This window comes from Ramlibacter sp. G4-7 (genome assembly GCF_057784995.1).
In genome coordinates this window covers 110,598-164,878 of record NZ_JBYNTT010000006.1, presented here as the reverse complement: position 1 = coordinate 164,878, position 54,281 = coordinate 110,598, and the positions used below count along the sequence as shown (strand labels likewise).

Below are 54,281 nucleotides of genomic sequence, written 5' to 3'. Positions count from 1 at the left end.
TTGAAACGCAGGCCCAGGACCTCCACCTGGTCGCCTTGCGCCAGCCGCGCCAGCGGCTCAGGGATGCGCTCGCGGGCCGGGCCGTACACCCGCGCGCCCGTCGCATCGCGCAGCGCATCGACCCCGCCCACGTGGTCCGGGTGGTGATGGGTGACTAGAATCGCTTCCAGTTGCAGGCCCTGGTCCGCCAGGAAGGCCTGCACCGGGCCGGCGTCGCCGGGGTCGACGACCAGCGCCCGCTGCCCGTCGTGCAGCAGCCACAGGTAATTGTCCTGGAAAGCGGGAAGCGGGATCAGCCTCATGAGCGAGCGGATTATAGGAATGCAGCAGTGGTTCGAGACGCCGCCCGGCCGGGTCCTGCTCGCCTGGGAAAGCGCGGCGTTCGACAACGCGGTCGGCGACATGTTCGGTTACCACGCGCTGCAAATGGGCCTGCCGGAGCTGGACGCGCTGCGCGCCAACCGCATGCCCCACAAGTGGCTCGCCCTCAGCGGCACCGACGCCGACGAGGGGCTGGTCAAGCCCGACCTGGTCACCGACTTCAGCGCGCTGCCCTTCGAGGAGAACAGCCTGGACCTGGTGGTCCTGCCGCACTCGCTGGAGCTGAACCTCGACCCGCACGCGACGCTGCGCGAGGTCGAGCGCGTGCTGGTGCCGGAAGGCAAGGTCGTGATCTGCTGCCTCAATCCCGCGAGCCTGTGGGGCCTGCGCCAGCGGCGCGCGCACGTATACCGCCGCCTCGGCTTCGGCGAGCTTTACCTGCCGGACGCCGGCGATTTCATCGGCTACTGGCGCCTGCGCGACTGGCTGCGCCTCCTGAGTTTCGAGGTCGAGACCAGCAGCTTCGGCTGCTACCGGCCCGCGTTCGCCAGCGAAAAGTGGCTGGAACGCTTTTCGTGGATGGACGCCGTGGGCGAGCGCTCCTGGCCGATCTTCGGCGCCGTCTATTTCATCGTCGCGGTCAAGCGGGTGCGGGGCGTGCGGCTCATCGGCCCGGCCTGGAAGAAGGCCAAGCGGATCGCGACCGCGCCCGTGCCCATCACCAACCGCAGCACGCGCGAGGCGCGCGAAGCCACACTTGTCGAATGAACGAAGTCGAGATCTACACGGACGGGGCCTGCAAGGGCAATCCCGGTCCGGGCGGCTGGGGCGTGCTCCTGCGCTCCGGCGCCACCCAGAAGGAGCTGTACGGCGGGGAGCGCAACACCACCAACAACCGCATGGAGCTGATGGCCGTGATCCAGGCGCTGGAGGCGCTCAAGAGGCCGTGCGCCGTGACGCTGTACCTGGACAGCCAGTACGTGCTCAAGGGCATCACCGAGTGGCTGCCCGGCTGGAAGGCCAAGGGCTGGAAGACCGCCAGCAAGCAGCCGGTGAAGAATGCGGAACTGTGGCGGCGGCTGGATGATCTGCTCCTGGAGGGGGGGCACGTCGTGGACTGGCGCTGGGTGCGCGGCCACAACGGGCACCCCGGCAACGAGCGGGCGGATGCGCTGGCCAACCTTGGGGTGGCGAGCATCGGCGGGGGCTGAGGCGGGCGGTGTAAAGACGCGGTAAATGAGGCGTGCCGCGTGTCGGCAACCGGGGTTCGCGGGTGGCTCCGACTACGCCAGATTGCACACCGCCTGTTACATTGCATCGTTTGGCCAGGCGCCGCCCGCGCTTGAGCGCACCGCCACTCTCCACGGATCAGCAATTCATGGGATCGAAGTCCATCTACAGCGTGGTCGCCGTCGTCGGCATCGCCGCTGCATCGGGTGCCGCGTGGTGGTACCAGCACAAGCCGCGGCAGGCCGAAGCGGTGGCCGACGCCGCGCCGGGCACGCCGGCGAAGGCAGCCCCGGGCAACGCCCAGGGCGGCCGCGCGGGCGTCCCTTCGGTGGAAGTGGCGCGCGTGGAGATCCTGCAACTGACCGATGACGCCCAGGCCGTGGGCAGCCTGCGTTCGCGCCAGAGCGTGATGTTGCGCCCCGAGGTCTCGGGCCGCGTCACCCAGATCAACTTCCGCGATGCCGAACGCGTGCGCCGCGGCCAGCTGCTGGTGCAGCTCGATGACCAGCTGCCCCAGGCGCAGGTCAAGCAGGCGGAGGCGGAGCTGTCCATCGCCCGCGCCAACCACAAGCGCAACGTCGAACTGGTGGAGCAGAAGTTCATCGCCCAGCGCGCGGTCGACGAGAGCGCGGCCAACGTGCAGGTGGCGGAGGCCAAGCTGGCGCTGGCCCGCGCGACGCTCGCGCGCCTGAAGATCATCGCCCCCTTCGACGGCATCGCCGGCATCCGCAACGTCAGCGTGGGCGACTACCTCAAGGACGGCGCGGACATCGTGAACATCGAGGACCTCGATGTGATGTACGTGGACTTCCGGCTGCCGGAGCGCTTCCAGACCAAGGTGCGCCCGGGCCAGACGGCGCTGATCGAGCTCGACGCCTTGCCGGGCCAGCACTTCAACGCGTTCATCCAGGCGGTGGACCCGCTGCTGGACGCCAATGGCCGTTCCGTCGGCGTGCGCGGCTGCATCGACAACCGCCAGATGCAGCTGCGCCCCGGCATGTTCGCCCGCGTGACGCCGGTGTTCGGCGTGCGCGAGGGCGCGCGCGTGATTCCCGAGGAGGCGATCGTGCCGCAGGGCGGCCGCCAGTACGTCTACAAGCTCGTGGACGGACCGGACCAGGACACCCGCATCGCGCAGCGCGTGGAAATCAAGGTCGGCATCCGCCAGCCGGGCAAGGTGGAGATCACCGAAGGCCTGATGCCCGGCGACCTCGTGGTCACGGCGGGGCAGCAGCGCATCACCAAGGACGGCACGCCGGTGCGCGTGCTGGACCTGCGCGGCGGCTACGGCAGTCCGACGGCGGCCGCCGGCGCCGCTCCGGCCGGCGGACCCGGGCGCAGCGCCGTGGCGCTGGACGCGTCGACCTCGATGCGCGGCAATCCCTGCGCGCCGGGCAGCGGCGGCGCCGGCCGCCCGCGCGCGAGCTGAGGACCAGCCATGCAGTTGCCCGAGATCGCCATCCGCCGCCCGGTGTTCGCGACGGTGCTGTCGCTGCTCGTGCTGCTGGTCGGCCTGGTGAGCTTCACCCGGCTGTCCGTGCGCGAGTACCCCAAGATCGACGAACCGATGGTCACGGTGAGCGTGAAGTACCCCGGTGCTTCCGCCGAGGTGATCGAGTCGCAGGTCACCAAGCCGCTGGAGGACTCCATCGCCGGCATCGACGCGGTCGACGTCATCACCTCCATCAGCCGCGCCGAGCAGAGCCAGATCCAGGTGCGCTTCCGGCTGGAGAAGGATGCCGATGCCGCGGCGGCGGAGGTACGCGACCGCACTTCACGGGTGCGCAACAAGCTGCCCCAGTCGATCGACGAACCGGTGATCGCCAAGGTGGAAGCCGACGCCTTCCCGGTGATCTGGCTGGCCTTCACCAGCGACACGCTCAACCCGCTGCAGATCAACGACCTGGTCAACCGCATCGTCAAGCCGCGCCTGCAGACGGTGACCGGCGTGGCCGACGTGCGCATCTACGGCGAACGCAAGTACGCCATGCGCGTCTGGCTGGACCCGGACAAGCTGGGCGGCTACCGCCTGACCACGCAGGACGTGGAAGACGCGATCCGCCGCAGCAACCTGGAACTGCCCGCCGGCCGCATCGAGTCGCAGCAGCGCGAGTTCAGCGTGACCTCGCAGACCGACCTGGTGCGTCCCGCGCAGTTCGGCGAGATCGTGGTCAAGAGCGTCAACGGCTTCCCCGTGAAGGTGCGCGACGTCGCGCGCGTGGAGGAAAGCGCCGCCGACGAGCGCAGCCGCGTGCGCCTGAACGGCAAGAACGCCATCTCCGCCGGCGTGATCCGCCAGGCCACGGCCAACCCCTTGCAGCTGTCCGAAGGCGTGCGGGAGATGATCCCCAAGCTCAAGTCGGACCTGCCGACCGACATCACCATCGACGTGGCGAACGACAACTCGCTGTTCATCGACCGGTCGGTGAAGAACGTCTACCGCACCATCGTCGAGGCGATCCTCCTGGTCGCGCTGGTGATCTTCGTGTTCCTGCGCACGGTCCGCGCGTCCATCATCCCGATCATCACCATCCCGGTGAGCCTGATCGGCACGTTCGCGATGATGGCGCTGGCCGGCTTCTCGGTGAACACGCTGACGCTGCTGGCGCTGGTGCTGGCCATCGGGCTGGTGGTGGACGACGCCATCGTCATGCTGGAGAACATCTTCCGGCACATCGAGGAAGGGCTGGACCCGTTCTCCGCCGCCATCAAGGGTGCGCGCGAGATCGGTTTTGCGATCATCACGATGACCCTCACGCTGGTGGCCGTGTACGCGCCGCTGGCCTTCACGCCGGGGCGCACGGGCAAGCTGTTCGTGGAGTTCGCGCTGGCGCTGGCCGGCTCGGTGCTGGTGTCGGGCTTCGTGGCGTTGACGCTCACGCCCATGATGTGTTCCAAGCTGCTGCGCCACAACCCGAACCCGACCTGGTTCGACGCGCACATGGAGCGCTGGCTGACCGCCCTGTCCAGCCGCTACGCCCGCGCGCTGCGCTGGGTGCTGCTCACGCGCTGGCAGCCGAAACCGGGGGCAAGCCGCCTCACGGGCGCGCTGCTGCAGGCGCGCTGGCTGGTGATCGGCGTGATGCTCGCCAGCGCGCTGGCCATCGCTGCCGTGTGGCCCACCATGAAGTCCGAGCTGTCGCCGCTGGAGGACCGAGGCACCATCCTCGCCAGCGTCAACGCGCCGGATGGCTCCACGCTGGACTACACCGACCGCTACGCGCAGGCGCTGGAGAAGCTGGGTGCGCCCTACAAGGAGTTCGACCGCGTCTTCGCCAACGTGGGCAACCCCACGGTGTCGCAGGCCAGCGTGGTGTACCGCACGGTGGACTGGGAGGAGCGCGAGCGCACGACGCTGGACATGGCGCGGGAACTGGCCCCGAAGACCAACTCGCTGCCCGGCGTGGACGCCTTCATCATCACCCCGCCTTCGCTGGGACAGGGCTTCCGTGAACGGCCGCTCAACTTCGTGATCCAGACCTCGGAGAGCTACGAGAACCTGAACCGGGTGGTGCGGCAGATGATGGACGAGATCGCCAGGAACCCTGGCATCGTGTCGCCGCAGATCGACCTGCGCCTGAACAAGCCCGAGCTGCGCATCGACGTCGACCGCGAGAAGGCGGCCGACATGGGCGTGAGCGTGGAGGTGGTGGCCAAGGCGCTGGAGACCATGCTGGGCGGCCGCATCGTCACGCGCTACAAGCGCGACGCCGAGCAGTACGACGTGATCGTGCAGACGCAGGCCAGCGGCCGCACCACGCCCGAGGACATCGACGGCATCTACGTGCGCGGGCGCAGCGAGACCATGATCCCGCTGTCGGCCCTGGTGAAGGTGCGCGAGAGCGTGAGCCCGCGCGAGCTGAACCATTTCGGCCAGCGCCGCTCGGCTTCCATCACCGCCAGCCTCTCGCCCGACTACTCGCTGGGCCAGGCGCTGCAGTTCATGGACCAGGCGGCGACCAAGGTGCTGAAGACCGGCTACACGACGGAGCTGAACGGCACCTCGCGCGAATTCCGCAACTCGCAGGGCGCGCTGGCGGTGGTGTTCGTGCTGGCCCTGTTCTTCATCTTCCTGGTGCTGGCGGCGCAGTTCGAAAGCTTCGTGGACCCGTTCGTGATCCTGCTGTCCGTGCCGCTGTCGATGATCGGGGCGCTGCTGGCGCTCAAGTGGTCCGGGGGCTCGCTGAACGTGTATTCGCAGATCGGCCTGATCACGCTGGTGGGCCTGATCACCAAGCACGGCATCCTGATCGTGGAATTCGCCAACCAGCTGCGCGAGCAGGGGATGGAGACCGTGGACGCGGTGGTGAAGGCCGCGTCGCAGCGCCTGCGCCCGATCCTGATGACGACGGGTGCGATGGTGCTCGGCGCGCTGCCGCTGGCCATCGCGCACGGTGCCGGCGCCGAGAGCCGCCAGCAGATCGGCTGGGTGATCGTGGGCGGCATGAGCCTGGGCACGATGCTCACGGTTTTCGTGGTGCCGACCATGTACCTGCTGTTCGCGCGCAAGGACGTGCCGGGTGCGAACAAGGCGCAAGCCCGGGAACAGGCCGCGCCTCATCACGCCAAGGAAGTGCTGGCGAAGTAGGGGGCCCTTCACCGCTGCGCCAGCGCGGTGAATGCGTCGAGAGGCCTTGACCGCCACGGCGCGGCAGGTGTGCAATGTCCCCCGCCGTGCCAAGCGTCGAATTCGCCCCTGCGCTCACGCGCCACGTGGCCTGCCCGAGGCAGGACGTGGCGGCGGGCTCGCTCGCCGCGGTGCTCGATGCGGCGTTCGCCGCGGCGCCGGCGCTGCGCGGCTACGTGCTGGACGAACAAGGGGCGGTGCGCAAGCACGTGGCCGTGTTCGTCAACGGCGAGATGATCCCCAGTCGCACGGATCTCGGCCGCAACGTCGCCGCCGGCGACCGCGTGCACGTCATCCAGGCGCTCACAGGAGGTTGAGATGCAGCAGCTGCTCGTCGCCACCCGCAAGGGCCTCTTCGTCCTCCCGCCCGCCAAGCACGGCTGGCAGCTCACGCGGCCGCACTTTCCCGGCGAACCGGTCACGCAGGTCGTGCGCGACGCGGCGGACGGCACCTTGTACGCCGCGCTGCGGCTCGGCCACTTCGGTGTGAAGCTCAAGCGCAGCGCCGATGGCGGCGCCAGCTGGGAAGACGTGGCGGCACCGGCCTTCCCGCCCAAGCCCGCCGATGGCCCGTGGAAGGACGACCCCACGCCGTGGGCGGTGGACCTCGTGTGGAGCCTCGAAGCAGGCGGCGGGCGGCTGTGGGCCGGCGCGCTGCCTGCCGGGCTCTTCGTGTCGGAAGACCGCGGCGGGAGCTGGCGCCTGGTGGACAGCCTCTGGGACCGTCCGGAGCGCAAGGAGTGGATGGGCGGGGGCTACGACCATGCCGGCATCCACACGATCCTGGTCGATCCGCGCGACGCGGACCACGTGACCGTCGCGATCTCCTGCGGCGGCGTGTGGCAGACGCGCGATGCGGGCCGCAGCTGGAAGAACACCTCCGACGGCCTGGACGCGGGCGGCTACATGCCGCCGGAGCGCCGCTTCGACGGCAACATCCAGGACGTGCACCGCATCGCGGCCTGCGCGTCGCAGCCGGACGTGCTGTGGCTGCAGCACCATTGCGGCCTATACCGCAGCACCGACGGCGGCCTGCACTGGCAACCGATCGCCGCGCCGCAGCCCAGCGGCTTCGGCTTCGCGGTCGCCGCGCATCCGCGCGATCCGCAGCGGGCCTGGTTCGCGCCCGCGCAGTCGGACGCGCAGCGCATGCCGGTGGACGGCCAGGTGGTGGTGACCGAGACGCGCGACGGCGGCCGCACGTTCGAGTCGCTGCACTACGGGCTGCCGCCCAAGGACGCGTACCACCTCGTGTACCGGCACGCGCTCGCGTGCGCCGAGGACGGCCGCATGCTGGCCATGGGGTCGACGACGGGCGGGCTCTGGTTCAGCGACGACGAGGGTGCGCTGTGGCACTGCCTGTCGCGCGACCTGCCGCCGATCGCGCAGGTGCGCTTCGCCTGACGCGGCTCAGAAGGGCCTGGCGCCAGCCACCAGCAGCAAGGCCGCGACGCACAGCTGCACGAGACCGAAGGCCAGCATCCAGCCCGGGGCCTCCCGCAGGGCGCGAAGCGCGTCGATCTCGGCGCGTGCCGGATCGGCCGGGTCGTACAGCACCGTCACCGCCGCGCCGATGGCGTGGGAAGGCGGGACCGACGCGCTGCCCGTTTCGGCGCGGCGGTCGTTTCCCGCGGCATCGCGGAACTGCACGATCGGGTAGAACACCTCGGTGCGCCGGGTGAAGCCATCGTCGTCGGTGCTCTCGATCGTTTCCGACCGGTAGTCGACGACTTCGCCGCGCGTGCGCGCCGCGTCGCGCGTGAAGCGCCGCTGTCGCACCAGGGTCCAGGCCGCGATGCCGGCGAACACGGCGCCGGAGGCGGCCAGCAGCATCGGGAACGGAAGCTGGCCGACCGCCGCGATCAGAGCGCGCCCTCGAACATCATCACGTCGACCTCGTCGCCCACGGCGACGTTGCCCTGCGCGTGGTGCAGCACGATCAATCCGTTGGCCTGCACCATGGAGCTGAGGACGCCGGAGCCCTGGTTGCCGGTGGTGCGCACGGCGAGGCTGCCGTCGGCATGGCGCGTGACGATGCCGCGCTGGTACTCCGTGCGGCCCGGCTTCTTGCGCATGGCTTCCGCGCTGTGCGCCTTGAGGTAGACCGGCTCTTCCGCGCGTGCGCCCATCATGCGCAGCAGCGCGGGACGGACGAAGGCCAGGAAGGTGACCATCACGGCCACGGGATTGCCCGGCAGGCCGAACAGCACGGCATCCCCGATGCGCCCCACCGCCATCGGCCGTCCCGGCCGCATCGCGATCTTCCAGAAGGCCACGTCGCCCAGTTTCTTCATCATGGCCTTGGTGAAGTCCGCCTCGCCGACGCTCACGCCGCCGCTGGTGATGATGGCATCGGCCCGGGAAGCCGCGGCGCCAAACGCGCGCTCCAGCAGCGCCGGCTCGTCCCGCACCACGCCCAGGTCGATCACTTCGCAACCGAGCCGCGCGAGCAGTCCGTGCACGGTGTAGCGGTTGCTGTCGTACACGGCGCCTTCGCGCGCAGCCTCGCCGAGCGACAGGATCTCGTCGCCGGTGGAGAAGTAGGCGACCTTCAGGCGGCGGAACACTTCCACCCGTGCGATGCCCAGGCTGGCGATCAGGCCGAGCGCGGCGGGGCCGAGGCGTTCGCCCGCGCGCAGGGCGGCGCGGCCTGCCATCAGGTCCTCGCCCTTGTGCCGGCGGTTGTCGCCGGGCTGCAGCAGGCCCGCGGGGACCTCGATGCGGCCGTCGGCGCCCGTCGTCGTGAACTCCTGCGGCACGACCGTGTCCAGCCCGGCGGGCATGATCGCGCCGGTCATGATCTTGACGCACTGGCCGGCTCCGACTTGCCCCTGCCACGCCTTGCCCGCCAGCGCGGAGCCGACGACCTCCAGCCGCAAGGCCCCGGCCGCGAGCTGGGCGCCATCGAAGGCGAAGCCGTCCATCGCGGAGTTGTCGTGCGGCGGCACGCTGATCGGCGACACCAGGTCGCGCGCCAGCACGCGCCCGAGCGCATCGAGGACACCGACCGGTTCGGTGTCGGCCACCGGCCGCACCAGGTGGCCCAGGAAGGCACCGACAGCGTCCGCGCTCAGCGCCTGCGGGTCGTAGCCCTGCAGGCGTGCCGCGATCTGCGCGATGCTCGCATTCACGGCATCTGCTCCAGGCGGTGCAGTTCGGCCAGCGTGTTGGCGTTGGAGAAGGCCGAGGGCTCGGTGAATTCGACGATGGCCGTTCGGTGCTGCGCCGTCCAGGCGTCGATCTTGCGGCCGCCGCCCTGGGTGAACCGCACCAGGCTTTCCATCAGCTCGCGCTTCATGAGCGAGAACACCGGCTGCGGCCGCACCTGGCCGTCCTCTTCCCGCGCCGCCGCCATCGCGATGTCGGCGCCTTCGCGTTCGAGCGCCTCCGCCAGGCGCTGCACGAGGTCCTGCGGAAACAGCGGCGTGTCGCAGGGCACGGACACCAGGTACTCGGTCTCGCAGTGCTCCAGGCCGGTGAGGAACCCCGCCAGCGGGCCCGCATAGTCCGCGATCACGTCCGGCCACACCGGGGTGCCGAAGGATTCGTAGGCCGCGAGGTTGCGGTTGGCGTTGATCATCAGCTCGCCCACCTGCGGCGCCAGGCGCAGCACCGTGAACATCGCCATGGGCATGCCGCGGAAGTTCTGCAGGCCTTTGTCGGCGCCGCCCATGCGCGTGCCGCGCCCGCCGGCCAGCACGAGGCCGGTCACCTGGTCCTTGTCTATCATGCGGCGGGATTATCCGCCGATGTAGCTCATCTCGACCCGGCGCGCTCCGTTGCCGGTGTCGGCGGGCAGGGTCGCGCGAAGCTCGGAGTAGCGGTCGCCGCGCGCCTGCCAGATGTGCCCGATCGCCGAGGCGATCTCTTCGTCGCTGGCGCCGCCGCGCAGCAGTGCGCGCAGGTCGTGGCCGTTGTGCGCGAACAGGCACAGGTACAGCTTGCCTTCGGTGGACAGGCGCGCGCGGTTGCAGTCGCCGCAGAAGGCCTGCGTGACGCTGCTGATGAAGCCGACCTCGCCCGCGCCGTCGGCGTAGCCCCAGCGCTCGGCCGTCTCGCCCGTCACCGTCGCGTCCAGCGGCAGCAGCGGGAATTCGGCGGCGATGCGCGACCGCACCTCGGACGAGGGCACGACTTCGTCCATGCGCCAGCCGTTGGTGGCGCCCACGTCCATGTACTCGATGAAGCGCAGCACGATGCCGCTGCCGCGGAAGTGCCGCGCCATCGGCAGGATCTCGTGCTCGTTGGTGCCGCGCTTGACGACCATGTTGACCTTCACCGGCCCCAGCCCCGCCTCGCGCGCGGCGGCGATGCCTTCCAGCACCTCGGCCACCGGGAAGTCCACGTCGTTCATGCGCTGGAACACCGCGTCGTCCAGGCCGTCGAGGCTGACCGTCACGCGCTGCAGGCCTGCGTCCTTCAGTGCCCGGGCCTTGCGCGCCAGCAGCGAGCCGTTGGTGGTGAGCGTGAGTTCGGGCGGCGTGCCGTCCACGGTGCGCAGCTGCGCGAGCTGTCCGACCAGGATCTCCAGGTTCTTGCGCAGCAGCGGCTCGCCGCCGGTCAGGCGGATCTTGTGCACGCCGTGGGCCAGGAACTGGCGCGCCAGGCGGGTGATCTCCTCGAAGCTCAGCAGGGACGCATGCGGCAGGTAGCGGTAGTCCTTGTCGAACACCTCCTTGGGCATGCAGTAGCTGCAGCGGAAGTTGCAGCGGTCCGTGACGCTGATGCGCAGGTCGCGCAGCGGCCGCCCCAGCGTGTCCGCCAGCAGGCCGGTCGCCGCGACCGGCCGCTCCGGCACGGCCGCGCGCAGCGCCACCAGGCGCTGGTCGACCAGGGGGATCACGCGTTCAGCCATGGCCCGATTGTGCGGGCAGGGGCAATTCCTGCCAAACCGGCGGGGCAGCGGGGCTCAGACGCAGCGGGCGCCGTCCACCTCGATGCAGACGCCGGAGATGAACGCTGCCTCGTCGCTGGCGAGGTAGAGCGCCGCGTTGGCCACGTCCAGGGCGGTGGAAAAGCGGCCCAGCGGGATCGTGGCGAGGAATTTCGCACGGCGGGCCTCATCCACGGGGCCGCCGGCGAACTCGGCGGACAGGCCGGTGTCCGGGTTGAACACGGGGTTGATGCAGTTCACCCGGATGTTGTCGGGGCCCAGTTCGGCCGCCAGGGACTTGCTGGTGGTGATGACGGCGCCCTTGGAGCCGTTGTACCAGGTCAGGCCCGGGCGGGGCCGCACGCCCGCGGTCGAGGCGATGTTGATGAAGACGCCGCCCTTGTTCGCGCGGAAGGCCGGCACGGCGTGGATGGTGGCCAGGTAGATGCTCTTCATGTTGATCGCATAGACCCGGTCGAACTCCTCCTCGCTCACCTCCAGGGCGGGACGGTTGCGGTGCGTCCAGCCGGCGTTGTTGACCATCGCATCCAGCTTGCCGTGGCGCTGTACGGCAGCCTCCACCAGCGCCTTCACGTCCGTGGACCTGGTGACGTCGGCCCGGAAGAAGCTGGCCTGGCCGCCCTTTGCCCGGATCGCCGCGGCCACGGCTTCGCCGCGCTCGGCCGCGATGTCGTTGACCAGGACCTGCGCGCCTTCGGCGGCCAGCCGGTGCGCGATGCCCTCGCCGATGCCGCCGCCCGACCCGGTGACGATGATGGATTTGCCCTGGACCCGCATGACCGCTCCTTCTGTGTGTCGGCCGGTGCCGCGGCGTGAAAATTCGCCGCACCGGCAAAGAATTGCAAGCTAGGCCTTTGGGGCACTGGACCCCGCGCTGCCTCTGCATAGAGTTCCATTGTTGCTGATTTCCGCTCGGGTTCCCGGGCCCCGCGCCGTCAACCAGAGGCAGGAGTACCACATGCCCACCTTCGCGCCCCCGCGCTTGCCCCGTTTCCTGCTGCCGGTGCTGGCGCTGGTGCTGCTGCTCGCCGCGGCCTCCGTGCAGGCCCAGGACCGCAAGCAGCTCGCACCCGGCTTCACGGCCCGTCCCGCCGCATCCCGCCTGCTGGTCCTGCCCGCGGACATGGAGCTGTATTCCATGAGCGCCGGCGGCGTGATCGAACCGCGGGCCGACTGGACCGACGCGGCGCAGAAGCACTTCGCCAGTGCCCTGGCCGGCCAGGGCAGGATCCTGGGTCCCCAGGTGACGCGCATGACCGAGGCGGAAGCCGACGAGTTCTCCGACATCGTGACGCTGCACCGCGCGGTGGCGGACGCCATCGCGCTGCACCACAAGGGCGGCTTGATGGAACTGGCCACCAAGGGCGACCGGCTGGAATGGTCGCTGGGGGACGCCGTGCAGCCCTTGCGCGAGCGCAGCGGCGCCGATTACGCCCTTTTCACCTGGGTCCGCGACAGCTATGCCAGCAACGAGCGCAAGGCGGCCATGGTCGCCCTGGCGCTGCTGGGGGCGATCAGCCTGGGCGGCGAGCAGGTGGGCTACGCCTCGCTCGTGGACCTGCGCACCGGCCGCGTCGTGTGGTTCAACCAGCTCAACCGGATGTCAGGCGACCTGCGCGACGCGCAGCCGGCCGTCGAGACGGTGCAGACCCTCCTGAAGGGCTTCCCGGGTTTCCAGCAGTGAGGCAGCCATGAAATCACCTTCCCGCACCCGCCATTTCCTTCGCTCGGCCTGCATGCGCGGCATCGCGGTCGCCGCGCTGGCCGTGGTGCCGGCCCTGGCGCAGGACCTGTCCTCGATCAAGGTGCCTCCGCGCTTCACGCGCCCGGCGGCGGACACCGACGAGGGCGGCCTCTGGGGCCTGATGGACCGCGAGGAAGCGCGCCTCAAGCGCAGCCCGCTGGCCATCCGTGACAAGGAGCTGCAGGCCTACCTGCAGGAGCTCGTCTGCCGCATCGGCGAGGGCCACTGCCCGGACATCCGCCTGACCCCGGTGCGCACCCCGCACTTCAACGCGATGATGGCCCCCAACGGCATGATGATCGTGTGGAGCGGCCTGCTGCTGCGCGTGGAGAACGAGGCGCAGCTGGCGGCCATCCTGGGCCACGAGCTGGGCCACTACCTCGAGCGCCACACGGTGGAGCAACTGCGGGCGCAGAAGGACACCGCGGTGCTCTCCACCATGGTGGGCATGGTCGGCGGTGTCGGCACCTTCCTGGGCCAGATCGGCCTGGCCGCCAACCTCATGGCGTTCTCGCGCGAGCACGAGGGGCGCGCCGACCGCATGGGCATGCGCCTGATGCGGCACGCCGGCTACGACGGCCGGGAAGCGGCCACGGTGTGGAGCAACCTGCTGGAAGAACTGCAGGTCACCGGCGGCAAGGACGCGGGCAAGCACGGCGATATCTTCGACACCCACCCCATCACCGCCGCCCGGCGCGACGAGCTGCTGCAGCTCGCGGGGACCGCCGGCGGCGTCGTCGGCGAGGAGCGCTATCGCAAGGCGATCGCGCCGCAGCGTCTGGGCTGGTTGCGCGACGAAGTCAAGCGCGGCCAGTACGAGGAAAGCCTGGTGCTGTTCGGCCGCATGCTGCGCAAGGACACGCAGGACGCCGAGGTGCTGTTCGCGCGCGGCGAGGTCTACCGCCTGCGCGACGAGTCCGGCGACGCCGAACGCGCGCTGGCCGACCTGAAGCAGGCCGGGGACCTGGCGAAGGCGCCGGCGGAGACCTTCCGCTCGCTGGGCCTGCTGCACAGGCAGCGCAGCGACAAGGCGGCGGCGGCCGAGGCCTTCCGGACCTACCTGGCGCGCGCCCCGCAGGCGGGCGACGCTGCGCTGGTGCGCAGCTACCTGGAGGAACTGCAGTGATGAAGCGCATCGTCCTGCTGCTCGCCGCGCTGCTGCTGGCCGCCTGCGCCAACGTGCAGCGCATGGACGGCGACCAGGTGGTCAACGAGCGCCTGGTGGTGCACCTGACGGACGCCTGGAACAAGGTCAGCGACCCCTGGGACGTGGACCCGTACGACACCTGGACGCAGGAAGGCATCCCGCTGGACCACCTGCGCTTCTGGGGTGGCGTGCGGCCCGGCCAGCCGCTGATGACGCAGCCGGCGCTGTTCTCTCGCGCTCCCGACGCCAAGCAGCCGCGCGTGCCGACCTTCCGCCCCGGCCTTTCCGCGGAACGGCTGGTGAGCCTGTTCGAAGAGCTCTATGCGACGGCGGGCACGGTGACGGTCACGCGCGTGGAGCCGACCGTCTTTGCCGGGCAGAAAGGCGTGCGCTTCGAGTTCACGCTGGAGCGCCGGCGCGACGACCTGAGCATGCAGGGCGTGGGCTGGGTCGCGGTGCGGCCGAACGCGGAGGGCAACGAGGAACTCTATGCGGCGACCTTCGTCGCGCCGAAGCTGTCCTTCTACCAGCGCCTGCTGCCGATGGCGGAAGCCGTCGTGAAAACGGCCCGCGTGCGGGAAGCGCCCCGGAAGTCCTGAGATGTCATCCCGGGCCTGACCCCGGGATCCCATGCGGCGCCGGTTCGAGCGCCCCCTGGATTGCGGGTCACGCGGCCGGGTGTCACCCGTGCTTGATCGCCACCGTCTTGAGAGTCGTGAACCCGTACAGCGCCTCGAAGCCCTTCTCGCGGCCGTAGCCCGAGGATTTCACGCCGCCGAAGGGCAGCTCCACGCCGCCGCCGGCGCCGTAGTTGTTGATGAACACCTGGCCGCTCTTGACGCGCCGGGCCATGCGCAGCATGCGGCTGCCGTCGCGGGTCCAGATGCCGGCGACCAGGCCGAAGTGCGTGCCGTTGGCGAGTTCGACGGCGTGGTCCTCGTCGCGAAAGCTCATGGCGGCCAGCACGGGGCCGAACACTTCCTCCTGCGCCAGGCGATGCGACATCGGCACGTCGCGCAGCAGTGTCGGGGCCTGGTAGAAGCCGGACTCGGGCGCCTCGTCGACGATCGTGCCCTGGGCCACCACGGGGATGCCCGCGTGCTGCGCGTCGGACAGGAAGTCCCAGACGCGCTGCTGCTGCGTCGCGCGGATCAGCGGCCCGACGTCGAGATCCATGGCTGCGGGCCCGACGCGCAGCCGCGTGAAGGCCTCGCCCAGGCGCTCCAGCAGCGGTTCGTAAAGGCCTTGTTCCACCAGCAGCCGCGAGCCCGCGGAGCAGGTCTGGCCGGCGTTCTGCACGATCGCGTTGATCACCACCGGCAGCACCTGCTCGAGGTCCGCGTCGGCAAAGACGATCTGCGGGCTCTTGCCGCCCAGCTCCAGCGTCACCGGGCAGTGGCGCTCGGCGGCCACCTGCTGGATCAGCGTGCCCACGCGCGGGCTGCCGGTGAAGCTGATGTGGTCGATGCCGGCGTGGCGCGCCAGCGCGTCGCCGACCTCGTGGCCGAAGCCCGTGACGATGTTGATCGCACCGGCAGGGAAGCCCACTTCGGCGGCGAGCTGCGCCACCCGCAGCAGCGACATGCAGGCATCTTCGGAAGGCTTGACCACGCAGGTGTTGCCCGCGGCCAGCGCGCCGCCGACGCTGCGGCCGAAGATCTGCATCGGGTAGTTCCAGGGAATCACGTGGCCGGTGACGCCGTGCGGCTCACGCCAGGTGAGCACCGTGTAGCCGTCCTGGTAAGGCAGCGTCTCGCCGTGCAGCTTGTCGCAGGCGCCGGCATAGAACTCGAAGTAGCGCGCCAGGGCCACGGCGTCGGCGCGGGCCTGCTTGGTCGGCTTGCCGCAGTCGCGCTGTTCCATCGCGGCGAGCTCGTCGACGCAGTCGGAAACCTTCAGCGACAGCCGCATCAGCAGGCGGCCGCGCTCCGCGGCGCTCAGCTTGCTCCACGGTCCTTCGAAGCACTGGCGGGCCGCGCGCACGGCCGCATCGATGTCCTCGGGCGTGCCGCGCTGGATGGCGTCGTAGGCCTGGCCGTCGGACGGGTCGATGACGGGCAGGGTGCGCTCGGAGGAGGAGCGAACGGAGGCGTTGCCGATGTAGTGGAGCTGCATGGCGCCATTGTGCCGAAGCACGCGCGCGGCGCCAGGCAGGGGTTTTACGCGGGGACGGAAGCCTGTCCCACGGGCACGAACTGGTCGCCGTGCTCGCGCAGCCAGCGCACCGACGCACTGGCGTCCTGCTGCCCGGGATGGAAGTCGCGGCGGAAGTACTCCTTCCACGGCCTGTAGGTCAGCGTGACGAGGCCGCGCTTGCCGAAGAGGTAGCTGCAGGCGCTCTTCCACGTGCTCCACTGCCACAGCGTGCCGTCGCGCCGGAGGTTGGCGACGGTCTGGCGCAGCGTGTCCGTGAGGAAGAAGAAGGTCACGGTGCGCATCCACTTCACGCGCCATTCGTGGCTGCCGCCGAGTGCCTGGTAGAGGTCGAAAGCCGTGCTCTTGTGCTCCGATTCCTCGGCGCTGTGCCACAGCCACAGCGTCTTCAGGCGCTGGTCTTCGTCGCCGAGCAGGTCGGCGTTGTGCAGCATGAAGTCCGCGAAGATCGCCGTGAAATGCTCGTTCGCCGCCGTGATCCCGAGCCAGTGGCGCGGATCGAGGCCTTCCATCTGCTTGAGCCGCTTCTGGGCACGCGGTGCCCAGTCGTTCACGAGGCCGAGGCGGTCCAGGTGCGCGTTGTACAAGGCGTGCAGGCGCCGGTGGGTGGCTTCCTGGCCGACGAAGCCCTGCACCTCGGCCCGGAAACGCTCCTGCGCTTGCGCCGGCAGGGCCTTGAAGCCGTTGCGCACGGAGTCGATGAAGAACTGCTCGCCCACGGGAAAGCTCATCGACAGCGCGTTGAACAGCGCGGTGCGGAAGGCGTCGCCCGCGCACCAGTGGCGGGCGATGGGCTGCTCCATGTCGACGAGCAGGCGGCGGACGGTGAGATCGGTCATGGCGGCACAATGGGGTTCACGCGCACCCGGTACGCGTCGGTACCATGGTCGCAGCGATGCCCGGTACTGTCAAGTACCAAGCCTCCATGCCCAGCGACTTCGCCACTCTCGAACCCGACCAGGGCTTGCACCAGCACCGCAGCCGCTTGCTGGAAGGCATGGCCATCGCCGTCGCCCGCAAGGGCTATGCGGACACGACCATTGCCGACGTGGTCGGCGAGGCCAGCGTCTCGCGCCGCACCTTCTACGAGCACTTCGCGACCAAGGCGGACTGCCTCATCGCGCTCTACGAGGCGGCCAGCCACAACGCCCTGAAGGTGCTGCGCGACGCGGTCACGCCCGGCAGGGACTGGGAACTGCAGGTGGAGGGCGCGCTGCGCGCCTACCTCGAATGCATGGCCGGCAACCCGGTGCTGCTGCGCACGCTGTTCGTCGAGATCCTGCACCTGGGGACGGACGGGCTCGCGGCGCGCCGGCGCGTGAACCAGGAGATCGCCGACTACATGCTGGGCGTGGTGGGCAAGGACAAGGTCACGCCGGAACTGGCGATGGCGGTGGTCGGCGGCATCCACGAACTGGTGCTGCAGGCGATCGAGGAGGGCCGGGTGGAACGCCTGGGCGATCTCACGCCCGCGGCCTCGGCGCTGGTCAAGGCGGTCGTGCACCGCTGAAAAGAACAAAGCGACCCGCGGGTCGCTTTGCCGTAAGCCCTGCTTGCCCGCATCAGCGGGCATGGCGGGCTCAGGAGTGGAACTTCACCACCAGCGGCACGATCAGCAGCGCCACGATGTTGATGATCTTGATCAGCGGGTTCACCGCGGGGCCGGCCGTGTCCTTGTAGGGGTCGCCCACGGTATCGCCGGTGACTGCGGCCTTGTGCGCCTCGGAGCCCTTGCCGCCGTGGTGGCCGTCCTCGATGTACTTCTTGGCGTTGTCCCAGGCGCCGCCGCCCGTGCACATCGAGATGGCGACGAACAGGCCCGTGACGATGGTGCCCATGAGCAGGCCGCCCAGGGCCTTGGGGCCGAGGACCAGGCCGACGACGATGGGAACGACCACCGGCAGCAGCGAGGGGATGACCATCTCCTTGATGGCCGCGGCGGTCAGCATGTCGACGGCCTTGCCGTATTCCGGCTTGGCGGTGCCTTCCATGATGCCGCGGATCTCGCGGAACTGGCGGCGCACTTCCACCACCACGGAGCCGGCCGCGCGGCCGACCGCTTCCATGGCCATGGCGCCGAACAGGTAGGGGATCAGGCCGCCGATGAACAGGCCGATGATCACCATGGGGTCCGACAGGTCGAAGGTGATCTGGCGGCCGTAGCTTTCCAGCTTGTGCGTGTAGTCGGCGAACAGCACCAGCGCCGCCAGGCCGGCGGAGCCGATCGCATAGCCCTTGGTCACCGCCTTGGTGGTGTTGCCCACGGCGTCCAGCGGGTCGGTGATGTCGCGCACGGAGGCGGGCATTTCCGACATCTCGGCGATGCCGCCGGCGTTGTCGGTGATGGGACCGTAGGCGTCCAGGGCCACCACGATGCCGGCCATGGACAGCATCGACGTCGCGGCGATCGCGACGCCGTAGAGGCCGCCCAGCCAGTAGGCGACGTAGATGGCGAGGCAGACGAACAGCACCGGCCAGGCGGTGGAGCGCATGGAGACGCCCAGGCCCGCGATGATGTTGGTGCCGTGGCCGGTGGTGGATGCGTCGGCGATGTGCTTGACCGGCGGGTACTGCGTGCCCGTGTAGTACTCGGTGATCCACACCAGCGCGCCGGTGAGGGCCAGGCCCACGATGCAGGCGCCGAACAGCTTCATCTGGCTGCCGGAGGCGGCGACCGCGTTGTCCGGGATCATCCACTTCGTGACGAAGAAGAAGGCGATCAGCGACAGCACGCCGGCCACGATCAGGCCCTTGTACAGGGCGGGCATCACGTTCTTCATGCCGGGCGAGGCCTTGACGAAGAAGCAGCCGACGATGGAGGCGATGATGGACACGGCGGCCAGGGCCAGCGGGTAGAGCACGGCGTTGACCGGCGCGGAGGCCACCAGCAGGGCGCCCAGCACCATCGTCGCGATCAGCGTGACCGCATAGGTCTCGAACAGGTCGGCGGCCATGCCGGCGCAGTCGCCCACGTTGTCGCCCACGTTGTCGGCGATCACGGCGGGGTTGCGCGGGTCGTCTTCGGGAATGCCGGCTTCCACCTTGCCCACCAGGTCCGCGCCCACGTCGGCGCCCTTGGTGAAGATGCCGCCGCCCAGGCGCGCGAAGATGGAGATCAGCGAGGCGCCGAAGGCCAGGCCGATCAGCGGCGTGAGCAGGTCGGCCAGCTTCGCGTCCGGCGTGAGCTGCCCGTTGCCCATGAGGAACCAGGTGAAGCCGGTGACCCCCAGCAGGCCCAGGCCCACCACCAGCATGCCGGTGATGGCGCCGCCGCGGAAGGCGACGTCCAGCGCGGGGCCTATGCCCTGCGTGGCCGCCTGCGCCGTGCGGACGTTGGCGCGGACGGACACGTTCATGCCGATGAAGCCGCAGGCGCCGGACAGCACGGCGCCGATGACGAAGCCGATGGCCGTGGTGACGTGGAGGAAGACGCCGATCAGGATCGCCAGCACCACGCCGACGATCGCGATGGTGCGGTATTGCCGACCGAGGTAGGCGGCGGCGCCGGCCTGGACGGCGGCCGCGATCTCCTGCATGCGGGCATTGCCGGGGTCCTTGGCCAGGATCCAGCTGCGGGCCCAGAACCCATAAACCACGGCCGCGAGGCCGCACACGAGCGCCAGGATCAGCGCCGAGTTGCCATTCATCAAATTTCTCCTGTCGTTGCGATTTGGAGTCTTTGCGGGGCGCAACGCGAGCGGCGCCACCGCTGCGTTGCTTCCTCGTGACTCCCCGAGCAGGAGACCGATTGGCCAACCGGCGCACTCTAGCAGCTCGCGCTTTACAGACCAATGACAGTCGCTGGGAATGCGGCGCCGTGCCCACTAAAATCAGGGTTTCCCCCGATCGGCCCTTTCCTTCAGCTACAACGAAACATGTCACTGGATCTCGTCACCCCCGGCAAGAACGTTCCCGATTCCTTCAACGTGATCATCGAGATCCCGATGAACGCCGACCCCGTGAAGTACGAGGTGGACAAGGAAACGGGCGCGATCTTCGTGGACCGCTTCATGAGCACGTCCATGCACTACCCGACCAACTACGGCTACGTGCCCAAGACCATCAGCGGCGACGGCGACCCCGTGGACGTGCTGGTGATCACCCCGGTGCCGCTGATTCCCGGCGTGGTGGTGCCCTGCCGCCCCGTGGGCATCCTGAAGATGCAGGACGAGGCCGGCGACGACGCCAAGGTGCTGGCCGTGCCCACGGACAAGATCCTGGCGATCTACACCCAGTGGCAGAAGCCCGAGGACCTGAACCCGCTGCGCCTGAAGACCATCTCGCACTTCTTCGAGCACTACAAGGACCTGGAGCCGGGCAAGTGGGTCAAGGTGCTGGGCTGGGAAGGCCCGGAGTCAGCGAAGAAGGAAGTGCTGGACGGGATCGAGGCGTACAAGAAGGCGCACCCGAACGGGTGACAGGCCCCCGGGCCACGCCGAACGGAGCGCCGCATCGCGGCGCTCTTTTTTTTGCCTGCAGGGCTTGGGCCATCGGGAAAGTCCGGTCGCGCGCCGGCAGCGGATGGGGAAAATAAAAACAAATTCCATTTCCTGCTTTTCCGGCCATGTCCTTTTCCCGACGCGCGGCCCTGGGCCGCATCGGCGCCGCGTCCGCGGCGCTGTGCTCCCTGCGGCTTGCGGCCGAGGAAGACAAGTCCCCGATCAAGCTGCTGGTCGGCGCATCCGCCGGCACCGACTTCACGGCGCGGCTGATCGCCGAGAAGCTGCGCGAGGCGCTCGGCCGCCCGGTGGTGGTCATCCCGAAACTCGGCGCCGGCCAGCGGGTGGCGCTCAACGAGCTGCAGCGGTCCGCACCGGACGGCCGCACGCTGATGCTGGTGACGAGCGCGCCGTTCTCGATCTATCCGCACATCTACACCAGGCTCGACTACGACCCGCTCAAGGACTTCACGCCGATCGCCGGCGTGTCCGCCTTCGACGTCGGCATCTGCACCGGCCCCGCGACCGGCGCCCGCAACATCGGCGAGCTGGTGCAGTGGCTCAAGGCCAACCCCAGGCAGGCGATCTACGGCTCGGCGCCCGGCACCGGCTCGCTCTCGCACTTCGTCGGGGTCTCGCTGTCGCTGGCCATCGGCCAGCCGCTCACGCACGTGCCGTACAAGGAAAGCCCGGTGGGCATCCTCGATGTGTCGACCGGCCGCCTGCCGATGATGATGACCGGCCTGTCCGGCATGATCGAACTGCACAAGGCGGGCAAGGTCCGCGTCATGGCGACCTCCGGCAACACGCGCTCGCCGCTGCTGGCGGAGGTGCCCACGCTCACCGAGTCCGGCATCCAGGTCAACACCACGTCCACGGTCGGCATCTTCGGCCCCGGTGGCATGCCGCCGGAGCTCGTGCAGCCCCTGACCCGGGCCATCCTCGCCATCGCCGCGACCCCCGAGTACCGCGAGAAGCTCGCGCCTTTCAACGTGTTCCCCAAGCCCACCACCCCGCAGGAGCTGATGGCCACCTTGCAGGCGGAACACCGGCAGTTCGCCGGCCTCGTGAAGGCCAGCGGCTACGTCCCCGAATGAGCCACCAGGAGACGACGTTGACCCCGCAGGCACAGGCCCCGAACAATTCCGAGATGATGACCCGCGTGGGCCCCGGCACCGTCATGGGCGACCTGATGCGCCGCTACTGGCTGCCCGCGCTCGCCTCCAGCGAGCTCGTGGCCGACGGCGACCCCGTGCGGCTGATGCTGCTGGGCGAGAAGCTGATCGCCTTTCGCGACTCCAGCGGCCGCGTCGGCGCCATGGACCACCGCTGCCCGCACCGCTGCGCCTCGCTGTTCTTCGGCCGCAACGAGCACGACGGCATGCGCTGCGTGTACCACGGCTGGAAGTTCGACGTCGAGGGCAACTGCCTGGACATGCCCAACGTGCAGAACGGCGAGGACATCCGCGGCAAGGTCAAGGCCAAGGCCTACCGGACGATGGAGCGCAGCGGCCTGGTGTGGGTCTACATGGGCCCGCAGGACCAGGTGCCGCCGCCTCCCGCGATGGAAGCGGCCCTGATCCCGGACGCGGAGGTCAGCGTGCGCTTCGTGCAGCGCGCGTGCAACTGGCTGCAGGCCCTGGAAGGCGACATCGACACCTCGCACTTCGGCTTCCTGCACGCCGGCCACGCGCAACCCGAGGACTTCCAGGAGGACCACCCGATGCGGCACACGGTGACCAACCGCGCGCCGCAGTACCACGTGGCCGACACCCCCTGGGGCACCAGCTACGGCGCCTACCGCAGCGAGGAGGACGGGCGGACCTCCTGGCGCGTGGCCAACTTCCTGTTCCCGTTCTGGACGCAGGCGCCCAATTCGGACTTCCTCACCAACGTGGGCGTGCGTGGCTGGGTCCCCATGGACGACGAGCACACGATGGTGGTGATGCTCTCGTGGAAGAAGTCACCGGGCGCCTACACCGGCATGCCGCTGAAGAACGGCCAGCCCATCCCGGGCTTCGCCCCGACCGTGGAGTACCTGCCCAACACCACGGACTGGCACGGCCGCTGGCGCCCCAAAGCGCGCGCCGAGAACGATTACGAGATCGACCGCGAAGCGCAGCGCCGCAACGAGATCTACACGGGGATCAAGATGGTCTTCATGCAGGACCAGGCCGTCACCGAGTCGATGGGGCCCATCACCGACCATTCCTGGGAGCACCTGGTCGCGAGCGACCAGATGGTGGCGCGCACGCGGCGGCGCGTGCTCAAGGCGGCCCTGGCGCTGCGCCAGGAGGGGACGCTGCCGCCGGGCATCGTAAACCCCGAGGTGATGTGGGGCGCGCGCAGCGGCTCGTACCACACGCCGGCGGGCCAGGACTGGCAGCAGGCCTACCAGGAGAAGCTGGAAGAGGCCACGCGCGTTCCCCGCTGACGCCCTCCGGGGGAGCGCCGGGTGGGCGCACGCGAGGGCTACCGCCCGTAGAACCGCTCCAGGAAATCGAGCTGCGCCTTTCGCCACGCGCCGCCTGGCTCGATGGCATCTCCGAGCACGAGGTGGTTGTCTTCCGCCGCCCGGTACGCGTCCCACTTCGGCAGTCCTTGGGCATTGGGATCGCCCTTGGCTGCGAAGTTCACCCAGTACCTGCGCATCGCACGCGACAGCGCTTCGTCCTTCGCGTCGAAATCCGCCGTCTCGCCCGGGGGCGCGGAGGCGACGTTGCCGAAGGCGTGCGCCACTTCCTCGCCGTGGTGCGGGCCATCGGCCTGGTGCGGGCGCCGGCGCGTGAACAGGTACTTGAAGGTGCGCGGCTCGCGCGCTGCCATGCTTTGCGCCAGCAGGCGCGTGCCGTAGTTGAACTGCGTGTCCGCGAACATGGCGGCGACGGCACCGCGCGCCTCGCCGTCGGCGTGCGCCGGGTACAGCGCGGCCGCCTCCGCGGCTGCCGGACCGAAATTCCCTTGCACCTGCTCGCGGTAAGCCGCCAGCGTGTCCACCGGCCAGCTGCGCGTCAGCAGCGTGCCTTCGTCGAGGTTGCTGCCCACCACGAGCGGCATGGCGTGCATGCGGCCCGACTGGAACGCCGGCCGTTCGTCTTCGGGCAGCAGCCAGCCGTCGCGGATGGGGCGCAGCACGCGGGGCGTGGTCAGGCCGCGCACGGCGGGGTTCAGCAAGGAGGTGCGGGCCAGCACCTCCGTCGGCGGCAGGGCGCGCAGTGCATCCAGGTCGGCTCCGAGCTTGAGTCCGGCCTGCTGCGCATCCTGCAGCCCCGCGAGCGGGCGGCCGGCGCCCGGACTGTGCAGGATGGCGCGGTCGAAGGCCCCCTGGGCAAGGGGGGAAGCGAGCAGCAGCGAGAGCGAGGCCGACCCGGCCGACACGCCGAAGGCGGTCACGCGAGCGGCGTCGCCGCCGAAGGCCGCGATGTTCCTGCGCACCCAGGCCAGGGCCGCGAGCTGGTCCAGCAGGCCGTAGTTGCCCGAGACCTCCTGTGCCGATTCAGCGGCCAGCGCCGGATGCGCGAAAAAGCCGAACAGGCCGCTGCGGTAGTTGAGCGCGACGACGACCGCGCCTTCGCCCGCCAGCCGTTCGCCGTCGCTGCGCAGGTCCGAGCCGCTGCCGGCCGTGAAGCCGCCGCCGTGGATCCACACCAGCACGGGCAGGCTGGCCGCGGCGTCGAGCGTGGGCGTCCACACGTTCAGGTACAGGCAGTCCTCGTCCTGGCGGGGCGCGCGGTTGCGCGCGCTGGGCGCCTGCGGGAAGTCCGGCCCGAAGGCGAGCGCGTCGCGCACGCCCTGCCACGCCTGGACCGGCTGCGGGGGCCGCCAGCGCAGCCGTCCCACCGGTGGGGCCGCGTAGGGAATGCCCTTGAACACGGCGCCATCGGCCGTGCGCTGCCCGCGCAGTTGGCCATCAGCCAGCGTGACCGTGGCGAACCCAGGATCCGACTTCATTCGATTTCCTCTCAGCGCCGGCCCAGCGAGGGCGTCGGCGGTTCAGCGGCGAGGCGGCGCCGCACTTCCACGGCCAGTTCCACCAGGCGCTTGCCATTGCGTTCCATCACGGCCTGCGTCTGCACGGCCGCGTTGCCCTGCGAGTTGAAGGCCAGCAGGGTACGCCCGTCGGTGTGCACGAAGGGCGCGGCCACGGAATTGGTCGTCTTCTGGAAGCTGCCGGCAGCGATGCAGAAGCCGCGCCGGTCCACTTGTTCCACCGCGTCGTCCAGCTGGTGCTGCAGCTCGGGCCATTCCTTGCGGTAGTGGTCCTTCAGCTCGTCGTACAGCTGGGCGCGCTCCCGCGGCTGCATCGCGGCGATGCAGGCCCGGCCCATGGCGGTGCGGGTCAGGGGCACGCGGAAGCCCACGCGCTGGCGGCGGTTGGGGTTCGATTCGCCCAGCGCGTACTCCAGGTACAGGACGCTGAGGCCTTCGTGCACGCCCAGGCCGACGTTGGTCTTGCTCTTCTCCGCCAGTTCCTCCATCAGCGGCCGGGCGATGGCGGGCACCGGCATGTTCACGAGGTAAGGGTAGGCGAGGGTGACCACGCCCGCGGCCAGCTCGTACTTGCCGAACTCCGGGAGGTAGCGCAGGTAGCCCAGCTGCGTGAGGGTGAAGGTCAGGCGCGAGACCGTCGGCTTCGGCAGCCCGGTGAACTCGGCGATCTCCACGTTCCCGAGCATCTTGCGATCGAGCTGGAACGCCCGCAGGATCGCCAGCCCGCGCGCGACGGCGTTGTTGAAGCGGGGATCGTCGTCCTCCGTCCTGATCTGGATGCCTTCGGAATAATCCGGCGTGACCGGCTTGTCCTTGCGGCTGGGTCGCCCCACGTGTCCTCTCCTGTCATGCGTCCAACCCCGCAAGTCTAGCGGCGCGCCGTCGCGGTCCATGGCTAGAGGTCCAGGACCAGGACGGCGTCCTTGCTGCCGGAGCAGCACACCATCATGACCTGGTTGCCGCGCTTCTCCTCGTCGGACAGCAGCGAATCGCGGTGGTCCGGCGTGCCCCCGAGGACGCGGGTCTCGCTGCTGCCGCAGACGCCCTGCTCGCACGACGCCTGCACGGACACGCCTTGCTGGCGCAGCGTGTCCAGGATGGTGCAGCCCTTCGGCACGAACACGCTGCGTCTCGTGCGCGCCAGCTGCACGGTGAAGCCGCCTTCGGCGGCCACCGGCGCGGCCGCCGAGAAGCGCTCGAGATGCACGTGGCTGGCGGGGCGGGTGGCGCAGGCAGCCTCGAAGGCATCGAGCATGGGGCCCGGTCCGCAGCAATAGAGGTGGGCATCGCCTGGCGCACCGGCCAGGATCTCGCGCAGGGGCAGCGGCGCGTTGCCGTGCTCCGCGTCGACGTGCAGGTGCAGCCCGGGGCCGGCCAGCACGTCGAGGAAGGCGGCTTCCTCCCGCCGGCGCACGCTGTAGTGCACCTCGAACGAAGCGCCCAGCGTGCGCAGGCGCTGCGCCATGCAGGCGATCGGCGTCACGCCTATGCCACCCGCCACCAGCACGCTGTGGCGGGCCTGTTCGTGCAGCGCGAAGTGGTTGCGCGGCGCGCCGAGCTCCAGGACCATGCCCACTTTCAGCTGGTCGTGCACGTAGCTGGAGCCGCCGCGGCTGGCGGGATCGCGCTTGATGCCGACGACGTAGCGGTGCGTCTCGTGCTGCGGGTTGCACAGGGAGTACTGCCGCACCAGGGCGTTGGGCAGGTGCAGGTCGAGGTGCGCACCGGCCGTGAACGGGGGCAGGGCGCGGCCGGCCATGGGAGCGAACTCGTAGAGGTGGATGCCTTCGGCGGCATAGCGGATGGCGGTGAGCCGGGCGGAGATCGTTTCGTTGGACACGGCGGGCGGCGCGAGGGTCTCGGGACTGCAGGCGTCCATCTCAGCTCCAGTCCGCGAAGCACAGGCCGGTGCCGGTGCCGGCCGGCGTGCGGTAGGCCGGGATGTATTCGATGTGCCGCAGCGCGAGGTGCTCCACCGCGCCCGCCATGCAGATCCAGTTGCGGATCTCGGAGCTTCCCGAGTTCAGCTGCTCGCGCGGCAGCGCGACCAGCGCCTGGGCGTCCTTCTCGCGCAGCGCCCGCACCACGCGGCCGTCGAGGTCCGGGTCCACCGTGAAGTGGCTCAGGCCGCCGGAGGCCAGCACGCCCACCCGCAGGTCGCCGGGATAGTTCTGCACCGCGCTGCGGATCGCCTGGCCCAGCTTGTAGCAACGGGCCGGCGTCGGCTGGTTGGGCGGGAAATAGGTGTTGAGGAACACCGGCAGCACGGGCACCGTCATGCCGGCGAGCAGGCGGTTGTGCACGAAGCCGAACGCGTGGCCCTCGCCGTAGCCGTCGGCCAGGGTGCTGGCGCAGGACAGGTCGAAGTCCTCCATCAGCTGCGCGATCAGGTGTCCGGCGAGCTTCGCGTCCACCGGGTAATCCCGCGGCACGTCCCGCTCGAAATACTTCGCGGACGCATTGCGCGCCCAGTCGGGGCCGGGGTGGCTCTTCAGCGGGACGTTGCGGATGGTGTCGCCGCGATAGATGAGCACGGACGGCATGTTGTCGTCGTCGTAGAGCTCCTTCTGGTCGTCGCCGACGACGATGAGCGTGTCCAGGCGCGCATTGCGCACCACGGCGGCGAGGCGCTCCACCTCGGCGAGCGCGCGCTGGTGCTTGTCGGCAAACGCCTGGGGCGTGATTTCCGCACGCACCTGCGGTGGCGCGAGCTTCTCCAGCTCCTCGTAGCTCACCGGCCGGCCCTGGCGGGTGAGGTGCGGCCGGATGCGGTCGCGCTCGATGAACTTGCCCCAGTCGCCCACCGGGGCGTTGAGCATGGGGGTGTGGGAGGTGCCGACGCCGAGGACGATCTGGGCCATGTGGTCTTTTGCCTGCTGGGGGGCGATCGGGTTGTGCCGTTTGAAAAATGAAATTATATTTTGATTTGGATCAACGCCGGTTGTCAAAGAAGACCCGCATGGAGACCACGCCGCTGGCCATCGCCGACCTGTTCGTCCTGGAACCGGACGTCAGCAGCGACGCGCATGGCCGCTACAGCTACTACCACGACGCGCGCGCGTTCGCGAGCGCGGGCGCGCCGCCGCACTTCGTGCAGGAGCATGCGTCCCGCTATGCCCTGCGGCACACCGTGCGCGGGCTGCACTTCCAGAAGCCGCCGCACGCGCAGACCAAGGTCGTGCGCGTCGCCCGCGGTCGCATCTGGGACGTGTGCGTCGACATCCGCCGCGGTTCCCCGAGCTACGGCCGGCATGCCGCCGTGGAACTCGCCGCCGGCGACTGGCGCCAGCTGCATGTCCCGCCCGGCTTCGCGCACGGCTTCTGCACGCTGGAGCCGGACACCGAGATCGCCTTTCGACTGACCGACTACAACAACCGCGACCACGCGGGCGGCCTGCTGTGGAACGACCCGGAGCTGGGCATCGCCTGGCCCTGCGGCGACCGGCCGGCCTGGGTCTTCCCGAGCGACCGGCAATGGCCGGCGCTGGCGGCCCTGGACTCCCCCTTCCACCCTCTGGAGACACTCCCATGACCAACCGACGCACCGTCCTGCGCGGCCTTGCAGGCGGCGCAGCCGCCGCCCTCGCGGGCCCCGCCGTCCTCGCCCAGGACAGCACCATCACCGTGCTGGTGGGCGCAGCCTCGTCCATGGACGCCACGGCCCGCCTGATCGCCGACCAGCTGCGCACGTCGCTCGGCCGCCCCGCCATCGTCCTGAGCAAGCTGGGCGCGGGCCAGCGCGTCGCCCTGGGCGAATGCAAGCGCGCCGCGCCCGACGGCCGCACGGTGGTCTTCGCCACCAGCGGCCCGTTCTCGGTCTATCCCTACATCTACAACAAGCTGGACTACGACCCGGCCGCGGACTTCACGCCGATCGCCGGCATCTCCTACTTCGACGTGGCGATCGCCACCGGTCCCATGACCGGGGCGACCGACCTGAAGCAGCTGATGGAATGGCAGCGCGCGAAGAAGGACGCGGTGTTCGCCTCCGCCCCGGGCAACGGCTCGCTCTCGCACTTCGTGGGGATCTCCACCAGCCTCGCGACCAAGGTGCCGATGACGCACGTCCCCTACAAGGACAGCGGCGTGGGCATCGTCGACCTGGCCGCCGGGCGCCTGCCCATGCTGATCACCGGCCTGCAACCGATGATCGAGATGCACAAGGCCGGCAAGATCAAGCTGCTGGCCGTCTCGGGCGACGTGCGCTCGCCGCTGGTGCCCGAGGTCCCCACGCTCAAGGAAGCCGGCGTCGATGTCGTCAGCAGCACCTACACGGCCGTGTTCGGCCCGGCGAAGCTGCCGCCCGACGTGACCCGCCGCCTGCACGACGCGATCGTGCCGATGCTGTCCAACGCGCAGATGAAGGAAAAGCTCGCCCAGCTGGCGATGACGCCCTGGCCCGCCAGTGGCGCCGAGGTCAGCGCCCTGCTGGTGGAGGAGCGCAAGCGCTTCGAGCACCTGGTCAAGGCGAGCGGCTACCAGCGGGAGGACGCGTGATGCGGCGTCGCACCGTCCTGCGCTGCGGTGCGGCGTCGGCCGCCGCCCTGGCCCTGCCGGCGCTGCGGGCCCAGGAGGACAAGTCCGCCATCACCATCGTGGTCGGCGCGGGCGCTTCCGTCGACGCCGCGGCGCGGCTGGTCGCCGATCGGCTGAAGGAAGTCCTGGGCCGCACCACGGTGATCCTGCAGAAGTTCGGCGCCGGCCAGCGCATCGCGCTGGGCGAGGTGCGCCGCGCCGCGCCCGATGGCCGAACGCTTCTTTTCAGCACCAACGGGCCGTTCGCGATCTATCCCAACATCTACCGCAAGCTCGACTACGACCCGACCGCGGACTTCACGCCGATCACGGGCGTGTCCAGCTTCGACGTGGGCATCGCCACGGGCCCGGCCACCGGGGCCACCGACCTGAAGCAGCTGGTCGAGTGGGCGAAAGCGCGCAAGGGCGGCGAGCTCGTGTTCGGCTCGCCTGGCAACGGTTCGCTCTCGCACTTCGTCGGCCTGTCCATCGGCCTGGCCACCGGACTGAAGACCGAGCAGGTGCCCTACAAGGAAAGCGGCAACGGCGTCCTCGACGTCGCGGAAGGCCGGCTGCCGGTGATGATCACGGGCGCCAACAGCTTCGTCGAGATGCACAAGTCGGGCCGCCTGCGCCTGCTGGCCGTGTCCGGCGAGCAGCGCTCCCCGCGCACGCCGGAGGTGCCCACGCTGAAGGAAGCCGGGCTCAACCTGAGCACGGTGACGACCACGGGCCTCTTCGGGCCGGCGCACCTGCCGGCCGATTTCGTGCGGCGGGTGCACGAGGCGGTGGCGCCGCTGCACGCCTCGGCAGCGTTCCGCGAGAAGCTGGCCGCGATCAGCATGACCTCGTGGCCGGCCACGCCGCAGCAGTTCGCCGCCTCGCTGGTCGAGGAGCGCAAGCACTTCGAGCAACTCGTCAAGGCCGTCGGCTACCAGAAGGAGGACGCATGATCCGCCGCCGCACCCTCGTGCAATCGATGGCCGCGGGCGCCGCGGTCCTCGCCGCCCCCACCCTGCGGGCCCAGGACAACACGCCGGTCACCATCCTGGTCGGCGCCGCGTCGTCGATGGACTTCACCGCCCGCCTGATCGCCGAGCACCTGAAGGACGCGCTCGCACGTCCCGTGGTCGTGGTCAGCAAGCTGGGGGCAGGCGGGCGTCTCGCGCTCAACGAGCTCAAGCGCGCTGCCCCGGACGGCCGCACGCTGATGTTCTCCACCAGCAGCCTGCTGGCGATCTACCCGCACATCTACACCAGGCTGGACTACGACCCGGTCGCGGACTTCACGCCCATCGCCGGCGTGAGCCTGTTCGACCTGGGCATGGCGACGGGTCCCATGACCCACACCGGCGACGTCAAGTCCACCATGGCCTGGGCCAGGGGCCAGGGCGCCGATGCCGTCTACGGCGCCGCACCGGGTGCGGGCTCGTCCTCGCATTTCGTCGGCATCGCGCTGGCGCAGGCGACCGGCCTGCCACTGAAGCCGGTGCACTACAAGGACAGCGGTGTGGGCGTGATCGACCTCGCGTCCGGGCGCCTGCCGATGCTGATCACCGGCACCAGCCCGGTGGCCGTTCAGCACAAGGCCGGCAAGATCAAGCTGGTCGCCGTGTCCGGCGAGAAGCGCTCGCCCCTCGCGCCCGAGGTACCCACCTTCAAGGAACAGGGCTACGACGTGGTGATCGAGAACTCCGCCGCGCTCTACGGGCCCGCGAAGCTGCCGCGCGAGATGGTGGAGCGCGTGCATGCGGCCCTGCAGCCGATGTTCGCGCGCCAGGACGTGCAGGAGAAGCTGGCGGGCCAGGGCATGACACCGCAGCCCCTCAACGGCACGCAGCTCGCCGCCTGGCTGGCGGCCGAGCGCAAGCGCTACGAGGTGCTGACCCGGGCGAGCGGCTACGTGCCGGAGACGCTGTGAGCGCCGGGATCGCACTCCAGGCCGCGCAAGGCTTCCTGCGGGCGCGGCTCGCGGGCGGTGACGAGGGCCGGCGCCAGTTGCTCGCATTGCTGTCGCCGCAGGCGCGCTACATGGTCCTGGGCAAGGAGGTGGCGGGGGCCGAGGCGGTGGCCGCCGAACTGGTGGCGGGCGGCAATGGCGAGCTGGCCCGCCGCCTGGACTGGCAGCCGGCGGAAAGCGTCGGGACACAGCTGCGCCTCACGGGCACGCGCCGCGCGGGAACGCGCGACCGCGGCCTGGTGGTCACGCTGACGCTGCAAGGCGACGCGATCGCGCAGGTGCAGGAGCAGCGCCTGCCGGCCCCGCCGGTCGAGGCGCAGGCGATCCGCTTGCCTGGAGCCATCCAGCGGCGCATCGACAACGCGCTCGTGGAGCGCCATCCCATGCTGCTGGCGCACATGGGCCCGGACGGCCAGCCGATCCTCAGCTTCCGCGGCTCGGTGCAGGTCTTCAGCGACGACCAGCTCGCCCTGTGGATCCGCAACGGCACCGGCGGTTTCATCCAGGCGATCGGCGCCAACCCCAAGGTGGCGCTGATGTACCGCGACGAGGAGGCCAAGGCCACCTACCAGTTCCAGGGGCGTGCCCGCGTCACCGAAGTGCAGTCGGAACGCCAGCGCATCTTCCAGCGCGCGCCGGCCGCCGAGCGCGCCCATGACTTCGCGATGCTGGGGACCGCCGTGGTGGTGGACCTCGATCGCGTCGAAGGTTATGCCGGCCTGGGCCCCCAGGGCCAGGTCGATCCGATCCGCATGCTGCGCGAGGGCGCGGCACCCACCGCAACCTGATGGAGCAACGATGACCCCCCAAGACAGCCACGACCTCACCCGCACCGGCCCCGGCACCGTGATGGGCAACTTCATGCGGCAGTACTGGATCCCCGCTGCGCGTTCGAGCGAACTGCAGGTGGACGGCACGCCCATGCGCCTGCTGCTGCTCGGCGAAAAGCTGGTCGCCTTCCGCGACTCCAGCGGCCGCGTCGGCGTCATGGACCACATGTGCCCGCACCGCAATGCCTCGCTGGTGCTGGGACGCAACGAGCAGGACGGCCTGCGTTGCATCTACCACGGCTGGAAGTTCGACGTGAACGGGCGCTGCGTGGACATGCCCAGCGTGGCGCCGCACCAGTGCTTCAAGGACAAGGTGCAGGCGACGGCGTACAAGGCCGTGGACCGCGGCGGCGTCATCTGGGTCTACATGGGACCGCGCCAGGACGACCCGCCGCCGCTGCCCATGTTCGAAGCCACGCTGCTGGACGAGAAGGACGTGGACATCCAGTTCATGATGCGCAGCTGCAACTGGATGCAGGCGCTGGAAGGCGACATCGACACCTCGCACTTCGGCTTCCTGCACGTCGGCCACCTGGACCCGGACGAAGTGCCCGAGGGGCATCCGCTGGAACACACCGCCGGGGACCGCGCGCCCGAATACCACGTGCGCGATTCCGCCTGGGGCACGACCTACGGCGCCTACCGCACGGTGAAGCCGGGGACCACCTACTGGCGCTTCGCCAACTACATGTTCCCCTTCTGGACGCAGACGCCGCAGGGCGAGTTCCCGGTGAACATCCAGGCACGCGCCTGGGTGCCGCTGGACGACACGCACACCATGGCGATCTTCTGGCGCCGTCGCACCGCCACCGGCGGGCCGCGCAGCACCATGGAGCCGCTGAAGAACGGCCAGCCGCTGCCGGGCGCACGGCCGCAGCCGGACTTCCACCCGACCGCGACGACCTGGCTGGGCCGCTACCGCGTGGTGGCCGAGGAGGCGAACGACTGGCAGATCGACCGCGAGGCGCAGCGCACCAACCGCATCTATTCGGGCATCGACCACATCGGCCTGCAGGACCAGGCCGTGACCGAGAGCATGGGGCCGATCACGGACCATTCCCGGGAACACCTGGGCCCCGGCGACGTGATGATCGCCCGCACGCGCCGCCGCGCGCTGCAGGCCGCCCGGGCCTTTGCCGCGGGCGAGCCGGCGCCGGGCGCGCGGCAGCCCGAAGTGATGCGGGAAGCGCGCAGCGGCTACTTCGAGATGGACCAGTCCGTCGAATGGCAGCAGGCCTATGCCCGCAGCCTGCAGGCGGCCGAGCGCGTGAGCAGGGAACGGGCGAAGCCGGCGCGCGAGGTGGCGCCGGCGAAGTAGCCCGTCAGGGGCGGCGGAAGGGCGAGCGTTCGTCCAGGTGCTCGAGATAGTTCTCGATCCCGCGCCCCTCCCGCTGCAGGAACTTCTCCACCGCATCCGCGAACGCCGGATGCGCCAGCCAGTGCGCGCTGGTCGTCTTCACCGGCATCAGCGCGCGGGCCATCTTGTGCTCGCCCTGCGCGCCGCCTTCGAAGCGGCTGAAGCCCTGTTCGATGCACCACTGCAGCGGCTGGTAGTAGCAGGCCTCGAAGTGCAGGCAGTCCACGCGTTCCAGCGCGCCCCAGTAGCGGCCGTAGGCGACGCCGTCCTCCAGGCCGATGAGGCTGCTGGCGATGCGCTTGCCTTTTTTCTCTGCAATGAACAGCAGCCAGTTCTCCGGCATGCCCGCCGCCATGCGCCGGAATAAGTCGCGCGTGAGGTAGGGCGCGTTGCCGTGTTCGAGATAGGTGCGTTCGTAGCAGCGGTAGAAGAAGTCCCAATCCTCCCGGGTGATCCCCGCGCCGCGCGCCTGGCGGAAGGTCACGCCGGCCTCGGCCACCTTGCGCCGCTCCTGCCGGATCTTCTTGCGCTTTTCCTGCTGCAGGCTGGCGAGGAAGGCCTCGAAGTCGGGGTACGAGGCGTTCATCCAGTGGAACTGCACCGTGTGGCGCAGCATCATTCCCGCGGCTTCACAGGCAGCCACGTCCTCGTCGCTGCCGAACAGCAGGTGCCAGGAAGAGGCCTTCTTCTGCTTGCACCAGGCCAGCACGGAGCGCACCAGCGCTGCGCGCGCGGTCGCATCGCGCGCCAGCAGGCGCGGCCCCGGCACCGGCGTGAAGGGCACCGCCGTGAGCGCCTTGGGGTAATAGCGGATGCCGTGCTGCTCGTAGGCATTGGCCCAGGCCCAGTCGAACACGTACTCGCCGTAGGAGTGGCTCTTCAGGTACAGGGGGCAGGCGGCTTCGAGTTCGCCGTCGCGCCACAGCGTCACGAACTGCGGTGTCCAGCCCGTGTCGCGCACGGCGCTGCCGCTGTCGTGCATGGCCGCGAGGTAGGCGTGGCGCATGAACGGCGAGCCGCCGGCCAGCGCCAGCAGCGCGTCCCAGGTGCTTGCGTCCACGTCCGACGGCGTGGCGAGGACCCGGGTGACATAATCGTTCGAGAGGTCTGGCACGTCTAAATGGCACTCACTATCTGTACCGCGCAGCTCAACGTCACCGTCGGCGACATGGGGGGCAATGCGCAAAAGATCATCGCCGCCGCGCGCACCGCTTACGAGCAGGGCGCGCGCCTGGTGCTCACCCCCGAACTCTCGATCTGCGGCTATCCCGCGGAGGACCTGCTGCTGCGGCCGGCGTTCATCGCTGCCTGCGATGATGCCGTGAAAACGGTGGCCCGCGAGCTGGCGGGGTTGAAGGGCCTGCACGTGGTGGTCGGCCATCCGCACGGCAGCGCCATCCGCGGCAAGTCCGTGCAGGTGCAGCAGCGCTACAACGCGGCCAGCGTGCTGTGCGAAGGCAAGGTGCTGGAGACCTATGCCAAGCGCGAGCTGCCGAACTACCAGGTCTTCGACGAGTACCGCTATTTCACCCGCGGCCAGGGCACCAGCGTGTTCCAGGTGGAAGGCATCAGCGTCGGCCTGCTGATTTGCGAGGACGCCTGGTTCGCCGAGCCGGCGCAGCTGGCCCGCGCCTCGGGCGCGCAGATGCTGGTGGTGCCGAATGCCTCGCCCTTCCATGCGGGCAAGAGCGGCGAGCGCGTGGCGCGCATGGCCGACCGCGCGCAGGACATCGGCCTGCCGCTCGTGTACGCGCACCTGGTGGGCGGCCAGGACGAGGTGATCTTCGACGGCGCGTCCTTCGCGGTGAACGCCGACGGCAGCCTGGCGGCGCTCGCGCCGGCCTTCGAGGAGAACCTGTTCTACGTGCAGGCGGAGCAGGGCGACGAGGGCGTCGTGCTCACCGGCGAGAAGGCCGCGGTTCCCGAGGGCGAGGCGGAGCTGTGGCACGCCCTGGTGATGGGCGTGCGCGACTACATCGGCAAGAACGGCTTTCCCGGCGTGCTGCTGGGGCTGTCGGGCGGCATCGATTCGGCCCTGGTGCTGGCGATCGCCGTCGACGCGCTCGGTGCCGACAAGGTGCGCGCGGTGATGATGCCGTCTCCCTACACGGCCAGCATTTCCTGGATCGATGCGGCGGAAATGGCCAGGCGCATGAACGTGCGCTACGACGAGATCTCGATCAAGCCGATGTTCGAGTCCTTCCGGCAGGCGCTCGCCCAGGAGTTCGCCGGGCTGCCCGAGGACACCACCGAGGAGAACATCCAGGCGCGCATCCGCGGCGTGCTGCTGATGGCCCTGTCGAACAAGTTCGGCAGCATCGTGCTGACCACGGGCAACAAGAGCGAGATGGCCACGGGGTACTGCACGCTCTATGGCGACATGGCCGGCGGCTTCGCGGTGATCAAGGACGTGCTCAAGACGATGGTGTTCAAGCTCGCCGCCTGGCGCAACGCCAACGATCCCTACGGCACGGGCCAGAACCCCATCCCGGAGCGCATCATCACGCGGCCGCCCAGCGCCGAACTGCGCCCCGACCAGGTGGACCAGGACAGCCTGCCGCCCTACGAGATCCTGGACGGGATCCTCTCGCGCTACATGGAGAACGACGTGGGCATCGAGGACATCGTGGCCGAGGGCTACGACCGGGCGACGGTCGAACGCGTGGCACGCCTGGTGCGGATCAACGAGTACAAGCGGCGGCAGTCGCCCGTCGGCGTGCGCGTCTCCCACCGGGGCTTCGGCAAGGATTGGCGCTATCCTATTACGGACAAGTTCCGCGCCTAGACGCGATCCCTTCCCAGAACGAAATCCCCGGAGAGTCCATGAAGCAGATCACCGCCATCGTCAAACCGTTCAAGCTCGAGGAAGTCCGGGAGGGGCTGGCCGAGTGCGGCGTGACGGGACTGACGGTCACCGAGGTGAAGGGCTTCGGCCGGCAGAAGGGCCACACGGAGCTCTATCGCGGCGCCGAGTACGTGGTGGACTTCCTGCCCAAGGTGAAGGTGGAGGTGGTGGTGAAGGACGACGAAGTGGAGCGCTGCGTCGACGCCATCATCAAGGCCGCGCGCACCGGCAAGATCGGCGACGGCAAGATCTTCGTCACCACGGTGGAACGCGTCGTGCGCATCCGCACGGGCGAGATCGACGAGAGCGCGATCTAGGTTCCTAGATCTGCGACACGTCCACGGGCCGCGGGTCGAAGCCCGCGCCCTGGACCAGCCGCGGCAGCAGCCGCGCCGCATCGTCGTCCACCGTGAGCAGCTCCATCTGCCGCTCGTTCATGAAGCCGTGGCCCACGCTTTGCCGCAGGAACTGCAGCAGCGACTGGTAGTAGCCGCCGGTATCGAGCAGCCCCACGGGCTTGCGGTGGAAGTCCAGCATCCGCCAGCTCCACACCTCGAACAGCTCCTCGAAGGTGCCGATGCCGCCCGGCAGCGCCAGGAAGGCGTCCGCGCGTTCCGCCATCATGGACTTGCGCTGGTGCATGTTGTCCACGACATGCAGCTCCGTGCAATCGCGCTTGGCCCATTCGCGTTCGACCATGGAATGCGGGATCACGCCGACCACGCGGGCGCCGGCTTCCAGGGCCGCCGTCGCAAGCACGCCCATGAGGCCGTTGTTGCCGCCGCCGTAGACCAGCTGGCCGCCGTGCGCGCCTATCCAGTGGCCGACGTCGCTGGCCACGCGCGTGAAGGAAGGATCGCCGCCCGGCCGGGAGCCGCAGTAGACGCAGATGGAAAAGCGCGGAGTCATGGGAAGAAGAAGTTCCAGAGGCCCGCGGCCCAGATGCCGCCGGCAAGAAGGGTGGTCAGGAGGACGGCGGCACTGCCCATGTCCTTGGCGCGCTTGGACAGCGCATGCCACTCCGGACCGATGCGGTCGATCGCCGCCTCGACGGCGGTGTTGAGCAGTTCCACGATCATCAGCAGCAGCACCGAGCCGGCGAGCAGCGCGACCTCGACCCAGCTGCGGCCGACCCAGAAAGCCAGCGGCACCAGCACGAAGGCCAGGCAGGCTTCCAGCCGGAAGGCGGCCTCGCTCCAGCCGGCGCGCAGCCCGGCCAGCGAATAGCCGGTCGCGTGCCACAGCCGGTCGATGCCGGTGCGCAGCTTCTGCGGGTTGACCGGCTCGCGCAGCGACTCGGGGGACAGGGACATGCCCGGATTGTCTACGAGGCGGAGGGAGGCTTTGCCACGTCCACCAGCCGGGTGCCCGCCCAGGCGTCGTGCCAGAACTGGCGCTGCGGGTGCAGGCGGCTGAGCAAGGCCCAAACCACCACCCAGCCCACCAGGACGCCGGTCACGGGCTTCCAGTCGGTGACGCGCTGGTGCGCGAAGAAGGCCAGCGGCGGCAGGACCCAGGCGGCGCACAGCACGTAGCGCAACCACGCCCGCGCCAGCGTCGGCGCTCCGCCTTGCGGACCCACGATGCGGATGCGCCAGGTCTGCATGGGCAGCGTGCGGCCGCGCGACCAGCACCACGTGAAGTACACGCCCAGGACCAGCACCACGAAGACGCCCAGCGCCTGGCGACCGTGCAGGGCGTGGCGCATCTGGGTGAGCACGGAAAAGACGAAGGCGGCGGCCAGCGCGATCGCGAAGGCCAGGAAGGCTTCGTAGAACAGGCAGGCGAGGCGCCGCGCGAGGCTGGGCGCCAGGAGCAGATCGCGGGCGGTCAAGGCGCGGTGGGCGAGGCCGGCGTCGGCAGCAGGACGTTGTTTTCGGCCGGGGCCGGGGCCGGGGCGGGCGCCGGCGGCGGCGGCGGCACAGGGGCGGCGGGCGCCGGCACGGCCACGGGCCCGGCAGGCACCGGCGCCTGCGCCGCGACATCGCCCTTCTTCGGCCGGGGCGGGATCCGGGCCAGCTTGTCGTTGGCGACCGGCTGCACGGCGATGGCCGTGGGTGGCGGCTTGGAGGCGGCGGCGCGCTGCTGGAGCTTCTTCTTCTCCTCCGGCGACAGCGCCTGGTAGGCCTCCCACTTGGCGCGCTTGTCGTCGGGAGCGACCTTCTGCGCCTCGGCGAAGTTCAGGCGGGCGGTGGTGCGCTGCTGCGGCGACAGCGCGGCCCACTCGGTCATGCGGCTGTGCAGGCGCGCCTGTTCCGGCGCCGGCATGGAGTGGAAGTTCTCGGACAAGGCCAGCCACTTGCGCTTGTGCGCCTCGCCCAGCGTGCGCCAGGTCACGGCCAGCGGCGCGAGCGCCTGTTGCTGAAGCGGCGTGAGCTCGGTCCACACGGGCTTCGCTTCGGCCTTGGCCGGCGGCGCGACGCGCACGGCCGCCGGACGGATGGGCTCCTTGCTGGAGACGGAAGGCTTGCCGGCCTGGCTGACCGGCGTGGACGCCGTGGCGGTGGGTTGGGGCGCCGGGGCCTGCGCCCATGCCGCGCCCGCCGCGGCCAGCAGGCCAAGGACGAGCGTGCGCAAGGGCGGCGTCATGGGCGGGCGGCTTCGCGTCAGTTGCCGCCGCCCGTCTTGAGGAACTGGACGAAGCCCGGGTCGGCGTAGGCCGCGGGGGGCAGGTCGTCCGTGAGCAGGGCAGCATCGACCTCGGCCAGTTCGCTGGCCCGGCGGTCGGTCTGGGAGGTGTGGATCATCACCAGGCCGGCAGCCAGCACCAGCAACGGCAGCACGGAAGCCACGCGGTTGAACCAGGTGCGCTCGCCAAGCCCGAGCGTGGCGGCACCGCCACGTCCGATGGTGACAGGCGCAACTTCCTCCAGCTTGCGGGCGGCCAGCGCGCGCACGCGGGCAGCCCGCAGCCTTTCACGCGCTTCGTAGCCCAGGTCGTCCGCGCCTGCCGACAGGCGGCGGGCGACCGCACGGCCGAACGGGTCGGCCAGGTCGAAGTCGGTAGTCGTCATAGTTGTATTCCCTTTGCCTTCAGTGCCTTGCTGAGGGCGGCGACCGCCCGGGAACAGTGCGTCTTGACGCTCCCTTCCGAGCAGCCCATGGCCGCTGCCGTCTCGGCCACGTCCATGTCCTCCCAGTAACGCATCAGAAACGCTTCGCGTTGACGGGCGGGCAGCTCCATGATCTCACCTTCGATCTCCCGCAGGATCTGTGCCCGCCGAGTGGCGTCTTCCGCGCTCTCCACCTGCTGGGAATGCTCCGGCGAGGAATAAGTTTCCAGCAGGTCGAAATCGCCGTCCTCCGAGGCCGACTCGAAGTCGCTCAGGTTCGAGAACAGGGCATTGCGGGTCTTCTGCCGCCGGAACCAGTCCAGGGTGCAGTTGGACAGGATGCGCTGGAACAGCATGGGCAGCTCGTTGGCGGGCTTGTCGCCATAGTGTTCCGCCAGCTTCATCATGCTGTCCTGCACGATGTCCAGGGCGGCTTCCTCGTCGCGCACGTGGTAGACGCTGCGCTTGAATGCGCGCTTCTCCACGCTCTGCAGGAAATCCGAGAGTTCGCGTTCGGTAGCCAATGAATCCCGTGGGCGTTGGTCTTTTCGTGGTCCGCCGCAGGCGCGGCGGACAGGTGGCTGCCCCCGCACGGGCAGCCGGAAATTATGGCACTGCGCGGTCGGGCTAGGCGCTCGCTTGTTGCAGTGCGATAATGCGCGCTGCAAAGTCAAAGGCAAACGAGTCCTGGTCCGGCGGTGCGATCGGCCCGCCCATGGCCAGGTGCTCTAAGTCCCGACGCGGCCCCACAAGGGCTGGGCGAAGGGGCACCCCAAGGTTCGAAGTCGAAACCCTAAAGGTTGATCATGGAAATCTCCCGCACGGAGCTCAGCTCCGCGGCCGCCGCCAGTGCCGGCCAGCCCAACGAATTCCGCGGTGCCGAAATCCTCGTCAAGGCCCTCCAGGCCGAGAAGGTGAAGTACGTCTGGGGCTACCCGGGCGGCGCGGTGCTGCACATCTACGACGCCTTCTACAAGCAGGACACGATCCAGCACGTGCTGGTGCGCCACGAGCAGGCCGCCGTGCACGCAGCGGACGGCTATGCCCGCGCCACCGGCGACGTCGGCGTGGCCCTGGTGACCTCCGGCCCGGGCGTGACGAACGCGGTGACGGGCATCGCCACCGCGTACATGGATTCCATCCCGATGGTGATCGTCACCGGCCAGGTGCCCACGGCCGCGATCGGCCTGGACGCCTTCCAGGAGTGCGACACCGTGGGCATCACGCGTCCCATCGTCAAGCACAACTTCCTGGTCAAGGACGTGCGCGACCTCGAGACGGTGATGAAGAAGGCCTTCCACATCGCCCGCAGCGGCCGTCCGGGTCCCGTGGTGGTCGACATCCCCAAGGACGTGTCCTTCAACAAGACCGCCTGGAACGGCTATCCCGACAAGCTCGAGATGCGCTCGTACAAGCCGGTCCACAAGGGCCACAGCGGGCAGATCCGCAAGGCGCTGCAGCTGCTGCTGGCCGCCAAGCGCCCCTACATCTATTCGGGCGGCGGCGTCGTCCTGGGCAACGCGAGCGAGGAGCTGCGCACCCTGGCGAACATGCTGGGCTATCCCTGCACGAACACGCTCATGGGCCTGGGCGCCATCTCCGGCACGGACCCGAAGTTCCTGGGCATGCTGGGCATGCACGGCACGATCGAAGCCAACAACACGATGCAGAACTGCGACGTGCTGCTGGCCGTGGGCGCGCGCTTCGACGACCGCGTGATCGGCAACCCCAAGCACTTCGGCTCCAGCGACCGCAAGATCATCCACATCGACGTGGATCCCTCCAGCATCTCCAAGCGCGTGAAGGTCGACATCCCGATCGTGGGCGACGTCAAGGAAGTGCTGGCGGAGCTGATCGTCCAGATCAAGGAATCCGGCCTCAAGCCCGATGCCGCCGCGCTGGGCGGCTGGTGGGAGACCATCGAGGACTGGCGCAAGAAGGACTGCCTGCGCTACGACCGCGGCAACAAGGACGTGATCAAGCCGCAGCACGTGCTGGAGACGCTGTGGAACATGACGAAGGACGTGGAGACCTACATCACGTCCGACGTGGGCCAGCACCAGATGTGGGCCGCCCAGTTCTACAAGTTCCAGGAGCCGCGCCGGTGGATCAACTCCGGCGGCCTGGGCACCATGGGCGTGGGCATTCCCTACGCGATGGGGATCAAGCTGGCCAAGCCGGACGCGGAGGTGTTCTGCGTGACGGGCGAGGGCTCGGTGCAGATGTGCATCCAGGAACTCTCGACCTGCCTGCAATACAACACGCCGATCAAGATCGTCTCGCTGAACAACCGCTACCTCGGCATGGTGCGGCAGTGGCAGCAGCTCGATTACGAGGGCCGCTACAGCCACAGCTACATGGACGCCCTGCCCAACTTCGTCAAGCTCGCCGAAGCCTACGGCCACGTCGGCATGCTGATCGAGCGCCCGCAGGACGTGGAGCCCGCCCTGCGCGAAGCCCGCAAGCTCAAGGACCGCACCGTGTTCATGGACTTCCGCACCGACCCGACGGAAAACGTCTGGCCGATGGTGAAGGCGGGCCAGGGCATCACGCAGATGCTGCTGGGAAGCGAGGACCTGTAACCAGCGCCTCACCGCAGAGGACGCGGAGGAACGCAGAGAAATCTCCACGAGGTTTTCCCCCTGCGGCCTTCTGCCTCTCCGCGGTGAATGCATTTTTTGAACCGCTAGACGAATCTATTGCCCGCCGAGTCCGCTGCTTACCGGCAGCGGGGGAGGGCGGCGAAAAGAGGAATCCCCATGAAGCACATCATTGCCGTGCTGCTCGAGAACGAGCCCGGCGCCCTGTCCCGCGTCGTGGGACTGTTCTCGGCCCGCGGCTACAACATCGAGTCGCTCACGGTCGCGCCGACGGAAGACCCGTCGCTGTCGCGCATGACGATACAGACCGCGGGGTCCGAGGACGTCATCGAGCAGATCACCAAGCACCTGAACCGCCTGATCGAGGTGGTGAAGGTCGTCGACCTCACCGAGGGCAGCTACACCGAGCGCGAGCTCATGATGGTGAAGGTGCGCGCGGTGGGCAAGGAGCGCGAGGAGATGAAGCGCATGGCGGACATCTTCCGCGGTCGCGTCATCGACGTCACGGACAAGAGCTACACGATCGAGCTGACCGGCGACCAGGCCAAGAACGACGCGTTCCTGCAGGCGATCGACCGCTCGGCCATCCTCGAAACCGTGCGCACCGGCGCCAGCGGCATCGGCCGCGGCGAGCGGATCCTGCGCGTCTGACCCTTTCTTCCCGCAAACGATTTCACCCTGGAGAGACTCATGAAGGTTTATTACGACAAGGACTGTGACCTCAGCCTGATCAAGGGCAAGACGGTCGCCATCATCGGCTACGGCTCGCAAGGCCATGCGCACGCGCAGAACCTGAACGACAGCGGCGTGAAGGTCGTCGTCGGCCTGCGCAAGGGCGGCGCGAGCTGGCCGAAGGTCGAGAAGGCCGGCCTGAAGGTCGCCGAAGTCGCCGACGCCGTGAAGGCCGCCGATGTCGTCATGATCCTGCTGCCCGACGAGCAGATCGCCACCGTCTACAAGAACGACGTGGAGCCGAACATCAAGCAGGGCGCCTCGCTCGCCTTCGCCCACGGCTTCAACGTCCACTACGGCCAGGTCGTGCCCCGCGCCGACCTCGACGTCTGGATGGTCGCCCCCAAGGCCCCGGGCCACACCGTGCGCAACACCTACACCCAGGGCGGCGGCGTGCCCCACCTGGTGGCCGTGCACCAGGACAAGACCGGCCGCGCCCGCGACCTGGCGCTGTCGTACGCGATGGCCAATGGCGGCGGCAAGGCCGGCATCATCGAGACGAACTTCCGCGAGGAAACCGAGACCGACCTGTTCGGCGAGCAGGCCGTGCTGTGCGGCGGCACCGTGGAACTGATCAAGGCCGGCTACGAAACGCTGGTCGAGGCGGGTTACGCGCCCGAGATGGCCTACTTCGAGTGCCTGCACGAGCTCAAGCTGATCGTCGACCTGATCTACGAAGGCGGCATCGCGAACATGAACTACTCGATCTCCAACAACGCGGAGTACGGGGAGTACGTCACGGGCCCGCGGATCATCACCGACGAGACCAAGAAGGTGATGAAGCAGGTGCTCAAGGACATCCAGACCGGCGAGTACGCCAAGAGCTTCATCATCGAGAACCGCGCGGGCGCCCCGACGCTGCAGTCGCGCCGCCGGCTGAACGCGGAGAGCTCGATCGAGGTGGTCGGCGAGCAGCTGCGCGCCATGATGCCCTGGATCAAGAAGAACAAGCTGGTGGACCAGTCCCGCAACTGACGCGCCGCCCGCGCGGCCGGCGGCCGCGCAGCACGCTTCATCCCCGCGCAGGCGGGGATCCACCAGGCGCCCGCTCTTGGCGGGCGTTTCTTTTTGGGGACGCCCTGGGACGCCGCCGGCGCGGGGATGGGGGACCTGCGGCCCGTCACCTATACACTTGCCGGATGCACGACGGACACGAGGACGAGATGCCGGCCGAGGGCGTGGTGGTGCGCAAGCGCCGCAAGGGCATCTACATCCTTCCCAACCTCTTCACCCTGGCCGCGCTCTTCGGCGGCTTCTACGCGATCGTCATGGCCATGAACGGCCGCTTCGACATGGCGGCCGTGGGCGTCTTCAGCGCCATGGTGCTGGACAGCCTGGACGGGCGCGTCGCCCGCATGACCAACACGCAGAGCGCCTTCGGCGAGCAGATGGATTCGCTCTCCGACATGGTCTCCTTCGGCGCGGCGCCGGCGCTGATCGCCTACGAGTGGGCGCTCAAGGGCCTGGGCCGCTGGGGCTGGATCGCCGCCTTCGTCTACTGCGCGTGCGCGGCGCTGCGCCTGGCGCGCTTCAACGTGAACACGGGCGTGGTGGACAAGCGCTACTTCCAGGGCCTGCCGTCTCCGGCCGCCGCGGCACTGGTCACGGGCTTCATCTGGCTCATGACCGAGTACGGCGTCAAGCCCTACGACGTCGCCTGGGGCATGTTCGCCTTCGCGCTGTACGCGGGCCTGACGATGGTCACCAACGTGCCCTTCTACAGCTTCAAGGACATCCAGATGAAGAAGAGCGTGCCCTTCGCCGTGATCGTGCTGATCGCGCTGGGCATCGCCATCATCAACATCTACCCGCCCGCGGTCCTGTTCGCGGTGTTCGTGGTGTACGGCGTGTCCGGCTACGTGATCTACGGCTGGCGCAAGGCGCGCGGCGAGCGTGCGAGCGTGATCAGCACCTCCACCGACGAGCCGGAAGAGAGCGGCCTGCATCGCTAGCAAACCCTGATGCGGCGCCCCGCGAGCTCTGTGCTACAGTTGGCCGCATGAACCGCATTGCGCTGGCCCTACTGCTATCCCCCCACGGGCGGAGAGGGTAGAGCGCGCGCGCGTCAGGTTCCCCGATCACGGCCCGTTTGCACCAGCAGCGGGCCGTTTTCTTTTGGGGCTGCTGGTTCCACCCCACCCAGCGAGAGCAAGACCATGCCCATGTCCAAGAATCCCGCCAGCAAGTACCGCTCCTTTCCCCCGGTGCGCCTGACCGACCGCACCTGGCCGGACGCGGTGCTGACCCGCCCGCCCGTGTGGTGCAGCGTGGACCTGCGGGACGGCAACCAGGCGCTGATCGAGCCCATGGACATCGCACGCAAGGTGCGCATGTTCGAGACGCTGGTGAAGATCGGCTTCAAGGAGATCGAGGTGGGCTTCCCCTCGGCCTCGCAGGTGGAGTTCGACTTCGTGCGCAAGCTGATCGAGGAAAAGCGCATCCCCGAGGACGTGACGATCCAGGTGCTGACGCAGGCCCGCGAGCCGCTGATCCGCCGCACCTTCGAGTCGCTGCAGGGGGCCAGGCGCGTGATCGTGCACCTGTACAACGCCACCGCACCGGTCATGCGCAAGGTGGTGCTGGGCCTGGACGAGGACGGCATCGTGGACCTCGCCACTTCGCAGGCCCGCCTGTTCCAGGAGCTCGCCGCGCAACAGCCGGAAACCGACTGGGTGTTCCAGTACTCGCCCGAGATGTTCTCCGGGACCGAGCTGGCGTTCGCCAAGCGCGTGGTCGATGCGGTCACGGCCGTCTGGCAGCCCACGGCGCAACGCAAGTGCATCGTCAACCTGCCATCCACGGTGGAGCACTCCACGCCCAACATCTTCGCCGACATGATCGAGTGGATGCACCGGCACCTGGCACGGCGCGATGCCATCGTGCTCTCGGTGCACCCGCACAACGATCGCGGCACGGGCACGGCGGCGGGCGAGTTCGCGGTGATGGCAGGCGCCGACCGGCTGGAAGGTTGCCTGTTCGGCAACGGCGAGCGCACGGGCAACCTCGACCTGGTGAACGTGGCGCTGAACCTGTACAGCCAGGGCGTGGACCCGGGCCTGGACTTCTCCGACATCGACGAGATCCGCCGCACCGTGGAGCACTGCAACCAGCTGCCCGTGCACCCGCGCCATCCTTATGTCGGCGACCTGGTCTACACCTCGTTTTCCGGTTCGCACCAGGACGCGATCAAGAAAGCCTTCGCCGCGCGCCAGGAAGGTGAGCTCTGGGACATGCCCTACCTGCCGCTGGACCCCAAGGACCTGGGGCGCAGCTACGAGGCCGTGATCCGCGTCAACAGCCAGTCGGGCAAGGGCGGCATCTCCTACCTGCTGGAGGCCGAGTGCGGCCTGGAGCTGCCGCGCCGCCTGCAGATCGAATTCAGCCAGGTGGTCCAGGGCGTGATGGATGCGAGCGGCAAGGAGCTGTCGGCGCAGGACCTCTGGTCGGTGTTCGAGGGCGAGTACGGCCTGCGCTCGACCGCCGTTGCGCAGCACCAAATCGTCGAGGAGCAGCGCACCGCGGACGGCGGCAGCATCGTCGCGCTGGCGGCGCAGGTCCAGATGGGCGGGCGTGCGTTCGGCGTGCGCGGCACGGGCAATGGCCCCATCGACGCCTTCGTCGAAGGCCTGGCGCGCGCGACCGGCGAAAGCATCCGCGTGCTGGACTACCATGAGCACGCGATCGGCGCGGGCGCGGATGCCCGCGCGGTGGCCTACCTCGAACTGCGCGTCGGCGACCGCACGCTGTTCGGCGTGGGCATGGATTCCAACATCGTCGCCGCCTCGCTCAAGGCCATCGCCTCGGGCGTCCAGCGCGCCACGCAGCACAAGAAGGAAGCAACATGGCAGACCAACTGATCATCTTCGACACGACCCTGCGCGACGGCGAGCAGTCGCCCGGCGCGTCCATGACGAAGGACGAGAAGCTGCGCATCGCCCGCCAGCTCGAGCGGCTGAAGGTGGACGTGATCGAGGCCGGCTTCGCCGCCAGCTCCAACGGCGACTTCGAAGCCGTGCAGGCGATCGCCCACGCGATCAAGGATTCGACGGTGTGCTCGCTCTCGCGCGCCAACGACCGCGACATTTCGCGGGCGGCCGAGGCGCTCAAGGGCGCCGAGCGCTCGCGCATCCACACCTTCATCGCCACGTCGCCGCTGCACATGGAGAAGAAGCTGCGCATGACGCCGGATCAGGTGCTGGAGCAGGCCAGGCAGTCCGTGCGCTTCGCCCGCAACCTGTGCGCCGACATCGAGTTCTCCCCGGAAGACGGCTACCGCAGCGACGTGGATTTCCTGTGCCGCGTGCTGGAAACCGTGATCCGTGAAGGCGCGACGACCATCAACGTGCCCGACACGGTCGGCTACGCGGTCCCCGAGCTGTACGGCAACTTCCTCAAGACGCTGCGCGAGCGCATCCCGAATTCGGACAAGGCCATCTGGTCGGTGCACTGCCACAACGACCTCGGCATGGCGGTGGCCAACTCCCTGGCCGGCGTCAAGATCGGCGGCGCGCGCCAGGTCGAGTGCACGATCAACGGCCTGGGCGAGCGGGCAGGCAACTGCTCGCTGGAAGAGGTGGTGATGGCCGTGAAGACCCGCAAGGACTACTTCGGGCTGGAGCTGAACATCGACACCTCGCACATCGTGGCGGCGAGCCGCATGGTGAGCCAGACCACCGGCTTCGTGGTCCAGCCGAACAAGGCGGTCGTGGGCGCCAACGCTTTCGCGCACGCCAGCGGCATCCACCAGGACGGCGTGCTCAAGGCGCGCGACACCTACGAGATCATGCGGGCCGAGGACGTGGGCTGGTCGGCCAACAAGATCGTGCTGGGCAAGCTGTCCGGCCGCAACGCGTTCAAGCAGCGCCTGCAGGAGCTGGGCGTCCAGCTGGAGAGCGAGTCCGAGATCAACGCGGCTTTCGCCAAGTTCAAGGAACTGGCCGACCGCAAGAGCGAGATCTTCGACGAGGACATCCTGGCCCTGGTCAGCGACGAGGCGGTCACCAGCGAGCAGGAGGCGTACCGCCTTGTCTCCCTGCGGCAACACAGCGAGACGGGCGAGCGGCCCCACGCGGAAGTGGTCTTCACCGCGGAAGGCCGGGAAATCCGGGGCGAGTCGGACGGGAACGGCCCGGTCGATGCGTCGCTCAAGGCGATCGAAAGCCAGGTCCGCAGCGGCGCGGAGATGGTGCTGTATTCCGTCAACGCCATCAGCGGCTCCACCGAGAGCCAGGGCGAGGTGACGGTGCGGCTGCAGAACTCCGGCCGCGTGGTCAACGGCGTCGGGGCCGACCCGGACATCGTGGTCGCGTCGGCGAAGGCCTACCTCAGCGCGTTGAACAAGCTGCACAGCAAGGTGGAGCGGGTCGCGGCCCAAGGGGGCGGCAACATCTAGGGTTTTCCCTTGTTCCCAAGCTGGGCCGCGAACTTGCGCTCCTAAGTACTTGATTTTTGTAAATAATGCCGCGTGAAGTACACGGCCGAAGTACACTCTGGGTCAAGGGTGTAAGCCGTCTCCTACATCCCGGAAACGTCGTTGCCAGGAGAACCGAACTTTGAACCGACTCGTCCATACCATCGCTCTGAGTGTTCTCGCTCTGGCGTTGGCGCCTGTGCATGCGCAAGCCGGCGCCACGAAACGGGTCGCGAAGAAGGAATCCACCAGCGTCGTCAAGCGTGCACGCGTGACGAAGACCTACGTGGTCGCGCGGCCGCGTTCGGTGGTGCGCCTCGCGCCGGCCAAGCCTTCCTTCGGCCAGCTCGCGGGCCTGCATTCCACCCAGGATGACCTGGAGCTGAAGTCGAGCGTCGCCCTGGTGATCGACCAGGACAAGGGCGAGATCCTGCTGCGCAAGAACGACTCCGCCGTGCTGCCCATCGCGTCCATCACCAAGCTGATGACGGGGCTGGTGATCAGCGAGGCCAAGCTGCCGATGGACGAGCAGATCACGATCACGCAGGACGACGTGGACACGGAAAAGGGCAGCAGCTCGCGCCTGCGCGTGGGCACGACCCTCAGCCGCGGCGAACTGATGCACCTGGCGCTGATGTCCAGCGAAAACCGTGCTGCGCATGCGCTGGGCCGGACCTATCCCGGCGGCCTGAGCGCTTTCGTCGAGGCCATGAACCAGCGCGCGCAGTTGCTGGCCATGAACGACACCAGGTATGTCGAGCCCACCGGGCTGTCCAGCCGCAACCAGTCCAGCGCGCAGGACCTGGCGCGCCTGGTCGCGGTCGCCGCGCAGGACAAGATGATCAGCGAGCTGTCCACTTCGCCGGGCGCCGCCGTCGAGGTCGGCCGCCGCACCATGCAGTTCGGCAATACGAACCGGCTGGTGAAGAACCCGAACTGGGAAATCGGCCTGCAGAAGACGGGCTACATCTCCGAGGCGGGCCAGTGCCTGGTGATGCAGGCCAAGGTCGCGGGCCGCAAGCTGATCATGGTCTTCCTGGACTCCGCCGGCAAACTCAGCCGCATCGGTGACGCCGAGCGCGTGCGCCACTGGGTCGAGACGCATTCCCCCACCGGCGTGCCGATCCCGACCACGGGCACCACCAGCACTCTCGTGCGACAGGTGAGCGGCTGACCAGCCTCCACCGCAGGAGCGCAGAGAACAAAGAGGTCCGTCGAGGACCTCTTTTTTTTCCCTCTCGCTTGCGTCGTCGGCGCCTGCGCGGTGAAGTGTCTTCAAGCTGCCAGGCGCTGCGTCGGCGGCTTGTATCCCAATGCAGCCGAGATCGCCTCCGCCGTGAGCTGCAGCTTCTGCAGCCAGTTTTCGTCGAGGCGATCAGCCGGCGCCGAAATCGACAGGCCGGCCACGAGCTTGGCCTGGTCGTCGTAGATGCCAGCGGCCATGCAGCGGACGCCGAGTTCCAGTTCCTCGTTGTCGCGGGCGATGCCGTACTGCCGTGCCTTGGCCAATTCGCGCTCCAGCAGGGGCATCTGCGTGATGCTGTTCTTCGTGTGGCCCGCCAAGCCCGTGCGCGTCGCATAGGCGCGCACGCGCTGCAGGTCATCGGCTGCCAGGAACAGCTTGCCGGTCGAGGTCAGGTGCAAGGGCGCGCGGCCGCCGATGGCGCGGACCACCTGCATGCCGGAGCGCTCGCTGTACGCGCGCTCCACATACACGATCTCGTCGCCCTGGCGCACGCTCAGGTTCACCGGCTGCTGGATCTGCTTGTGCAACTCACGCATCGGGGCCAGCGCCGCATCGCGCACGTTCAGCCGCGCCTTGACCATGTTGCCCAATTCGAGCAGGCGCATGCCCAGCCGGTAGCTGCCTGCCTCGGGCCGATCGACGAAGCGGCCGGTGGCCAGGTCGTTCAGGATGCGGTGGGTCGTCGACGGGTGCAGCCCGGTCTTCTCGCTGATCTCCTTGAGCGAGATCGCTTCCTCGCGCGAAGCCAGGACGTCGATCAGCGCGAACATGCGCTCGATGACCTGGATCGTGGGGGTGGCCGGAGCCTGGGAGTCTTTTTGGCGCATGGGCGGGATTCCTCGCCCAGCATTTTACAAGATGAAATCGGATCCGGTCACGCGGGGGATCCGCCGGGTCGCCACTCGCCGTCCAGCAGCACTTCGTGCGGGTCGAAGCGGGCCTTGTAGTTCATCTTCGGGCTCTCGGAGATCCAGTAGCCGAGGTAGACATGCGGCAGCCTGAGGCGGCGCGCCTGGTCGATCTGCCAGAGCACGCTGTACGTGCCGTAGCTGGCGACCGGATCCGGCTCGTAGAAGGTGTAAACGGCCGAGATGCCGTCGTTCAGCACGTCCAGGATGGACACCATGCGCAGCGCGCCCGGGGCACCGTTGGCGCCCTTCTCGCGGAACTCCACCAGGCGCGAGTTCACCCGGCTTTGCAGCAGGAACTGCGTGTACTGGTCGATGCTGTCGTGGTCCATGCCGCCGCCCGCGTGGCGGCCGGTCTGGTAGCGCAGGTACAGGTGGTAGTGCTCGGGCACGAAGCACAGCTTGAGCACCCGCGCCTGCAGTTGGCCATGCTGCTTCCAGGCGCGGCGCTGGCTGCGGCTTTCGCGGAACCGGTCCACCAGCACGCGCAGCGGCACGCAGGCGCGGCAGCCGTCGCAGTACGGGCGGTAGGTGAACATGCCGCTGCGCCGGAAGCCGCTGGTGACCAGGTCCGAGTACGCGTCGTTGTGGATCAGGTGGCTGGGCGTGGCGACCTGGGAGCGCGCCTGCTTGCCCGGCAGGTAGCTGCAAGGATACGGCGCCGTCGCGTAGAACTGCAGCGTCTGGAGCGGAAGGTCCTTGAGGTGCGTCACGCTTCGGAAGTGTGCGGCAGGAGTGCGTCCCAGTATACGGGTTCGAATTGCCACGGTGCAGGGGCCCGCCCCACCTGCGAGGCCACATGTTGCACAAATTCCGCCCTCGGAATCTCGCGCGCGCCCAGCGAGGCGAGGTGCCGCGTGTTCTGCTGGCAGTCGATCGCCGCGACCTGCGCGTGCCGGCACCAGGCCACGAGCGCGGCCAGCGCGATCTTCGACGCGTCGGGCACGCGGGTGAACATCGATTCGCCGAACACCGCCCGGCCGATCACGACGCAGTACAGGCCGCCGGCCAGGCGCCCGTCGATCCAGGTTTCCACGCTGTGCGCGAAGCCGGCGCGGTGGAAGGCCTGGTAGGCCGCCACCATGGGCGGCACGATCCAGGTGCCGGATTGCCCCGGTCGCTGGCTCGTCGCGCAGGAGCGGATCACGGCATCGAAGTCGCCGTCGAAGCGGATCTCGCACCGCGGGTCGGCCACGAACTTCGCCACGGTCTTGCGCAGCGAGCGGTGCAGCCGGAACTCCGCGGTGAACAGCACCATGCGCGGGTCGGTGCTCCACCACAGGATGGGCTGGCCTTCGCTGAACCAGGGAAAGATGCCGTTGGCGTAGGCCCGCTGCAGGCTATCGACGTCGAGCGCGCCGCCGGCGGCCAGCAGTCCTGGCGCCGGCTGCCTCTGGTCCCAGGCTTGCGCAGGATCGGGAAAGGGGTCGCCAGGTTGAAGCCAGGGCAGGTGCATCGCACGCCATTGTGCCGTCGGCGCGCCGGACCGCGATCCGACTACGCAGCGCGAAGGACTTCTCCGACAAGGCGCGCGGCGCGCGGCTTCCAGCATGGGCGTTCACAGCGCGAAGGAACGGCGATGGCGAACGATCCGCGGGTAGTGCGCAGCGAGAACACTCCGCTCATTCTGGCCTGGGGCATGCCCTCCGAGGCGGACGACGCGATGGCGGACGCGGCCTGGTGGCTCACGGGCGGGATGACCTTGCTCCTGTGGACCGCCCTGGTCATGCTGCTGACGACCGCCTGACGTCCGGGCGCCGCAGGGCGGCACGATTCACGGCAAGGGCCGGGGGCTTGTAAAAACGGTAGTGCAGCCGGCTGCGCTGTGGGAAACTCGTCCACCTGCCATGATGCGCGCCACCCGCCCCCCCGAGAGAACGACCAGCATGCTGCCCGAAGGCCGGCGCTGGGGCTTCGGCGCTCACAGCGTCGTGCCTTACCTGGGGATGGCGCTGCACGCCCGTCCCGGTGACGAGCTCGCCTCCATCCGCAACCCCGTGTTCGCGCAGATGGAACAGGCGCTGCGCGCGGCGCAGGACCGGCACTAGCATCGCACTCCGGCCTTGCGCCGGGTGCGGCTCCCAAGCTCAGCGGCCGCTGATCGGCGCGGAGTCGCCGCCGCCGTTGTCCGATGCAATGGCGCCAATGGCCAGAAGCGCCGCAAAACCCGCCAGCGCGGCCCCTGACGGCGTACCGATGCCGGTGCCAGCGGGCACCACAGCGGTGGTCGTTGCGGTCGTCGTCGTCACGGCGGTGGTCACCGGCTGGACCGCAGCCTGCAACTGCTCGCAGCTCAGCGCCGAGCGCACGGTGACGGCGCTGCCCGCCGGCACCGTGACCACGCAACCGTTGTTCAGGCGGAAAGTGACGGACCCGGTGGTCGTGGTGATCACGCGCGCGCCTTCGATGATGGGCGCCCCGACCGTGATGGCCGTACCTGCGGTGCCAGTCGTGACGGTGGCGACGCCGTTGACGCTCGTCACCGTTCCGAGAGGCGCCTGGGCCATGGAGGCGACGGCAAGCAGTGAAACCAGCAAAGCGGCAGACTTCCTGACCATGGGTTCCCCTCCATTGAAAGAGGTTGTTACCGTATCACTTAGTTCACAGCTGAGGGGTAACCATTTATTGCTAAGTTGTCGCATGTTCATGCGGCTTGCGTCGACAGGGACGGCGTGCGAGCTCCGATTCACGCGGACACGAGCGCCTCGTACTCGCCCCGGAATTGCTGCAGCGAACTCTCGACGACCGTGACCGCGCCGTCGATGAGGCCGCAGCGCCCGCTGCCCGGGAGGATGCGGCAGAGGCTCTCGATCGCTTCCAGGTCCGCGCGCACGCCGCGGCCCGTGTCGATGCGGTTGAGCAGTTGCGTGAGCTGGAAGGTCCCGCCCTTGCAGGGCGGACACTGGCCGCAGGAGCCCTGGGCGAAGAAGCCGACGTACTCGGCGACCTTGCGCACGACGCTGGTGCCCTCCGAGACGACGATCATCGCCCCGGTGCCGAGGCGCGAGCCGCGCTGGCGCACCGCGTCGAAATTCAGCCCGACGTCGAGGTCGCGCCTGGTGAGCAGCGTGTTCGACGGCCCGCCGGTGAACACCGCCTTGAACTCCTTGCCCTGCAGCATGCCGCCGCCGTGACCGAACACAAGGTCCTGCAGACTGGTTCCCATCGGCAGCTCGTACAGCCCGGGCCGCAGGACGTCGCCGGACAGCGAGTACAGCTTCGTTCCCGCCGCGCCGCCGATGCCGAGCCCGCGGTACCAGGCGCAGCCGTGACGCAGGATGCCCGGCACGTGCGCCAGCGTCTCGGTGTTGTTCACGATGGTCGGCGCCCCGTTGACGCCCTTCTCGGCGGGGAACGGCGGCTTGCGCCGGGGGAAGGGGAAGCGGCCCTCGACGCTGGCGATCACCGCCGTCTCCTCGCCGCCGATGTACAGGCCCGAACTCGGCACCACGGCCAGCGTGACCGGCCCGCCCACGACACGCTCGAGCGCGGCGAGCAAGGGGTGCCCACGCCACTGTTGAACGGCCTGGGTGCAGACCGGGACGGAGCGCTGCTGGTGCGGGTTGACGTAGAGCACGATGCGGTTCGCGCGCACGGCCGCGGCGGCGATCAATGCGCCTTCGACCACCTGGTGCGGCGTGTGCTCCAGCAGGAAGCGGTCCTTGAAGGTTCCGGGTTCGTCCTCGTTGCCGTTGCAGACGACGAACTTGTCGCCCGGCGGGGCGAGCGCAACCGGTGTCCACTTAAGGTGGGTGGGGAAGCCCGCGCCGCCCATGCCGCGCAGGCCGGCCTCGGCGACGGCCGGGATGATGGCCTCGGGCTCGCGCAGCGCCCGGGCGAGACCCTCGCCGCCGCCGCGCGCCAGCCACGCGTCGAGGTCGGCACCGACGCAGATGTCGTCCTTCAGCAGGAACTGGTTCGCCTGGTCCATCGCAGCCTCCTCAGCGGACGCCGGCGCCCATGCGCGCGGGCGCGGCGGACCGCAGCGCGGCGTCGGCGCGCAGGTCGAAATTGGCGTAGGGCGGGAAAAGCTGCGGCGCCTTCACGTGCAGGGGCAGGCCCGCCGTCGTCAGCTCGCGCTGCCACGCGTGCACATGGCCGATCCCCGCACGCCCGGCGATGAACGTACCGGCCGCCTGCGCCGCTTTCGCACCGGCGCGACGGCCCATGCTGAGGATGTCGAGCAGCGAGTTCCCCATCAGCCGGTTGCGCCCGTGCAGGCCACCCGCGACCTCTCCGACGCAGTAGAGGCCCGCAACGGCGCAGGCGCCGTCCTTGT

56 protein-coding genes (2 of these 56 cut by a window edge) are annotated in these 54,281 nt (G+C 69.2%); 30 read left to right on the top strand and 26 right to left on the bottom strand.

The window, feature by feature from the left end:
* Positions 1 to 302: the beginning of a hydroxyacylglutathione hydrolase gene (gene gloB / locus AC3EGR_RS10510; protein WP_488546422.1), read on the bottom strand. The gene continues 475 nt to the left of window position 1, outside the view; 302 of the gene's 777 nt are visible here — the first part of the coding sequence; its start codon is at positions 300 to 302; its stop codon lies off the left edge, out of view.
* Here gloB and AC3EGR_RS10505 point away from each other — a divergent pair.
* From AC3EGR_RS10505 to AC3EGR_RS10480, 6 genes are all read left to right on the top strand, one after another.
* On the top strand, positions 301 to 1,089 hold the full coding sequence (locus AC3EGR_RS10505) for a class I SAM-dependent methyltransferase (RefSeq protein WP_488546421.1): 789 nt from the start codon (positions 301 to 303) through the stop codon (positions 1,087 to 1,089). The two genes, gloB and AC3EGR_RS10505, sit on opposite strands and share 2 nt — an antisense overlap.
* Positions 1,086 to 1,532 carry a ribonuclease HI gene (rnhA, locus tag AC3EGR_RS10500; protein ID WP_488546420.1) on the top strand — a complete coding sequence of 149 codons (447 nt, stop codon included), beginning with the start codon at positions 1,086 to 1,088 and terminating at the stop codon, positions 1,530 to 1,532. The genes AC3EGR_RS10505 and rnhA overlap by 4 nt, the downstream gene beginning before the upstream one ends.
* A 167-nt stretch (positions 1,533 to 1,699) precedes the next feature.
* Entirely contained in the window at positions 1,700 to 2,980 is a 1,281-nt protein-coding gene (locus AC3EGR_RS10495; RefSeq protein ID WP_488546419.1) for an efflux RND transporter periplasmic adaptor subunit, read from the top strand.
* A 9-nt stretch (positions 2,981 to 2,989) separates the two neighbouring features.
* Positions 2,990 to 6,139 carry an efflux RND transporter permease subunit gene (locus AC3EGR_RS10490; RefSeq protein WP_488546418.1) on the top strand — a complete coding sequence of 1,050 codons (3,150 nt, stop codon included), beginning with the start codon at positions 2,990 to 2,992 and terminating at the stop codon, positions 6,137 to 6,139.
* Positions 6,140 to 6,225: 86 nt separating this feature from the next.
* A complete protein-coding gene (locus AC3EGR_RS10485) occupies positions 6,226 to 6,495 on the top strand; it encodes a MoaD/ThiS family protein (RefSeq protein WP_488546417.1) in 270 nt (89 codons plus the stop codon).
* Between the two features lies 1 nt (position 6,496).
* Complete coding sequence (locus AC3EGR_RS10480) at positions 6,497 to 7,582, top strand: WD40/YVTN/BNR-like repeat-containing protein (RefSeq protein ID WP_488546416.1); 1,086 nt, start codon at positions 6,497 to 6,499, stop codon at positions 7,580 to 7,582.
* Positions 7,583 to 7,588: 6 nt separating this feature from the next.
* Here the strand turns inward: AC3EGR_RS10480 and AC3EGR_RS10475 are convergent, their stop codons facing one another.
* Genes AC3EGR_RS10475 through AC3EGR_RS10455 form a run of 5 tightly spaced genes read right to left on the bottom strand, consistent with a single transcriptional unit; the run spans position 7,589 to position 11,849 of the window.
* Positions 7,589 to 8,011: a DUF3592 domain-containing protein gene (locus AC3EGR_RS10475; RefSeq protein ID WP_488546415.1), complete on the bottom strand. Its 423-nt coding sequence runs from the start codon at positions 8,009 to 8,011 to the stop codon at positions 7,589 to 7,591.
* 29 nt (positions 8,012 to 8,040) lie between these two features.
* Complete coding sequence (moeA, locus tag AC3EGR_RS10470) at positions 8,041 to 9,309, bottom strand: molybdopterin molybdotransferase MoeA (protein WP_488546414.1); 1,269 nt, start codon at positions 9,307 to 9,309, stop codon at positions 8,041 to 8,043.
* Complete coding sequence (gene mobA, locus AC3EGR_RS10465; RefSeq protein ID WP_488546413.1) at positions 9,306 to 9,908, bottom strand: molybdenum cofactor guanylyltransferase MobA; 603 nt, start codon at positions 9,906 to 9,908, stop codon at positions 9,306 to 9,308. Before mobA ends, moeA begins: the two co-directional genes overlap by 4 nt.
* Positions 9,909 to 9,917: 9 nt before the next feature.
* Positions 9,918 to 11,033, bottom strand: coding sequence for a GTP 3',8-cyclase MoaA (gene moaA / locus AC3EGR_RS10460; protein WP_488546412.1), 1,116 nt, complete (start codon positions 11,031 to 11,033; stop codon positions 9,918 to 9,920).
* Positions 11,034 to 11,087: 54 nt separating this feature from the next.
* Entirely contained in the window at positions 11,088 to 11,849 is a 762-nt protein-coding gene (locus tag AC3EGR_RS10455; RefSeq protein WP_488546411.1) for an SDR family oxidoreductase, read from the bottom strand.
* A 181-nt stretch (positions 11,850 to 12,030) separates the two neighbouring features.
* On the opposite strand from AC3EGR_RS10455, the gene AC3EGR_RS10450 reads away from it, so the two are divergent.
* From AC3EGR_RS10450 to AC3EGR_RS10440, 3 genes are read left to right on the top strand one after another with little or no spacing between them, the layout of a single operon-like run.
* The gene (locus AC3EGR_RS10450; RefSeq protein WP_488546410.1) at positions 12,031 to 12,756 is read left to right on the top strand and encodes a hypothetical protein; all 726 of its coding nucleotides are present in this window, start codon (positions 12,031 to 12,033) and stop codon (positions 12,754 to 12,756) included.
* A gap of 7 nt (positions 12,757 to 12,763) precedes the next feature.
* Complete coding sequence (locus AC3EGR_RS10445) at positions 12,764 to 13,942, top strand: M48 family metalloprotease (RefSeq protein WP_488546409.1); 1,179 nt, start codon at positions 12,764 to 12,766, stop codon at positions 13,940 to 13,942.
* Positions 13,942 to 14,562 (top strand): hypothetical protein, encoded by a 621-nt coding sequence (locus AC3EGR_RS10440; RefSeq protein ID WP_488546408.1) that lies wholly within the window; start codon positions 13,942 to 13,944, stop codon positions 14,560 to 14,562. Before AC3EGR_RS10445 ends, AC3EGR_RS10440 begins: the two co-directional genes overlap by 1 nt.
* Before the next feature lie 82 nt (positions 14,563 to 14,644).
* Here AC3EGR_RS10440 and AC3EGR_RS10435 read toward each other — a convergent pair whose 3' ends face one another.
* Together AC3EGR_RS10435 and AC3EGR_RS10430 are read right to left on the bottom strand one after the other, a co-directional pair.
* Positions 14,645 to 16,078, bottom strand: a complete 1,434-nt coding sequence (locus AC3EGR_RS10435) for an aldehyde dehydrogenase family protein (RefSeq protein ID WP_488546407.1) — start codon at positions 16,076 to 16,078, stop codon at positions 14,645 to 14,647.
* Positions 16,079 to 16,122: 44 nt separating this feature from the next.
* Entirely contained in the window at positions 16,123 to 16,956 is an 834-nt protein-coding gene (locus tag AC3EGR_RS10430) for a metal-dependent hydrolase (RefSeq protein ID WP_488546406.1), read from the bottom strand.
* A gap of 86 nt (positions 16,957 to 17,042) precedes the next feature.
* Between AC3EGR_RS10430 and AC3EGR_RS10425 the strand changes: the two genes are divergently transcribed.
* The gene (locus tag AC3EGR_RS10425; RefSeq protein ID WP_488546405.1) at positions 17,043 to 17,627 is read left to right on the top strand and encodes a TetR/AcrR family transcriptional regulator; all 585 of its coding nucleotides are present in this window, start codon (positions 17,043 to 17,045) and stop codon (positions 17,625 to 17,627) included.
* 70 nt (positions 17,628 to 17,697) lie between these two features.
* Here the strand turns inward: AC3EGR_RS10425 and AC3EGR_RS10420 are convergent, their stop codons facing one another.
* Positions 17,698 to 19,764 (bottom strand): sodium-translocating pyrophosphatase, encoded by a 2,067-nt coding sequence (locus AC3EGR_RS10420; RefSeq protein WP_488546404.1) that lies wholly within the window; start codon positions 19,762 to 19,764, stop codon positions 17,698 to 17,700.
* 228 nt (positions 19,765 to 19,992) lie between these two features.
* Between AC3EGR_RS10420 and ppa the strand changes: the two genes are divergently transcribed.
* The 3 genes from ppa (at position 19,993) to AC3EGR_RS10405 (ending at position 22,990) form a co-directional block, all read left to right on the top strand.
* Positions 19,993 to 20,535, top strand: a complete 543-nt coding sequence (ppa, locus tag AC3EGR_RS10415; RefSeq protein ID WP_488546403.1) for an inorganic diphosphatase — start codon at positions 19,993 to 19,995, stop codon at positions 20,533 to 20,535.
* Between the two features lie 146 nt (positions 20,536 to 20,681).
* Positions 20,682 to 21,653: a Bug family tripartite tricarboxylate transporter substrate binding protein gene (locus AC3EGR_RS10410; RefSeq protein WP_488546402.1), complete on the top strand. Its 972-nt coding sequence runs from the start codon at positions 20,682 to 20,684 to the stop codon at positions 21,651 to 21,653.
* 17 nt (positions 21,654 to 21,670) lie between these two features.
* Positions 21,671 to 22,990 (top strand): Rieske 2Fe-2S domain-containing protein, encoded by a 1,320-nt coding sequence (locus AC3EGR_RS10405; RefSeq protein ID WP_488546401.1) that lies wholly within the window; start codon positions 21,671 to 21,673, stop codon positions 22,988 to 22,990.
* Between the two features lie 38 nt (positions 22,991 to 23,028).
* On the opposite strand, the gene AC3EGR_RS10400 is transcribed toward AC3EGR_RS10405, so the two are convergent.
* The 4 genes from AC3EGR_RS10400 to AC3EGR_RS10385 all read right to left on the bottom strand — a co-directional run bounded on the left by AC3EGR_RS10400 (position 23,029) and on the right by AC3EGR_RS10385 (position 27,407).
* Positions 23,029 to 24,507 carry a carboxylesterase/lipase family protein gene (locus AC3EGR_RS10400; RefSeq protein WP_488546400.1) on the bottom strand — a complete coding sequence of 493 codons (1,479 nt, stop codon included), beginning with the start codon at positions 24,505 to 24,507 and terminating at the stop codon, positions 23,029 to 23,031.
* Positions 24,508 to 24,518: 11 nt separating this feature from the next.
* A complete protein-coding gene (locus tag AC3EGR_RS10395; RefSeq protein ID WP_488546399.1) occupies positions 24,519 to 25,379 on the bottom strand; it encodes an IclR family transcriptional regulator in 861 nt (286 codons plus the stop codon).
* A gap of 62 nt (positions 25,380 to 25,441) precedes the next feature.
* Positions 25,442 to 26,425 (bottom strand): PDR/VanB family oxidoreductase, encoded by a 984-nt coding sequence (locus tag AC3EGR_RS10390; RefSeq protein WP_488546398.1) that lies wholly within the window; start codon positions 26,423 to 26,425, stop codon positions 25,442 to 25,444.
* A gap of 1 nt (position 26,426) precedes the next feature.
* The gene (locus tag AC3EGR_RS10385; protein ID WP_488546397.1) at positions 26,427 to 27,407 is read right to left on the bottom strand and encodes a DODA-type extradiol aromatic ring-opening family dioxygenase; all 981 of its coding nucleotides are present in this window, start codon (positions 27,405 to 27,407) and stop codon (positions 26,427 to 26,429) included.
* A gap of 98 nt (positions 27,408 to 27,505) precedes the next feature.
* On the opposite strand from AC3EGR_RS10385, the gene rfbC reads away from it, so the two are divergent.
* From rfbC to AC3EGR_RS10355, 6 genes are read left to right on the top strand one after another with little or no spacing between them, the layout of a single operon-like run.
* Positions 27,506 to 28,078: a dTDP-4-dehydrorhamnose 3,5-epimerase gene (rfbC, locus tag AC3EGR_RS10380; RefSeq protein ID WP_488546396.1), complete on the top strand. Its 573-nt coding sequence runs from the start codon at positions 27,506 to 27,508 to the stop codon at positions 28,076 to 28,078.
* Entirely contained in the window at positions 28,075 to 29,043 is a 969-nt protein-coding gene (locus AC3EGR_RS10375; protein WP_488546395.1) for a Bug family tripartite tricarboxylate transporter substrate binding protein, read from the top strand. Before rfbC ends, AC3EGR_RS10375 begins: the two co-directional genes overlap by 4 nt.
* A complete protein-coding gene (locus tag AC3EGR_RS10370) occupies positions 29,043 to 30,014 on the top strand; it encodes a Bug family tripartite tricarboxylate transporter substrate binding protein (protein WP_488546394.1) in 972 nt (323 codons plus the stop codon). The genes AC3EGR_RS10375 and AC3EGR_RS10370 overlap by 1 nt, the downstream gene beginning before the upstream one ends.
* The gene (locus AC3EGR_RS10365) at positions 30,011 to 30,982 is read left to right on the top strand and encodes a tripartite tricarboxylate transporter substrate-binding protein (protein ID WP_488546393.1); all 972 of its coding nucleotides are present in this window, start codon (positions 30,011 to 30,013) and stop codon (positions 30,980 to 30,982) included. The genes AC3EGR_RS10370 and AC3EGR_RS10365 overlap by 4 nt, the downstream gene beginning before the upstream one ends.
* Positions 30,979 to 31,809 carry a pyridoxamine 5'-phosphate oxidase family protein gene (locus AC3EGR_RS10360; RefSeq protein ID WP_488546392.1) on the top strand — a complete coding sequence of 277 codons (831 nt, stop codon included), beginning with the start codon at positions 30,979 to 30,981 and terminating at the stop codon, positions 31,807 to 31,809. The genes AC3EGR_RS10365 and AC3EGR_RS10360 overlap by 4 nt, the downstream gene beginning before the upstream one ends.
* Before the next feature lie 10 nt (positions 31,810 to 31,819).
* Positions 31,820 to 33,169 carry a Rieske 2Fe-2S domain-containing protein gene (locus tag AC3EGR_RS10355; protein ID WP_488546391.1) on the top strand — a complete coding sequence of 450 codons (1,350 nt, stop codon included), beginning with the start codon at positions 31,820 to 31,822 and terminating at the stop codon, positions 33,167 to 33,169.
* A gap of 4 nt (positions 33,170 to 33,173) precedes the next feature.
* On the opposite strand, the gene AC3EGR_RS10350 is transcribed toward AC3EGR_RS10355, so the two are convergent.
* On the bottom strand, positions 33,174 to 34,322 hold the full coding sequence (locus tag AC3EGR_RS10350; protein ID WP_488546390.1) for a GNAT family N-acetyltransferase: 1,149 nt from the start codon (positions 34,320 to 34,322) through the stop codon (positions 33,174 to 33,176).
* Positions 34,323 to 34,328: 6 nt separating this feature from the next.
* Here AC3EGR_RS10350 and AC3EGR_RS10345 point away from each other — a divergent pair, with 6 nt between their 5' ends.
* Together AC3EGR_RS10345 and AC3EGR_RS10340 are read left to right on the top strand one after the other, a co-directional pair.
* A complete protein-coding gene (locus tag AC3EGR_RS10345; protein ID WP_488546389.1) occupies positions 34,329 to 35,993 on the top strand; it encodes an NAD+ synthase in 1,665 nt (554 codons plus the stop codon).
* Positions 35,994 to 36,031: 38 nt separating this feature from the next.
* Entirely contained in the window at positions 36,032 to 36,370 is a 339-nt protein-coding gene (locus AC3EGR_RS10340; RefSeq protein WP_488546388.1) for a P-II family nitrogen regulator, read from the top strand.
* A gap of 4 nt (positions 36,371 to 36,374) precedes the next feature.
* On the opposite strand, the gene AC3EGR_RS10335 is transcribed toward AC3EGR_RS10340, so the two are convergent.
* From AC3EGR_RS10335 to AC3EGR_RS10310, 6 genes are read right to left on the bottom strand one after another with little or no spacing between them, the layout of a single operon-like run.
* Positions 36,375 to 36,962: an LOG family protein gene (locus AC3EGR_RS10335; protein WP_488546387.1), complete on the bottom strand. Its 588-nt coding sequence runs from the start codon at positions 36,960 to 36,962 to the stop codon at positions 36,375 to 36,377.
* A complete protein-coding gene (locus AC3EGR_RS10330) occupies positions 36,959 to 37,366 on the bottom strand; it encodes a diacylglycerol kinase (RefSeq protein WP_488546386.1) in 408 nt (135 codons plus the stop codon). The genes AC3EGR_RS10335 and AC3EGR_RS10330 overlap by 4 nt, the downstream gene beginning before the upstream one ends.
* Before the next feature lie 11 nt (positions 37,367 to 37,377).
* A complete protein-coding gene (locus AC3EGR_RS10325; protein WP_488546385.1) occupies positions 37,378 to 37,887 on the bottom strand; it encodes an RDD family protein in 510 nt (169 codons plus the stop codon).
* A complete protein-coding gene (locus AC3EGR_RS10320; protein WP_488546384.1) occupies positions 37,884 to 38,642 on the bottom strand; it encodes a DUF3106 domain-containing protein in 759 nt (252 codons plus the stop codon). Before AC3EGR_RS10320 ends, AC3EGR_RS10325 begins: the two co-directional genes overlap by 4 nt.
* Before the next feature lie 17 nt (positions 38,643 to 38,659).
* The gene (locus tag AC3EGR_RS10315) at positions 38,660 to 39,067 is read right to left on the bottom strand and encodes a DUF3619 family protein (RefSeq protein ID WP_488546383.1); all 408 of its coding nucleotides are present in this window, start codon (positions 39,065 to 39,067) and stop codon (positions 38,660 to 38,662) included.
* Positions 39,064 to 39,630 (bottom strand): RNA polymerase sigma factor, encoded by a 567-nt coding sequence (locus AC3EGR_RS10310; protein ID WP_488546382.1) that lies wholly within the window; start codon positions 39,628 to 39,630, stop codon positions 39,064 to 39,066. The genes AC3EGR_RS10315 and AC3EGR_RS10310 overlap by 4 nt, the downstream gene beginning before the upstream one ends.
* 282 nt (positions 39,631 to 39,912) lie before the next feature.
* On the opposite strand from AC3EGR_RS10310, the gene AC3EGR_RS10305 reads away from it, so the two are divergent.
* The 7 genes from AC3EGR_RS10305 to AC3EGR_RS10275 all read left to right on the top strand — a co-directional run bounded on the left by AC3EGR_RS10305 (position 39,913) and on the right by AC3EGR_RS10275 (position 49,022).
* Positions 39,913 to 41,688 (top strand): acetolactate synthase 3 catalytic subunit, encoded by a 1,776-nt coding sequence (locus tag AC3EGR_RS10305; protein ID WP_488546381.1) that lies wholly within the window; start codon positions 39,913 to 39,915, stop codon positions 41,686 to 41,688.
* 177 nt (positions 41,689 to 41,865) lie between these two features.
* Positions 41,866 to 42,357 (top strand): acetolactate synthase small subunit, encoded by a 492-nt coding sequence (gene ilvN / locus AC3EGR_RS10300; RefSeq protein ID WP_330906587.1) that lies wholly within the window; start codon positions 41,866 to 41,868, stop codon positions 42,355 to 42,357.
* Between the two features lie 39 nt (positions 42,358 to 42,396).
* Entirely contained in the window at positions 42,397 to 43,413 is a 1,017-nt protein-coding gene (ilvC, locus tag AC3EGR_RS10295) for a ketol-acid reductoisomerase (RefSeq protein ID WP_488546380.1), read from the top strand.
* Positions 43,414 to 43,577: 164 nt separating this feature from the next.
* Complete coding sequence (pssA, locus tag AC3EGR_RS10290; RefSeq protein WP_488546379.1) at positions 43,578 to 44,390, top strand: CDP-diacylglycerol--serine O-phosphatidyltransferase; 813 nt, start codon at positions 43,578 to 43,580, stop codon at positions 44,388 to 44,390.
* A gap of 210 nt (positions 44,391 to 44,600) precedes the next feature.
* A complete protein-coding gene (gene leuA, locus AC3EGR_RS10285) occupies positions 44,601 to 46,295 on the top strand; it encodes a 2-isopropylmalate synthase (protein ID WP_488546506.1) in 1,695 nt (564 codons plus the stop codon).
* A complete protein-coding gene (locus AC3EGR_RS10280) occupies positions 46,280 to 47,830 on the top strand; it encodes a 2-isopropylmalate synthase (RefSeq protein WP_488546378.1) in 1,551 nt (516 codons plus the stop codon). Before leuA ends, AC3EGR_RS10280 begins: the two co-directional genes overlap by 16 nt.
* A 97-nt stretch (positions 47,831 to 47,927) precedes the next feature.
* Positions 47,928 to 49,022, top strand: a complete 1,095-nt coding sequence (locus AC3EGR_RS10275; RefSeq protein WP_488546505.1) for a serine hydrolase — start codon at positions 47,928 to 47,930, stop codon at positions 49,020 to 49,022.
* Between the two features lie 101 nt (positions 49,023 to 49,123).
* Here the strand turns inward: AC3EGR_RS10275 and AC3EGR_RS10270 are convergent, their stop codons facing one another.
* The 3 genes from AC3EGR_RS10270 to aat are packed head-to-tail and all read right to left on the bottom strand — an operon-like array spanning position 49,124 to position 51,458.
* Positions 49,124 to 49,921: an IclR family transcriptional regulator gene (locus tag AC3EGR_RS10270; RefSeq protein WP_488546377.1), complete on the bottom strand. Its 798-nt coding sequence runs from the start codon at positions 49,919 to 49,921 to the stop codon at positions 49,124 to 49,126.
* Positions 49,922 to 49,968: 47 nt separating this feature from the next.
* Positions 49,969 to 50,715, bottom strand: coding sequence for an arginyltransferase (locus tag AC3EGR_RS10265; RefSeq protein WP_488546376.1), 747 nt, complete (start codon positions 50,713 to 50,715; stop codon positions 49,969 to 49,971).
* Positions 50,712 to 51,458, bottom strand: a complete 747-nt coding sequence (gene aat / locus AC3EGR_RS10260) for a leucyl/phenylalanyl-tRNA--protein transferase (RefSeq protein ID WP_488546375.1) — start codon at positions 51,456 to 51,458, stop codon at positions 50,712 to 50,714. Before aat ends, AC3EGR_RS10265 begins: the two co-directional genes overlap by 4 nt.
* 123 nt (positions 51,459 to 51,581) lie before the next feature.
* On the opposite strand from aat, the gene AC3EGR_RS10255 reads away from it, so the two are divergent.
* Together AC3EGR_RS10255 and AC3EGR_RS10250 are read left to right on the top strand one after the other, a co-directional pair.
* Positions 51,582 to 51,749 (top strand): hypothetical protein, encoded by a 168-nt coding sequence (locus AC3EGR_RS10255; protein ID WP_488546374.1) that lies wholly within the window; start codon positions 51,582 to 51,584, stop codon positions 51,747 to 51,749.
* Positions 51,750 to 51,849: 100 nt separating this feature from the next.
* Complete coding sequence (locus tag AC3EGR_RS10250) at positions 51,850 to 52,050, top strand: hypothetical protein (protein WP_488546373.1); 201 nt, start codon at positions 51,850 to 51,852, stop codon at positions 52,048 to 52,050.
* A gap of 39 nt (positions 52,051 to 52,089) precedes the next feature.
* On the opposite strand, the gene AC3EGR_RS10245 is transcribed toward AC3EGR_RS10250, so the two are convergent.
* From AC3EGR_RS10245 to AC3EGR_RS10235, 3 genes are all read right to left on the bottom strand, one after another.
* On the bottom strand, positions 52,090 to 52,560 hold the full coding sequence (locus AC3EGR_RS10245; protein ID WP_488546372.1) for a hypothetical protein: 471 nt from the start codon (positions 52,558 to 52,560) through the stop codon (positions 52,090 to 52,092).
* A gap of 128 nt (positions 52,561 to 52,688) precedes the next feature.
* Positions 52,689 to 53,933 (bottom strand): complex I 51 kDa subunit family protein, encoded by a 1,245-nt coding sequence (locus AC3EGR_RS10240; RefSeq protein WP_488546371.1) that lies wholly within the window; start codon positions 53,931 to 53,933, stop codon positions 52,689 to 52,691.
* Positions 53,934 to 53,943: 10 nt separating this feature from the next.
* Positions 53,944 to 54,281 carry the end of an FAD-dependent oxidoreductase gene (locus tag AC3EGR_RS10235; protein ID WP_488546370.1) on the bottom strand. Its footprint extends 1,312 nt past the window's final position, so the window shows 338 of its 1,650 coding nt (coding positions 1,313-1,650); the start codon falls outside the window, past its right edge — the gene reads right to left on this strand; its stop codon occupies positions 53,944 to 53,946.

Coding starts and splice junctions, on each gene's coding strand:
- AC3EGR_RS10370 (WP_488546394.1), top strand. CDS start 29,043: ATGCGGCGTCGCACCGTCCTGCGCTGCGGTGCGGCGTCGGCCGCCGCC.
- AC3EGR_RS10340 (WP_488546388.1), top strand. CDS start 36,032: ATGAAGCAGATCACCGCCATCGTCAAACCGTTCAAGCTCGAGGAAGTC.
- AC3EGR_RS10355 (WP_488546391.1), top strand. CDS start 31,820: ATGACCCCCCAAGACAGCCACGACCTCACCCGCACCGGCCCCGGCACC.
- AC3EGR_RS10245 (WP_488546372.1), bottom strand. CDS start 52,560: ATGGTCAGGAAGTCTGCCGCTTTGCTGGTTTCACTGCTTGCCGTCGCC.
- AC3EGR_RS10320 (WP_488546384.1), bottom strand. CDS start 38,642: ATGACGCCGCCCTTGCGCACGCTCGTCCTTGGCCTGCTGGCCGCGGCG.
- AC3EGR_RS10450 (WP_488546410.1), top strand. CDS start 12,031: ATGCCCACCTTCGCGCCCCCGCGCTTGCCCCGTTTCCTGCTGCCGGTG.
- AC3EGR_RS10345 (WP_488546389.1), top strand. CDS start 34,329: ATGGCACTCACTATCTGTACCGCGCAGCTCAACGTCACCGTCGGCGAC.
- AC3EGR_RS10420 (WP_488546404.1), bottom strand. CDS start 19,764: ATGAATGGCAACTCGGCGCTGATCCTGGCGCTCGTGTGCGGCCTCGCG.
- AC3EGR_RS10330 (WP_488546386.1), bottom strand. CDS start 37,366: ATGTCCCTGTCCCCCGAGTCGCTGCGCGAGCCGGTCAACCCGCAGAAG.
- AC3EGR_RS10305 (WP_488546381.1), top strand. CDS start 39,913: ATGGAAATCTCCCGCACGGAGCTCAGCTCCGCGGCCGCCGCCAGTGCC.
- AC3EGR_RS10255 (WP_488546374.1), top strand. CDS start 51,582: ATGGCGAACGATCCGCGGGTAGTGCGCAGCGAGAACACTCCGCTCATT.
- AC3EGR_RS10270 (WP_488546377.1), bottom strand. CDS start 49,921: ATGCGCCAAAAAGACTCCCAGGCTCCGGCCACCCCCACGATCCAGGTC.
- AC3EGR_RS10280 (WP_488546378.1), top strand. CDS start 46,280: ATGGCAGACCAACTGATCATCTTCGACACGACCCTGCGCGACGGCGAG.
- AC3EGR_RS10250 (WP_488546373.1), top strand. CDS start 51,850: ATGATGCGCGCCACCCGCCCCCCCGAGAGAACGACCAGCATGCTGCCC.
- AC3EGR_RS10365 (WP_488546393.1), top strand. CDS start 30,011: ATGATCCGCCGCCGCACCCTCGTGCAATCGATGGCCGCGGGCGCCGCG.
- AC3EGR_RS10375 (WP_488546395.1), top strand. CDS start 28,075: ATGACCAACCGACGCACCGTCCTGCGCGGCCTTGCAGGCGGCGCAGCC.
- AC3EGR_RS10505 (WP_488546421.1), top strand. CDS start 301: ATGAGCGAGCGGATTATAGGAATGCAGCAGTGGTTCGAGACGCCGCCC.
- AC3EGR_RS10440 (WP_488546408.1), top strand. CDS start 13,942: ATGAAGCGCATCGTCCTGCTGCTCGCCGCGCTGCTGCTGGCCGCCTGC.
- AC3EGR_RS10490 (WP_488546418.1), top strand. CDS start 2,990: ATGCAGTTGCCCGAGATCGCCATCCGCCGCCCGGTGTTCGCGACGGTG.
- AC3EGR_RS10335 (WP_488546387.1), bottom strand. CDS start 36,962: ATGACTCCGCGCTTTTCCATCTGCGTCTACTGCGGCTCCCGGCCGGGC.
- AC3EGR_RS10445 (WP_488546409.1), top strand. CDS start 12,764: ATGAAATCACCTTCCCGCACCCGCCATTTCCTTCGCTCGGCCTGCATG.
- AC3EGR_RS10390 (WP_488546398.1), bottom strand. CDS start 26,425: ATGGACGCCTGCAGTCCCGAGACCCTCGCGCCGCCCGCCGTGTCCAAC.
- aat (WP_488546375.1), bottom strand. CDS start 51,458: ATGCACCTGCCCTGGCTTCAACCTGGCGACCCCTTTCCCGATCCTGCG.
- AC3EGR_RS10435 (WP_488546407.1), bottom strand. CDS start 16,078: ATGCAGCTCCACTACATCGGCAACGCCTCCGTTCGCTCCTCCTCCGAG.
- AC3EGR_RS10480 (WP_488546416.1), top strand. CDS start 6,497: ATGCAGCAGCTGCTCGTCGCCACCCGCAAGGGCCTCTTCGTCCTCCCG.
- ilvN (WP_330906587.1), top strand. CDS start 41,866: ATGAAGCACATCATTGCCGTGCTGCTCGAGAACGAGCCCGGCGCCCTG.
- rfbC (WP_488546396.1), top strand. CDS start 27,506: ATGGAGACCACGCCGCTGGCCATCGCCGACCTGTTCGTCCTGGAACCG.
- mobA (WP_488546413.1), bottom strand. CDS start 9,908: ATGATAGACAAGGACCAGGTGACCGGCCTCGTGCTGGCCGGCGGGCGC.
- AC3EGR_RS10385 (WP_488546397.1), bottom strand. CDS start 27,407: ATGGCCCAGATCGTCCTCGGCGTCGGCACCTCCCACACCCCCATGCTC.
- AC3EGR_RS10400 (WP_488546400.1), bottom strand. CDS start 24,507: ATGAAGTCGGATCCTGGGTTCGCCACGGTCACGCTGGCTGATGGCCAA.
- AC3EGR_RS10475 (WP_488546415.1), bottom strand. CDS start 8,011: ATGCTGCTGGCCGCCTCCGGCGCCGTGTTCGCCGGCATCGCGGCCTGG.
- moaA (WP_488546412.1), bottom strand. CDS start 11,033: ATGGCTGAACGCGTGATCCCCCTGGTCGACCAGCGCCTGGTGGCGCTG.
- AC3EGR_RS10410 (WP_488546402.1), top strand. CDS start 20,682: ATGTCCTTTTCCCGACGCGCGGCCCTGGGCCGCATCGGCGCCGCGTCC.
- leuA (WP_488546506.1), top strand. CDS start 44,601: ATGTCCAAGAATCCCGCCAGCAAGTACCGCTCCTTTCCCCCGGTGCGC.
- AC3EGR_RS10240 (WP_488546371.1), bottom strand. CDS start 53,933: ATGGACCAGGCGAACCAGTTCCTGCTGAAGGACGACATCTGCGTCGGT.
- AC3EGR_RS10495 (WP_488546419.1), top strand. CDS start 1,700: ATGGGATCGAAGTCCATCTACAGCGTGGTCGCCGTCGTCGGCATCGCC.
- ilvC (WP_488546380.1), top strand. CDS start 42,397: ATGAAGGTTTATTACGACAAGGACTGTGACCTCAGCCTGATCAAGGGC.
- AC3EGR_RS10455 (WP_488546411.1), bottom strand. CDS start 11,849: ATGCGGGTCCAGGGCAAATCCATCATCGTCACCGGGTCGGGCGGCGGC.
- AC3EGR_RS10315 (WP_488546383.1), bottom strand. CDS start 39,067: ATGACGACTACCGACTTCGACCTGGCCGACCCGTTCGGCCGTGCGGTC.
- AC3EGR_RS10425 (WP_488546405.1), top strand. CDS start 17,043: ATGCCCAGCGACTTCGCCACTCTCGAACCCGACCAGGGCTTGCACCAG.
- ppa (WP_488546403.1), top strand. CDS start 19,993: ATGTCACTGGATCTCGTCACCCCCGGCAAGAACGTTCCCGATTCCTTC.
- AC3EGR_RS10430 (WP_488546406.1), bottom strand. CDS start 16,956: ATGACCGATCTCACCGTCCGCCGCCTGCTCGTCGACATGGAGCAGCCC.
- pssA (WP_488546379.1), top strand. CDS start 43,578: ATGCACGACGGACACGAGGACGAGATGCCGGCCGAGGGCGTGGTGGTG.
- rnhA (WP_488546420.1), top strand. CDS start 1,086: ATGAACGAAGTCGAGATCTACACGGACGGGGCCTGCAAGGGCAATCCC.